The sequence below is a fragment of the Pseudomonas gorinensis genome, from assembly GCF_042015035.1.
In the GTDB taxonomy this organism is placed as follows: domain Bacteria; phylum Pseudomonadota; class Gammaproteobacteria; order Pseudomonadales; family Pseudomonadaceae; genus Aquipseudomonas; species Aquipseudomonas gorinensis.
Map to the genome: position 1 here is coordinate 3258890 of NZ_CP167125.1, position 57061 is coordinate 3315950.

At 61.9% G+C, this 57061-nt stretch carries 49 protein-coding genes and 2 pseudogenes (1 of these 51 only partly in view); 30 read left to right on the forward strand and 21 right to left on the reverse strand.

Features of this window, described 5'->3' with window-relative positions; translation table 11 throughout:
* From moaA to AB7933_RS14980, 5 genes are all read left to right on the forward strand, one after another.
* Positions 1-133 carry the 3' end of a GTP 3',8-cyclase MoaA gene (gene moaA / locus AB7933_RS14960; protein WP_024075035.1) on the forward strand. Its footprint begins 854 nt before the window's first position, so the window shows 133 of its 987 coding nt (coding positions 855-987); its start codon lies beyond the left edge, outside the window; it ends in the stop codon at positions 131-133.
* Positions 134-427: 294 nt separating this feature from the next.
* On the forward strand, positions 428-2428 hold the full coding sequence (locus AB7933_RS14965; RefSeq protein ID WP_024075036.1) for a ribonucleoside triphosphate reductase: 2001 nt from the start codon (positions 428-430) through the stop codon (positions 2426-2428).
* A gap of 31 nt (positions 2429-2459) precedes the next feature.
* Entirely contained in the window at positions 2460-2615 is a 156-nt protein-coding gene (gene nrdD / locus AB7933_RS14970; RefSeq protein ID WP_024075037.1) for an anaerobic ribonucleoside-triphosphate reductase, read from the forward strand.
* The gene (locus tag AB7933_RS14975) at positions 2612-3307 is read left to right on the forward strand and encodes an anaerobic ribonucleoside-triphosphate reductase activating protein (RefSeq protein WP_024075038.1); all 696 of its coding nucleotides are present in this window, start codon (positions 2612-2614) and stop codon (positions 3305-3307) included. The genes nrdD and AB7933_RS14975 overlap by 4 nt, the downstream gene beginning before the upstream one ends.
* Positions 3308-3377: 70 nt before the next feature.
* Positions 3378-4997 (forward strand): methyl-accepting chemotaxis protein, encoded by a 1620-nt coding sequence (locus AB7933_RS14980; RefSeq protein ID WP_024075039.1) that lies wholly within the window; start codon positions 3378-3380, stop codon positions 4995-4997.
* Between the two features lie 1056 nt (positions 4998-6053).
* Here the strand turns inward: AB7933_RS14980 and AB7933_RS14985 are convergent.
* Genes AB7933_RS14985 through AB7933_RS15000 form a run of 4 tightly spaced genes read right to left on the reverse strand, consistent with a single transcriptional unit; the run spans position 6054 to position 9105 of the window.
* Entirely contained in the window at positions 6054-7406 is a 1353-nt protein-coding gene (locus AB7933_RS14985) for a 4Fe-4S binding protein (RefSeq protein ID WP_024075041.1), read from the reverse strand.
* Complete coding sequence (locus AB7933_RS14990) at positions 7403-8242, reverse strand: FTR1 family iron permease (RefSeq protein WP_024075042.1); 840 nt, start codon at positions 8240-8242, stop codon at positions 7403-7405. The genes AB7933_RS14985 and AB7933_RS14990 overlap by 4 nt, the downstream gene beginning before the upstream one ends.
* Positions 8243-8251: 9 nt before the next feature.
* Complete coding sequence (locus AB7933_RS14995; RefSeq protein ID WP_024075043.1) at positions 8252-8575, reverse strand: cupredoxin domain-containing protein; 324 nt, start codon at positions 8573-8575, stop codon at positions 8252-8254.
* A complete protein-coding gene (locus AB7933_RS15000) occupies positions 8575-9105 on the reverse strand; it encodes an iron transporter (protein WP_024075044.1) in 531 nt (176 codons plus the stop codon). The genes AB7933_RS14995 and AB7933_RS15000 overlap by 1 nt, the downstream gene beginning before the upstream one ends.
* A 179-nt stretch (positions 9106-9284) precedes the next feature.
* Here AB7933_RS15000 and AB7933_RS15005 point away from each other — a divergent pair, with 179 nt between their 5' ends.
* The gene (locus AB7933_RS15005; protein ID WP_041161182.1) at positions 9285-9518 is read left to right on the forward strand and encodes a DUF3079 domain-containing protein; all 234 of its coding nucleotides are present in this window, start codon (positions 9285-9287) and stop codon (positions 9516-9518) included.
* Here the strand turns inward: AB7933_RS15005 and AB7933_RS15010 are convergent.
* Positions 9499-9975: a hemerythrin domain-containing protein gene (locus tag AB7933_RS15010; protein WP_024075046.1), complete on the reverse strand. Its 477-nt coding sequence runs from the start codon at positions 9973-9975 to the stop codon at positions 9499-9501. The genes AB7933_RS15005 and AB7933_RS15010 overlap by 20 nt on opposite strands.
* A 430-nt stretch (positions 9976-10405) precedes the next feature.
* On the opposite strand from AB7933_RS15010, the gene AB7933_RS15015 reads away from it, so the two are divergent.
* Positions 10406-10612 (forward strand): PLD nuclease N-terminal domain-containing protein, encoded by a 207-nt coding sequence (locus tag AB7933_RS15015; RefSeq protein WP_024075047.1) that lies wholly within the window; start codon positions 10406-10408, stop codon positions 10610-10612.
* A gap of 355 nt (positions 10613-10967) precedes the next feature.
* On the opposite strand, the gene AB7933_RS15020 is transcribed toward AB7933_RS15015, so the two are convergent.
* Positions 10968-11753 (reverse strand): DeoR/GlpR family DNA-binding transcription regulator, encoded by a 786-nt coding sequence (locus AB7933_RS15020; RefSeq protein WP_024075048.1) that lies wholly within the window; start codon positions 11751-11753, stop codon positions 10968-10970.
* A 121-nt stretch (positions 11754-11874) separates the two neighbouring features.
* Here AB7933_RS15020 and AB7933_RS15025 point away from each other — a divergent pair, with 121 nt between their 5' ends.
* Entirely contained in the window at positions 11875-13050 is a 1176-nt protein-coding gene (locus AB7933_RS15025; protein ID WP_024075049.1) for an alpha-hydroxy acid oxidase, read from the forward strand.
* Between the two features lie 177 nt (positions 13051-13227).
* Here the strand turns inward: AB7933_RS15025 and AB7933_RS15030 are convergent, their stop codons facing one another.
* Both AB7933_RS15030 and AB7933_RS15035 read right to left on the reverse strand, forming a co-directional pair.
* Positions 13228-14154 carry an alpha/beta hydrolase gene (locus AB7933_RS15030; protein WP_024075050.1) on the reverse strand — a complete coding sequence of 309 codons (927 nt, stop codon included), beginning with the start codon at positions 14152-14154 and terminating at the stop codon, positions 13228-13230.
* A gap of 114 nt (positions 14155-14268) precedes the next feature.
* A pseudogene (locus tag AB7933_RS15035) lies at positions 14269-14430 on the reverse strand (diguanylate cyclase); the annotation flags it as partial.
* 162 nt (positions 14431-14592) lie between these two features.
* Here AB7933_RS15035 and AB7933_RS15040 point away from each other — a divergent pair.
* From AB7933_RS15040 to uvrA, 7 genes are all read left to right on the forward strand, one after another.
* Positions 14593-15180 (forward strand): NUDIX domain-containing protein, encoded by a 588-nt coding sequence (locus AB7933_RS15040; protein WP_024075052.1) that lies wholly within the window; start codon positions 14593-14595, stop codon positions 15178-15180.
* A 501-nt stretch (positions 15181-15681) separates the two neighbouring features.
* Complete coding sequence (gene lexA, locus AB7933_RS15045; protein WP_024075053.1) at positions 15682-16299, forward strand: transcriptional repressor LexA; 618 nt, start codon at positions 15682-15684, stop codon at positions 16297-16299.
* The gene (gene imuA, locus AB7933_RS15050; protein ID WP_024075054.1) at positions 16299-16913 is read left to right on the forward strand and encodes a translesion DNA synthesis-associated protein ImuA; all 615 of its coding nucleotides are present in this window, start codon (positions 16299-16301) and stop codon (positions 16911-16913) included. Before lexA ends, imuA begins: the two co-directional genes overlap by 1 nt.
* 7 nt (positions 16914-16920) lie before the next feature.
* Positions 16921-18333, forward strand: a complete 1413-nt coding sequence (locus AB7933_RS15055; protein WP_024075055.1) for a Y-family DNA polymerase — start codon at positions 16921-16923, stop codon at positions 18331-18333.
* Positions 18334-18376: 43 nt separating this feature from the next.
* Positions 18377-21448 carry an error-prone DNA polymerase gene (locus AB7933_RS15060; RefSeq protein WP_024075056.1) on the forward strand — a complete coding sequence of 1024 codons (3072 nt, stop codon included), beginning with the start codon at positions 18377-18379 and terminating at the stop codon, positions 21446-21448.
* A 126-nt stretch (positions 21449-21574) separates the two neighbouring features.
* On the forward strand, positions 21575-23290 hold the full coding sequence (locus AB7933_RS15065) for an ATP-binding protein (protein ID WP_093235844.1): 1716 nt from the start codon (positions 21575-21577) through the stop codon (positions 23288-23290).
* 55 nt (positions 23291-23345) lie between these two features.
* The gene (uvrA, locus tag AB7933_RS15070; RefSeq protein WP_024075058.1) at positions 23346-25865 is read left to right on the forward strand and encodes an excinuclease ABC subunit UvrA; all 2520 of its coding nucleotides are present in this window, start codon (positions 23346-23348) and stop codon (positions 25863-25865) included.
* A gap of 351 nt (positions 25866-26216) precedes the next feature.
* On the opposite strand, the gene tkt is transcribed toward uvrA, so the two are convergent.
* On the reverse strand, positions 26217-28280 hold the full coding sequence (gene tkt, locus AB7933_RS15075; RefSeq protein WP_024075059.1) for a transketolase: 2064 nt from the start codon (positions 28278-28280) through the stop codon (positions 26217-26219).
* A 173-nt stretch (positions 28281-28453) separates the two neighbouring features.
* On the opposite strand from tkt, the gene AB7933_RS15080 reads away from it, so the two are divergent.
* The gene (locus tag AB7933_RS15080; protein ID WP_024075060.1) at positions 28454-28678 is read left to right on the forward strand and encodes a YdcH family protein; all 225 of its coding nucleotides are present in this window, start codon (positions 28454-28456) and stop codon (positions 28676-28678) included.
* Positions 28679-28845: 167 nt separating this feature from the next.
* On the opposite strand, the gene hglS is transcribed toward AB7933_RS15080, so the two are convergent.
* The gene (hglS, locus tag AB7933_RS15085) at positions 28846-30222 is read right to left on the reverse strand and encodes a 2-oxoadipate dioxygenase/decarboxylase HglS (RefSeq protein WP_024075061.1); all 1377 of its coding nucleotides are present in this window, start codon (positions 30220-30222) and stop codon (positions 28846-28848) included.
* A gap of 289 nt (positions 30223-30511) precedes the next feature.
* Here hglS and AB7933_RS15090 point away from each other — a divergent pair, with 289 nt between their 5' ends.
* Positions 30512-31921, forward strand: a complete 1410-nt coding sequence (locus AB7933_RS15090; protein ID WP_024075063.1) for an OprD family outer membrane porin — start codon at positions 30512-30514, stop codon at positions 31919-31921.
* A 68-nt stretch (positions 31922-31989) separates the two neighbouring features.
* Positions 31990-34626, forward strand: a complete 2637-nt coding sequence (locus tag AB7933_RS15095; RefSeq protein ID WP_024075064.1) for an MGH1-like glycoside hydrolase domain-containing protein — start codon at positions 31990-31992, stop codon at positions 34624-34626.
* Between the two features lie 128 nt (positions 34627-34754).
* Here the strand turns inward: AB7933_RS15095 and AB7933_RS15100 are convergent, their stop codons facing one another.
* Positions 34755-35069: an SCP2 sterol-binding domain-containing protein gene (locus AB7933_RS15100; protein WP_024075065.1), complete on the reverse strand. Its 315-nt coding sequence runs from the start codon at positions 35067-35069 to the stop codon at positions 34755-34757.
* Between the two features lie 56 nt (positions 35070-35125).
* Positions 35126-35836 (reverse strand): histidine phosphatase family protein, encoded by a 711-nt coding sequence (locus AB7933_RS15105; protein WP_024075066.1) that lies wholly within the window; start codon positions 35834-35836, stop codon positions 35126-35128.
* Between the two features lie 195 nt (positions 35837-36031).
* On the opposite strand from AB7933_RS15105, the gene sohB reads away from it, so the two are divergent.
* Entirely contained in the window at positions 36032-37057 is a 1026-nt protein-coding gene (gene sohB, locus AB7933_RS15110) for a protease SohB (RefSeq protein ID WP_024075067.1), read from the forward strand.
* A 113-nt stretch (positions 37058-37170) separates the two neighbouring features.
* Here sohB and AB7933_RS15115 read toward each other — a convergent pair whose 3' ends face one another.
* Positions 37171-38679, reverse strand: coding sequence for an MFS transporter (locus AB7933_RS15115; RefSeq protein ID WP_024075068.1), 1509 nt, complete (start codon positions 38677-38679; stop codon positions 37171-37173).
* A gap of 150 nt (positions 38680-38829) precedes the next feature.
* Between AB7933_RS15115 and AB7933_RS15120 the strand changes: the two genes are divergently transcribed.
* Positions 38830-39726: a LysR family transcriptional regulator gene (locus AB7933_RS15120; RefSeq protein WP_024075069.1), complete on the forward strand. Its 897-nt coding sequence runs from the start codon at positions 38830-38832 to the stop codon at positions 39724-39726.
* Here AB7933_RS15120 and dhaL read toward each other — a convergent pair.
* The 7 genes from dhaL to AB7933_RS15155 form a co-directional block, all read right to left on the reverse strand.
* Positions 39683-40330, reverse strand: a complete 648-nt coding sequence (dhaL, locus tag AB7933_RS15125; protein WP_024075070.1) for a dihydroxyacetone kinase subunit DhaL — start codon at positions 40328-40330, stop codon at positions 39683-39685. The genes AB7933_RS15120 and dhaL overlap by 44 nt on opposite strands.
* 3 nt (positions 40331-40333) lie before the next feature.
* Positions 40334-41335: a dihydroxyacetone kinase subunit DhaK gene (locus AB7933_RS15130; protein ID WP_024075071.1), complete on the reverse strand. Its 1002-nt coding sequence runs from the start codon at positions 41333-41335 to the stop codon at positions 40334-40336.
* A 65-nt stretch (positions 41336-41400) separates the two neighbouring features.
* Positions 41401-42516: an MDR/zinc-dependent alcohol dehydrogenase-like family protein gene (locus AB7933_RS15135; RefSeq protein WP_024075072.1), complete on the reverse strand. Its 1116-nt coding sequence runs from the start codon at positions 42514-42516 to the stop codon at positions 41401-41403.
* A 26-nt stretch (positions 42517-42542) separates the two neighbouring features.
* Positions 42543-43298, reverse strand: coding sequence for an SDR family oxidoreductase (locus AB7933_RS15140; RefSeq protein ID WP_024075073.1), 756 nt, complete (start codon positions 43296-43298; stop codon positions 42543-42545).
* A gap of 149 nt (positions 43299-43447) precedes the next feature.
* On the reverse strand, positions 43448-44455 hold the full coding sequence (locus tag AB7933_RS15145; protein ID WP_024075074.1) for a substrate-binding domain-containing protein: 1008 nt from the start codon (positions 44453-44455) through the stop codon (positions 43448-43450).
* Between the two features lie 36 nt (positions 44456-44491).
* Positions 44492-45469, reverse strand: coding sequence for an ABC transporter permease (locus AB7933_RS15150; RefSeq protein WP_024075075.1), 978 nt, complete (start codon positions 45467-45469; stop codon positions 44492-44494).
* Positions 45466-46953 (reverse strand): sugar ABC transporter ATP-binding protein, encoded by a 1488-nt coding sequence (locus AB7933_RS15155; RefSeq protein WP_024075076.1) that lies wholly within the window; start codon positions 46951-46953, stop codon positions 45466-45468. The genes AB7933_RS15150 and AB7933_RS15155 overlap by 4 nt, the downstream gene beginning before the upstream one ends.
* Before the next feature lie 283 nt (positions 46954-47236).
* On the opposite strand from AB7933_RS15155, the gene rpiB reads away from it, so the two are divergent.
* From rpiB to AB7933_RS15170, 3 genes are all read left to right on the forward strand, one after another.
* Positions 47237-47698, forward strand: a complete 462-nt coding sequence (gene rpiB / locus AB7933_RS15160) for a ribose 5-phosphate isomerase B (protein WP_024075077.1) — start codon at positions 47237-47239, stop codon at positions 47696-47698.
* 63 nt (positions 47699-47761) lie between these two features.
* The gene (locus AB7933_RS15165) at positions 47762-48742 is read left to right on the forward strand and encodes a sugar-binding transcriptional regulator (RefSeq protein WP_024075078.1); all 981 of its coding nucleotides are present in this window, start codon (positions 47762-47764) and stop codon (positions 48740-48742) included.
* 274 nt (positions 48743-49016) lie between these two features.
* Entirely contained in the window at positions 49017-50585 is a 1569-nt protein-coding gene (locus tag AB7933_RS15170; protein ID WP_024075079.1) for a TerC family protein, read from the forward strand.
* Positions 50586-50604: 19 nt separating this feature from the next.
* Here the strand turns inward: AB7933_RS15170 and AB7933_RS15175 are convergent.
* A pseudogene (locus AB7933_RS15175) lies at positions 50605-50895 on the reverse strand (thioredoxin family protein); the annotation flags it as partial.
* Between the two features lie 450 nt (positions 50896-51345).
* Between AB7933_RS15175 and AB7933_RS15180 the strand changes: the two are divergent.
* The 7 genes from AB7933_RS15180 (at position 51346) to AB7933_RS15210 (ending at position 57038) form a co-directional block, all read left to right on the forward strand.
* Positions 51346-52194, forward strand: coding sequence for a transporter substrate-binding domain-containing protein (locus tag AB7933_RS15180; RefSeq protein ID WP_024075081.1), 849 nt, complete (start codon positions 51346-51348; stop codon positions 52192-52194).
* Between the two features lie 52 nt (positions 52195-52246).
* Positions 52247-52909 carry an amino acid ABC transporter permease gene (locus tag AB7933_RS15185; RefSeq protein WP_010564617.1) on the forward strand — a complete coding sequence of 221 codons (663 nt, stop codon included), beginning with the start codon at positions 52247-52249 and terminating at the stop codon, positions 52907-52909.
* Between the two features lie 11 nt (positions 52910-52920).
* Complete coding sequence (locus AB7933_RS15190) at positions 52921-53583, forward strand: amino acid ABC transporter permease (protein ID WP_024075082.1); 663 nt, start codon at positions 52921-52923, stop codon at positions 53581-53583.
* Entirely contained in the window at positions 53580-54362 is a 783-nt protein-coding gene (locus AB7933_RS15195) for an amino acid ABC transporter ATP-binding protein (RefSeq protein WP_024075083.1), read from the forward strand. Before AB7933_RS15190 ends, AB7933_RS15195 begins: the two co-directional genes overlap by 4 nt.
* Before the next feature lie 26 nt (positions 54363-54388).
* Positions 54389-54778, forward strand: a complete 390-nt coding sequence (locus AB7933_RS15200; protein WP_010210958.1) for a RidA family protein — start codon at positions 54389-54391, stop codon at positions 54776-54778.
* 277 nt (positions 54779-55055) lie between these two features.
* Complete coding sequence (locus tag AB7933_RS15205; RefSeq protein ID WP_024075084.1) at positions 55056-55820, forward strand: IclR family transcriptional regulator; 765 nt, start codon at positions 55056-55058, stop codon at positions 55818-55820.
* Positions 55821-55829: 9 nt separating this feature from the next.
* Positions 55830-57038 carry an amino acid deaminase gene (locus AB7933_RS15210; protein ID WP_024075085.1) on the forward strand — a complete coding sequence of 403 codons (1209 nt, stop codon included), beginning with the start codon at positions 55830-55832 and terminating at the stop codon, positions 57036-57038.
* Positions 57039-57061 lie beyond the last annotated feature (23 nt).

The following is a 57061-nucleotide window of genomic DNA, read 5'->3' on the forward strand; positions in this document are numbered from 1 at the left end:
GCGCTATCCGCTGGATGACGGGCCCTTGATCGCGGCGTTGCACAAGGGTTTGAAAGGCAAGCCGCTGCGCCATGATTTCACGGGGGCGGGGGAGGTGCAGGTGGTGCGGTTTATGAATATGAGTGGAGGCTGATTTGAGATCAAAAGCCAAAGCGCGGCGGCCATAGAGCCGACCGGTGTCGGGTCTGGTGTACTCGGTAAAAAATGTGGTAGGGGGCTTGCCCCCCGATGAGGGAGTGTCAGTGGATGCATCTATGGCTGACCCACCGCCATCGGGGGCAAGCCCCCTCCCACAAAAACGGATATGCCTCCCCAATCAAAAAACCTTGACCCCGATCAAGGGAAACCCACCCCATTCTCCGTAACCTCACTGCATATTGTGTCTATCGATCTAAAAACATCTATATGTAGTGTCTGGAGCCCGGAAATGCAAAACACGCTCACCCCGCTGGTCAGCACCCGCCTACACAAACGCGACGGCAGCCTGGTCCCCTTCGACGCCGAAAAAATCCGTCAGGCGCTGATTGCCGCCGGCACCGCTACCGGCGAGTACCAAGCCGCCGACGTCGACCTGTTATTGGGCGCCGTCCTGGCCCGCCTGAGGGGTATCGAACAGCTGGATGTCGAACAGATCCAGGACAGCGTCGAACGCGTGCTGATGGACGCCGGCTACTTCCTGTCGATGCGCGCCTATATCGTCTATCGCGAACAACACGGCCGCCTGCGCCGCGACCGCAAGACCCTGGTGGAAGTCGCCACCTCGATGAACGAATACCTCGACCGTGAAGACTGGCGCGTGCAGGCCAATGCCAACCAAGGCTATTCCCTCGGTGGGCTGGTGTTGAACGTGTCGGGAAAGGTCACCGCCAACTATTGGCTGGACGAGGTCTACAGCCAGCAGATCGGCCGCGCCCACCGTGAGGCGGACCTGCATATCCATGACCTGGACATGCTCGCCGGCTATTGTGCCGGCTGGTCGTTGCGCTCGCTGCTGCACGAGGGCCTCAACGGCGTGCCGGGGCGTGTCGAAGCCGGGCCGCCCAAGCACTTGAGCAGCGCCCTGGGGCAGATGGTCAATTTCCTCGGCACCCTGCAAAACGAATGGGCCGGCGCCCAGGCGTTCAGTTCATTCGATACGTACCTGGCGCCCTATGTGCGCAAGGACCAACTGAGCTACCCCGAAGTGCGCCAGGCGGTGCAGGAGTTCATCTACAACCTTAACGTGCCGTCGCGCTGGGGCACCCAGACGCCGTTTACCAACCTGACCTTCGACTGGGTATGCCCGGAAGATTTGCGTGAGCAGGTGCCGGTGATCGGCGGTGAGGAAATGCCGTTCGCCTATGGCGATCTGCAAACGGAAATGGAGCTGATCAACCGTGCCTACATCGAAGTGATGCAGGCCGGCGATGCCAAGGGCCGGGTGTTCACCTTCCCGATCCCCACCTACAACATCACCCACGATTTCCCCTGGGACAGCGAGAACGCCGACCGCTTGTTCGAGATGACTGCGCGCTATGGCCTGCCGTATTTCCAGAATTTCCTCAATTCCGATATGCAGCCCAACCAGGTGCGCTCGATGTGCTGCCGCCTGCAACTGGACGTGCGCGAGCTGCTCAAACGCGGCGGTGGGTTGTTCGGTTCGGCGGAGCAGACCGGCAGCCTGGGCGTGGTGACGATCAACTGCGCGCGCCTGGGTTACCTGTTCAAGGGCGACACCTCTGGCTTGCTGCAACGCCTGGACAGCCTGATGGACATGGCGATGGAAAGCCTGGAGGTCAAGCGCAAGGTGATCCAGCACCATATGGATGCCGGGCTGTACCCCTATACCAAGCGCTACCTGGGCACCTTGCGCAACCACTTCTCCACCATCGGCCTTAATGGCATGCACGAGATGCTGCGCAACTTCACCGGGGACGAGCAGGGTATGCACACCGCTGAAGGCCGTGCGTTCGCGCTCAAGTTGCTCGACCACGTGCGCGCCACCTTGCTGCGCTTCCAGGAAGAGACCGGCCACCTCTACAACCTCGAAGCCACGCCGGCCGAAGGCACTACCTACCGTTTCGCCAAGGAAGACCGCAAGCGCTACCCGGACATTCTGCAAGCCGGCAGCGTGGACGCACCGTACTACACCAACTCGTCGCAGTTGCCGGTTGGCTTTACCGAAGACCCTTTCGAAGCCCTGGAGCTGCAAGACGAACTGCAATGCAAATACACCGGCGGCACCGTGTTGCACCTGTACATGGCCGAGCAGATTTCCTCGGCCCAGGCGTGCAAGCAACTGGTGCGCAAAGCCTTGGGGCGTTTCCGCCTGCCGTACTTGACGGTGACCCCGACCTTTTCGATCTGCCCGGTCCACGGCTACCTCGCCGGCGAACATGAGTTCTGCCCCAAGTGCGATGAAGTCCTCGCGCTCGCGGCCCGTTCTTGAACCGATTTATCAACTCGCAAGGAGCTCCACCATGCAAGCATCCCAGCCACAACGTCAGCGCTGCGAAGTCTGGACCCGAGTGATGGGTTACCACCGGCCGGTGTCGGCGTTCAACCCTGGCAAACAGTCCGAGCACAAAGAGCGTGTGCACTTCACTGAAACGGCCGCCCTGGCCGGGCGCCAATGAGTCGAGCGCTACGGGTCGGGGGCATGGTGCCCCTGACCACCCTCGACTACCCCGGCATGCTCGCCTGTGTGCTGTTTTGCCAGGGCTGTGCCTGGCGCTGTCGTTACTGCCACAACCCGGACCTGATCGCACCGCGCGGTAGCGCCGAGATCGATTGGCGCCGGGTGTTGTTGTTTTTGCAGCGGCGCCAGGACCTGTTGGACGCGGTGGTGTTCAGCGGCGGTGAACCGACCTTGCAGGAAGGCTTGCCGGCGGCCATGGATGAAGTGCGCGCGATGGGCTTTCGGGTCGGCCTGCACAGTGCCGGGATCAAGCCGGCGGGCTTCGCCAATGCGTTGCGCCATGCCGATTGGGTGGGCTTCGATGTGAAGGCCCTGGCCGAGGACTGCCAATTGATCACCCAGGTCAAGGGCAGCGGTGCCGCCAACTGGCGCAGCCTGGACACCTTGCTGGCCAGTGGCGTGGATTATGAATGCCGCACCACGGTGCATTGGCACCTGATTGACCCACCCCGGTTGCTGCTGCTGGCCCAGCGTTTGCAAGCCAATGGTGTCAAGCGCTTTGCCGTGCAGATGGTGCGCACGGCGACGATGCTCGATGCGCAACTGCCCAGTGTCTCCGTACAGATGGCGTTGCCAGAGTTGTGGGGCCGTTTGCGGGAGTTGTTCCCGGCATTTGTATTGCGAGGGTGACCGATCACCCCCGTCAGGATTTTTAAAGATGCTGTCCGTTTTGGGCAGGCTTTCATCAAGGAATAATGGAATGAAGCAGTTAACCACGGCGCAACGCATTGTCATCGGCTTCGCGATCGCGCCGTTGGCCCTGGTCGGTCTGGTGTTTTATGCCTTGCACGACCTGGCAACGCTCAAGCAGCAATCCGAACACATCGTACAACAGGACTGGCCTCGCATCGCGCCGATCATGGTGATTGCCACCGGCGTGCGTGACAACGGCCGCAACACCCGTGACCTGCTGATCGACCAGGATAACCAACAGGCGCAGGCCTCTATCGGCACGACGCGCGAGCGCATTACCCAGGCCTTCGCAACCCTGGAGCCGCTGCTCGATACCGCCGAAGGCAAGGCCGCCTATGCCACCTTGAAATCCCATCGCGAAGCCTACGTGGCGGCCTTCACCCAGGTGCAGGCGCTGATCAAGCAGGGTGCCCGCGAACAGGGCCTGGCCCAGCTCAAACAGCAGGTGATGCCAGCCGAGTTGGACGTGTTCAAGAGCCTCGATGCGTTGATGGCCATGCAAGGCCGGCTGTTCACCGAGCGTGAGCAGGCGGCGCAAACCCTGTATGACGACGCGCGTCGCACGATGATCGGGCTGTTCCTGCTGTGCCTGACCCTGGTGGTGGCCGCCGCCGTGATCGTCACCCGTAGCGTCACCCGGCCATTGGGCGGCGAGCCGGACGAGGTGGCACGGGTGCTCAAGCATATCGCCAACGGTGATCTGACCATCGAGGTACCGCTGGGCAACAGTGCCGACGGCAGCGTGATGCGCAACCTGCACCTGATGCAGCAGAGTCTGAACCAGATGGTCCGGCACATCGCCGTGTCGGTGGACGGCGTGGCCAGCTCGTCGGAAGAGTTGAGCGCGGTCAGTAGCCAGACCAGCAGCAGCTTGCAGCTGCAGGGCCAGGAAATCGAACAGGCTGCCACGGCGGTCAATGAAATGACCGCCGCCGTCGACGAAGTGGCGCGCAATGCCGTGAGCACCAGCGAAGCCTCGCACCTGTCGGAGCAGACCGCCCAGCGCGGGCAGGCCCAGGTGCAGGAAACCGTGGCGTCGATCAACACCCTGGCCACCGGCGTGGTGGAAACCTCGGAGCGTATCCAGCAACTGGCTGGCCGCGTGCAAGACATCAGCGGTGTGCTGGAAGTGATCCGAAGCATTGCCGACCAGACCAATTTGCTGGCGCTGAACGCCGCTATCGAAGCCGCCCGGGCCGGCGATGCCGGACGCGGGTTTGCAGTGGTGGCCGATGAAGTGCGCGCACTGGCCCATCGCACCCAGTCTTCGACCCAGGAGATCGAACAGATGATTGGCAATATCCGCCAGGACACCGAACACGCCGTGGCCGCCATGCACAGCAGCAGCGAGCGGGTACAGGCAACCTTGGGTGTGGCCCAGCGGTCGGGAGAGGCGTTGGCGGAGATTACCCGGTCGATTTCGCAGATCAACGAGCGCAACTTGATGATTGCCAGCGCCACTGAAGAACAGGCCCTGGTGGCGCGAGAAGTGGATCGGAACCTGGTGGGGATTCGGAATTTGTCGCAGCAGGTATTGCAGGGGGCCTTGCATACGGAAACCGCGGGGCACGACCTGGCAGGGATGGCCGGAGCGCTGCATCAGACCGTGGCGCGGTTCAAGGTTTAACGGGGTGGCTTAGATCAAAAGCCAAAGCGCGGCAGCCATAGAGCCGACCGGTGTCGGGTCTGGTGTACTCGGTAAAAAATGTGGGAGGGGGCTTGCCCCCGATGAGGGCGTGTCAGTCACTTATTTGTTAACTGACCCACCGCCATCGGGGGCAAGTCGAATCGTCGCACCGCCCCTCCCACAATTGGATCTCCACAGGTCAGAGATCTCCATAGGTCAGGTAGACCTTGGCCTGCTTTTGCTCTGTCTTTTGCTGCCTTGGAACCGACCGGAGTTGTGCTTGGTGTACTCGGTTAAGTGTGGGAGGGGGCTTGCCCCCGATGAGGGAGTGTCAGTCACTTATTTGTTAACTGACCCACCGCCATCGGGGGCAAGCCCCCTCCCACATTTGGATCTCCATAGGTCAGAGATCTCCATAGGTCAGGTCGACCTCGTTCCGCTTTTGCTCTGCTTTTGCTCTGTTTTTGATCTTGATCTTAGGCGCCCCGTAAAACCACGCTGGCCGAACGCAGGTTGAATCCGTGGGTAACCCGGCAGGACGCCGGGTTAGCCGTCCTGGGCCAGGGATGGCCCATGACGGCGGCCCACGGATTCAAGCCTGCGTTCGGGCACACCGAGCCTAAGCGAGTGCCGAGTGGTGGGCAAGAGCCCTTTTGGTTACTTTTGGGGCTCTTTTCCAAAAGTGACCCGCCGTAAGGGCGGAACCGCCAGTAGCCGTTACCGCAGCAACGGATATGTACACCAACCCGCTAGCCGCCGTTCCCGCAGCAACGGATATGTACACCAACCCGCTAGCCGCCGTTCCCGCAGCAACGGATATGTACACCAACCCGCTAGCCGCCGTTCCCGCAGCAACGGATATGTACACCAACCCGCTAGCCGCCGTTCCGCAGCAACGGATATGTACACCAACCCGCTAGCCGCCGTTCCCGCAGCAACGGATATGTACACCAACCCGCTAGCCGCCGTTCCCGCAGCAACGGATATGTACACCAACCCGCCAGCCGCCGTTACCGCAGCAACGGATATGTACACGGACCCAGACCCGCCCCCCAATCAACCCCACCCCCAAAACTGCAACCACCACCCAACCCCCACCAACCCATTACTCAACACCACAAAAAACCAAGCCCCCCCACGTAACACCCCCCCAACCCCCCGAAGCTGCCGCCACCCCAACCACAAGCACCACCCAACCGCCCCAACCAGCAACACCGCCCGCGCCGACTGCACCCAACCCAACCCCAACCCCTCATAACGCAGCAACTTCACCGTGGTCGCCGACAACCCCAGGAACAACCCCGCACCACCGAGGGGCGTCAGTGTCAGCGCCAGGGGCCGAAACAGTGCGCGATCCCCCGCCACCCAGGCGGCCAGGCGCAGCAGCAGCCAGCAGCCACCACCGAACAACAGTGCGCTGCCACACAGGTACAGCACGATGCACAGGCCATCGAGCCAGCTGAAGCTGTCATTGAGTTGCGGGTAGTGAGTGAGCAGCCACCAGGGCGCAGTGTCTTGCAGGGGCCACAGCCAGTCATGACTCACCAGCCACGTCGCCAGGGTTTGCTTGAGCGCGATAAACCATGGGCTGACCGTCCATTGAAACGCCCCCATTGCCAGGCCGATCACGCCAAACAACAACAGGCGCGCATCCCATTCCGAGCCGGGTTGGCGAGGTGCCTGAAGGATCTCCGTATTGCACGACCGGGCGATCAATTGCACGGCCCCGCGTTGTCCGCTGCAACGGCCACAGGCATGGCACTCGCTGGCGCCTTGCAAGCGGCGGATATCCAGCAGCGGCGCGCAGTTGGGCAGCGGCAGGCGCGGTGCGGTGTTGGCCTTCCAGCGTTGCTCATCCACCGCGAAATGCACCGGCGCCAGGCGGGCGAGCAGGGCGAAGACGCCGCTGACCGGGCACAGGTAACGGCACCACACGCGTTTACCGCGCACGAACAACAGGCCGACGACCATGGCCGCCAGGGTCGAGCCGCCGAGGATCAGCAAGGCAGCCTGGGCGTAGTCATACACACTGATCAACTGGCCATACAGGGTCGTCAGGCAAAAGCCCAGCGTCGGCCAGCCGCCCCAGCGCACCCAGCGCGGAATGCCCAGGCCGCGCCCGTGCTGGCTGGCCCATTCGCTCAACGAACCTTCTGGGCAAAGCACCCCGCACCACAGGCGCCCGAACAGCACCATCGACAGCAACACGAACGGCCACCAGAGGCCCCAGAAGATAAATTGCGCGAGCAGTGTCAGGTTGTTCACCAGGCGCGCCTGGCTGCCCGGCAAGGGCAGCAGCGCCGGCAACACCAACAGCACGGCGTAAACCAGCACCACCAGCCATTGCACGGTACGGATTAACCGCCCATGGCGCCGCATGCCATCGCCCAGGCGCTGCAGCCAGGTCATGCCGCTGGCCGCGAGCGACGCAGGCCGTTGCCGACCCACAGCCAATAGCCGAGCAGCACCAGCACGGTAACCAGGCTCGGCGCGGCACGGTAGCCGGCAAAATCGGCCAGCAGCGACCCCAGACCGTGGCTGTCGCTGAGCAGGGCGCTGCTGTCCCAGCGGCTTTCACCGAAGGCGCCATACACCCATTCGGGCAGGTCCATGCCCAGCAGTTGTCCGCTGATACGGTCCACGGCGGCCACCAGCAAGGCCCCACCCAATAGCAACAGCAGTGCTTCGCTGAGGGCAAAAAACAGCGACCAGGAGATAAAGCGTCGACTGCCCCGCAGCAGCACCACCGTCAGGCCCGCCAGTACCAGGCCCAACAGGCCGCCGATGGCGAACAGGCTCAGTGCCGGACCGTTAAGGCGCGCCCCGGCGCCATACAAAAACACCACGGTTTCACTGCCTTCACGGCTGACTGCCAACAGCGCCAACAACAGCACCCCCCAACCACCCTGGCGGGCCAGGCGCTGATCGGCTTCGCGCACCAGGCTGTGTTTGAGCGTGGCGCCGTGGCGATGCATCCAGAACACCATCTGCACCATCAAGCCGCTGGCCAGTAACGTCAGCGCCGCTTGTGCCCATTCACCCTGGGAGCCGCTCATGGCTTCGCCGGCCCACAGCATCAAGCCGGCCAACCCGGCGGAGCACAGCAGCCCGAGCAACACCCCGGCCCACAGGAAACGCGCCAGGCGTGAGTGTTCGGCCTGGCGGCTGATCCACACCTGAAGAATGCCGATCACCAACAACGCCTCGACGCTTTCACGCCAGACGATAAACATCGATTGATTCATCAACGGCTCCTATTGCGCGAGGATGCTGCCTTCGGGCAACTGTGGGTTGAATTCGTCGAAGAACGGGTACAACCCCGGCTTGAGCGGATGGATGACCACAAAAGTGGTCACGCCAGGGGACAGCACCTTCTCCACCCGCAACGGCGTGCTTTCGAATTCGGCCGGGCCTTGGCCGATATTGTTGAGCACGATCTTGAAGCGCTCATCGGCCTTGACCACCAATTGCGGCGGGTCGAAATGGCCGTCTTGCAGGCTCAGTTCATACGTGGGCAACGGCGCCGCCAGGGCCGTGCCGCTCAGCAGCACGCTGCCCAGCAGCAGGGCGCGGCGCATCAGTAGCCGCCTTTTTTGCCGATACCGGCGTAGACAAATTCGTAATGCACTTCGCAGCGTTCGAACCAGGGCGCGACGCCGGTTTCCTTGTCGGTGTGGCGGCCCAGGGAGTGGTGGCCGGTGGGCGGCAATACGCTGAAGGTGAGGGTGTATTTGCCAGGGCCTTGCAGCTTGACGTTGTCGCCATAGTGCGGCCCGTCATTGGCGACCATGGCGTGGAAGTCGCCGTTGATCGGCGTCTCGCTGCCTTGTTTTTTCAGGGAGAACGACAGGTTCAGGTAGGGCACGAAACTGCCTTCCTGGAAGCCTTGGGCGTTGTCCGCCGTGGCGCGTACATCGGCCTCCAGGTGCACGTCGGAATCGGTGGTGGCGCGCATCATGCCGGCGGGGGCCATCTCGATGGGTTGCAGGTACACCGCGCCGATTTCCAGCCCTGGGCAGTGTTGCGGTTCGCCGATGGGATATTCCTTGGCGAACGCCGCAGAAGTGGACAACAGCAGGATGAGGGGCAGTGCAGAAGGGATACGCATGGAGGCTTCCTGACGGGTGAGGGGAGAGAGCCCGAGTCTAGGAAGGTCAGGGGTAAATAATAATGATTCTTGTCAAGTTTCGATGATATTTCATGTTGGCCAGGCTTGATATCGGTCAAGGCCAGGCACCTGTGATCGGCGTAGGTTGGACCTATCGTTCGCCGGTAGGGAACCTCGTCATGGCCAAGCCTTTTCCACTGCACCCCAAGCACCCCGAGCGCATCTGCTGGGGGTGCGACCGCTATTGCGCCGCCACCGACCTGGCCTGCGGCAACGGTGCCGACCGTACCATGCACCCGGCCGAGATGATCGGTGATGACTGGTACGAACATGGCGATTGGGGCGTTACCCCGGAGCCCGCCGCCGCGGACGAGCCGTCAGGGGCCACAGTGCTCAGGCTGCGAGGGGTTTAGTCTGCATCGACTTTTTGTAGGCGGCTTTCATGGCTTCCATTTCGGCGCCTAGCTCCTCGAGGACAGCTTTGCCCAACAGCTTCTTCGCTTGAGGGAACATCTCGGTTTCCTCTTCTTCGATATGGTGCTCCAGCAGCTCCTTGACCACTTTGACGCGGCCGGAAAACTCAGTGGTGGAAGGCTCGGTCTGTTTCAGGTCGGGCAATACCAGGGCATCGACTGTGCGGTGCTCTTCCTTGGCTTCGTGGTACATGATGTCCTGTTCCTTGCCACCGGCTTTGCGGAAGGCCGGGTACAGAATCTCCTCCTCCAGCTTGGTGTGCAGGCTGATTTCCATCTCCAGTTTGGCCAGCAATTCGGTGCGCTTCTTGACGCCACGCTCGGTGGATTCGCTCAGTTGAGTCAGCAGTGCTTTGACGCGTTCATGGTCAGCCTTGAGAAGGTCAATGGCATTCATGTTGAAACCTCACGGATAGCGCTCGGGCGCGTCGACATGCGCGCCTCGTCCAGTGGGATATTGCATCAGCTGTACCAACATGGCTGATTAGTGAATTTTCTTATTAATCAGTTGGTTGATGGTGTTTTATGCGTCGGCTTATCGTGCAGCTTGCATGGTCGGGCCCTCAGCGGGTTGCATTACACCGTCCCTGACTTTCCGGTGTTTGAAGTTCTCGGTGGCCAGGCACTGGAAGATTGCCAACTGGGTTTACGCCTGCAGGGATACCCGGTCGTCCTGAGCGTTTGGCATTTCCAGTAAGAAGGGAGCGGAGGTTGGGTCAGGGGGGCTCCAGTGCGCCATAACCGTTGGGCGTGAGCGGCTGCACGAAATCCGATGGAACCCTCGGGGTAGATGCTTGACCTAATGCATGGACCTCAGGAGGTGAACCATGCAAATTGAATATATCTGGATCGCGTTGGCGGTGATTCTACTGCTGTTGGAATTGTGGGCGATCAATATCGTATTGCGCAGTACCAGTGGCTGGGAGACCAAGGGGCTGTGGCTGGTCATTCTGATTTTCGTGCCGCTGCTGGGGCTGATTGCCTGGGCGATGTTCGGGCCCAAGCGGGAGATGCCGGAGCAGCACAAACAGTAACCTGTGGCGAGCGGGCTTGCCCTAATGCCATTCAGTTAAGCGTACATCGCCTTCTGTAGGAGCGAGGGGGACGCCTAGTTCTTGCTCGCGAAAAACGTCAACGATAACGCGTGTTTCCTGAATGAACGCGGCGCCTGTAAGTTCTTCGCGAGCAAGCTCGCTCCTACAAAAAAGCCTTAACTGAACGGCATTAGGGCTTGCCCCGCGTTGGGCTGCGAAGCAGCCCCAATAAGAGCGCTGCAGTGTGCCAGGCAGCTCCGGGGCAGTTTTTTGGGGCTGCTGCGCAGCCCAACGCGGGGCAAGCCCGCTCGCCACAACGGCCCGTTCGCCACCGTGCTATTGGGTGCCCCTGTTCCTACTCGACCTCGACCCGTATCACTTCCAGCCCTAGCTGCTCATACGCCTCGATACCCGGCACGTGCCATTCGGTAATCAGCGTATGGATACGGTTGCACGGCGCCACCACAAAAGGTTCCACGGCACCGAGTTTGTCCGCCATGGTCACCGCCACCACATGGGACGCGCTGTCGAGCAACGCTTGCTTGACCGCCACTTCATCAAAATGCAGCGAGCTGATGCCGACCTGCGGATGCAGCGCGCACACCCCGGTAAACAGCAGGTCGGCCTTGATGCCCTGGATCAGGCGCACGGTTTCCTGGCCGCTGGTGGACAAGGTCGCGGGGTTGAGTTGGCCGCCGGCGAGGATGATTTTCACCTGGGGATGATCGGCCAGGGCGATGGCGATCATCGGTGACGGGGTGACCACGGTCAGGCGGATCGAGTGCGGCAAGGCCTGGGCGATGCGCAGTGTGGTGGAGCCGGAATCGAACAGCACGATCTGGCCGTCTTCCACACGATCGGCCGCCAGTTGCGCCAGGTGGTGCTTGGCCTCGTTGGTCTCGCCGACACGGGTGAAGAAGTCCTTGCCGCTGTCCTTGGGCCGGGGCAGGGCGCCGCCGTGCACGCGTTGCAACAGGCCGGCCGCGGCCAGTTCGCCGAGGTCACGGCGGATGGTGTCGTGGGAGACGGCAAAGTGTTCCACCAAGTCGGAGGCCGTGACTTTGCCGTCACGTTCCAGCAATAACAGGATCTTTTGTTTGCGCAACGAAGGCAGGTCAACGGCTTGATGGGTGCTGTGCATGTTTGTGCGTCTTTTTGCGGTTTTGTGCGAGATTAGTCGTCCGTCGATATAAACGCAATGGCTGGTTGCGCGGGCGATGGGCGGTTACTCTCGACGTTCAGTTCAGGGAGAGGTGACCCCGATGTCGTTGATCACAACCATCGAAGACTTACGCAAGCTGGCGCAGAAACGTGTCCCCAGGATGTTTTACGACTACGCCGATTCCGGCTCCTGGACTGAGAGCACCTACCGGGCCAATGAAAGCGATTTTGCCCGCATCAAATTCCGCCAGCGTGTGGCGCGCAACATCGATGAGCGCTCGATCCGCGCCACCATGATCGGCCAGGACATGGCCATGCCGGTCGCCCTGGCGCCCACTGGCCTGGCTGGCATGCAGCATGCCGATGGCGAGATTCTCACCGCCCGCGCTGCGGCCGCTTTTGGCTTGCGCTATACCCTGTCGACCATGAGCATCTGCTCCCTGGAAGACATCGCCGAACAGGTCGGCCAACCGTTCTGGTTCCAGTTGTATGTGATGCGCGACCGTGGGTTTATCGAGCAATTGATCGAGCGCGCCAAGGCGGCCGGCGTGGATGCGCTGGTGTTGACCCTGGACCTGCAGATACTCGGGCAACGCCACAAGGACCTGGTCAACGGTCTGTCGGCACCGCCCAAACTGACCCTGCCAAATATCCTCAACATGATGACCAAGCCGCGCTGGGTGATGGGCATGCTCGGTACCAAGCGCCATGGCTTCGGCAATATCGTGGGGCATGTGAAGGGTGTGGCGGACATGAGTTCGCTGTCGTCGTGGACCGCTCAGCAATTCGACCCGCGCCTGAGTTGGGACGACGTGGAATGGATCAAGAAGTGCTGGGGCGGCAAGTTGATTATCAAGGGCATCCTCGATGTGGAAGATGCGCGCCTGGCCGCCAATTCCGGCGCCGATGCGCTGGTGGTGAGCAACCACGGCGGGCGCCAGCTGGACGGGGCTCCATCGAGCATCAGCCAGTTGCCGGCGATTGTCGACGCGGTGGGCGAGCGCATTGAAGTGTGGCTCGACGGCGGCATTCGTTCCGGTCAGGACGTGCTCAAGGCGATGGCCTTGGGCGCCAAGGGCACCATGATCGGTCGTCCGCATTTGTATGGCTTGGGCGCCATGGGCGAAGCGGGGGTGACCAAGGCACTGGACATCATTGCCCGTGAGTTGGACGTGTCGATGGCGCTGTGCGGGTATAACGATATACGCGATGTGAATCGCGAGATTCTGCTGCCAGGGTCCTTTCCCGAAGGGGTAGGCTGCGCAAAAAAATCATAAAAAAGTGAAAAGAGTTGTCCACGAAAACCGTGGGTATCTCTGTGGATAACTTTGCCGGGGCCCGGCAGGGTTGGCGATTTAACCCAAGGTTAATATTTGATCAACTTGTGGCGAGGGCCAGCATGGGCTGGGTTTGCGCTTGACAGGCTCGCGCGAACCCAGTGCCGAAAACCTTTTTTATGACTCGTTATTGCGCCCTGTGGCGTGGGTGACAACCTGTGCCGGCATCTTCGCCCGCATCAGGTTGTCCAGCGCCTGGCGATAGCTGCGGCCGGCCAGGCTCATGCTGTTGTTGTGGCTGGCGCCGGGCACCAGCAGCAACCGTTTGGGCTCCTGGGCCGCGTCAAATAGTTGCTGGCTGAAACGCGGGGGCACGTAGCGATCGTCCAGGCCATGGACCACCAGCAGCGGCATATGGATGTCGGCAATCTTGTCGATGGAGTCGAATTTCTGCGAGAGCAACCAGCGCACGGGCAACGACGTGTTCGCCACGGCCGTGGCCACATCCGCCAGGGAGGTGAAGGTGGACTCGACCACCAGCCCGCGCACCGGCAGCGGCGTTTGCCTGCCCAGCTCGGCCGCCAGGTCGATCGCCACCGCGCCACCCAGGGAGTGCCCGTAGATCAGGCGTTTGTTCGGGTCGGGCTGCAACACCTGGAAGCGTTCCCACGCAATGCGCGCGTCCTCGTATACCGTGGTTTCCGAAGGCAGGTCACCGTGGCTCTGGCCAAAACCGCGATAGTCGATAGCCAGCACCGAGAAGCCCAACGCATGTAATTGCTCGATGCGAAACAACTGCCCGGTGAGGTTCCAGCGCACGCCGTGCAGGTACAGGATCGCCGGAGCATCCTTGTGCTCTGCCGGGTACCACCAGCCATGAATGTTCTGCCCTGATTTGAAACGGGTGGGCTTGAGTTCGAATTCCTGCACCGCCCTGGGCAAGCCGCTGTACCAACTGGCGGTACCGGGCTCGATGCGAAACACCAGCTCGCGCTCCTTGTGCTGGAGCACCGAGCAGCCCACGGGTAAACCTACGATCAACAGGAGCATGCACAGCAGGGGAAACCAGCGTAGGCCCAGGCGCGACATAAAACGAGATGACATCGAAGGTTCCAAGGCAAAGGTGAAGGACGGTTTTTTAACAGAAGGCTTGTCGGTACAGGAATTAATTCGACAACCGCGAAGGGCGATTGCTTGCAAAGTGTTACAGCATGGTGCTCAGGCCGTCTCGACCACTTGCACCCGATTACGCCCCCGCGCCTTGGCCAGGTACAGCGCCTGGTCGGCCTGGGACAGCAAGTGCGAAAGGTCATCGCCTGCGGTGCGGGTGGTCACGATCCCGATACTCACGCTGAGGAAACCCGGTGCGAGCAGGTCCAGGCGGTCCAGTTCATCGCCGCGCTGAGCAGCAATACCCCATTGCCCAGGAGCAGCGCGACAAAGTCCATCCCCGCCCGCGCGCGATTGTAGCGGTATGCGACGCGCTTGACGCTGGTGTTGCCATCACGACATGCTCACGCTCCTTTGAGCTAAGGCCTGACCATGGATAACAGTCCCGTTCGCATCACTGCCGAAGAGACCCTCTCTGACAATTGGTATGTTTTGAAGAAGTACAGCTTCGACCTGCGCCGCCGGGATGGCAGCTGGCAGGCCCAGACCCGCGAGGTGTACGACCGGGGCAATGGCGCGACCATCCTGCTGTACAACCGCACACAGCGCACGGTGCTGCTGATTCGTCAGTTCCGCATGCCCACCTTCGTCAACGATTACCACGGTTACCTGATCGAAGCGGCGGCCGGGTTGCTGGACAACGCCAGCCCAGAAGAGCGCATTCGCCTGGAAGCCGAGGAAGAGACGGGGTATCGGGTGGGGCACGTAGAGAAGATCTACGCAGCGTTCATGAGCCCGGGGTCGGTGACGGAGCGGATTCACTTTTTTATCGGTGAGTACCAGGCGGGGGATCGGGTAGGGACCGGCGGCGGGCTCGAAGAGGAGGGGGAGGATATCGAGGTGCTGGAGCTGGGGTTTGAGCGGGCGCTGGCGATGGTGGCGAGGGGGGAGATTGTGGATGGGAAGACCATTATGTTGCTGCAGCATTTGGAGTTGCGGATGTTGAAAGAGGGCTGGTGAGGAGATCTCGGTTGAAAATGTGGGAGGGGGCTTGCCCCCGATGAGGGAGTGTCAGTGGATGCATCTATGGCTGACCCACCGCCATCGGGGGCAAGCCCCCTCCCACATTTGGATCTGCATACATCAGGTAAACCTCAATCTGGTTTTGTTCTAGCTTTTTCTGCCTTGGAGCCAACCCGTGCTGTGCCTGGTGTACTCGGTAAAATGTGGGAGGGGGCTTGCCCCCGATGAGGGAGTGTCAGTGGATGCATCTATGGCTTCACCACCGCCATCGGGGGCAAGCCCCCTCCCACATTTGGATCTGCATGCATCAGGTAAATCTGAGTCTGCTTTTGCTCTGGCTTTGGCTGCCTTGGAGCCGACCGGAGTTATGACTGGTGTACTCGGTAAAAAATGTGGGAGGGGGCTTGCCCCCGATGGCGGTGGGTCAGCCACCAGATGCCTCCACTAACACTCCCCCCGACTACCGGCTATTGTCAGAAATTTCCCGCAGGAGTACAAATGTACTCCATGACAAACCTGACCCCCCGCCGTACCGCCATCCTGACCTTCATTCGCGACCGCATCGCGCAGCAAGGCCAACCCCCCAGCCTCGCCGAGATCGCCGAGGCGTTTGGCTTCGCCTCCCGCAGCGTCGCACGCAAACATGTGGTGGCCCTGACTGAAGCCGGCTTCATCGAGGTCAACCCCAACCAGGCCCGTGGTATTCGCTTGCTCAACCAACCCGCCCGCCCCGAATGGCTGGACGTCCCCGTTCTCGGTCGAGTCGCTGCAGGCTTGCCCATCGGCACCGATGCCGAAGTCCACAACCGCCTGCAACTCGACCCTGCCACCTTTGCGAAAACCCCGGATTACCTGCTGCGGGTCCAGGGCGATTCGATGATCGAAGACGGCATCCTCGACGGTGACCTGGTCGGCGTGCGTCGCAGCGCCGAAGCGTTGAACGGCCAGATTGTGGTCGCGCGCCTGGACGGTGAAGTCACCATCAAACGCTTCGAACGTCACGGCGACCATGTCCGCCTGCTGCCCCGCAACCCGGCGTATCAACCCATCGTGGTAGGCCCCGACCAGGACCTGGCTATCGAAGGGGTGTTCTGCGGCCTGGTGAGGCAAGGCTGATGGGCGCCGTCGTAGCACTGGACTCGCTGTTCAATGGCGGCCGCGTCTGGAAGGGCCGGCCCGCCGTGCCTCCGGCCAGTGTGCACCCCACGGGGCTGGCGGCGCTGGATGCGGTGCTGCCCACGGGCGGCTGGCCGGAGTCGGCCCTGAGCGAAATCCTCATGGCCAAGGACGGTGTGGGCGAGTTGCAACTGGTGCTGCCCACCCTGGCGCGCTTATCGGCCGCCGGGGAACGCATTGTGCTGGTGGCGCCGCCCTACACGCCGTACCCCCACGCCTGGCAGAACGCCGGGGTGGATTTGCGTCAGCTTTCGGTGGTCCAGGCCGAAGAGCGCGACGCCTTGTGGGCGGTGGAGCAGTGCCTGCGTTCCGGCAGTTGCGGCGCCGTGTTGTGCTGGCCGCGCAAGGCCGATGACCGGGCATTGCGCCGTTTGCAGGTGGCGGCCGAAACCGGGCAGACCCTGGCGTTTGCCTGGCGCGCCTTGAGCGAGGCGATCAATGCGTCGCCTGCGGCCCTGCGCCTGGCCGTGGAGGCCAAGCCCGCGCAAGTGCGGGTGCTCAAGTGTCGAGGCGGGCTTGCTCATCCGGCGCCGATTGCGCTGGCCGGGCACTGAGGTTGATATGCGCTGGGTGTGTATTGTCTTCCCGCAATTGGCGCTGGACGGGGTGCAGCGCCTGCATCCCGAGGCGGATCAGCCCTTGGCGTTACTGGCCGGTACGCCGCAGCGGCGCGTGTTGCAAACCGTCAACGCGGCCGCCCGTGCATTGGGCCTGCGCCCCGGCCAGTCGCTGACGGCGGCGCAGGCCCTGGCCAAGGGTTTTGCCTGCGCCGAGTACGACCCGGTGGAGATCGAGCGTTGGCAGCAGTTTCTCGCGGCCTGGGCCTACCAGTTCAGTTCCCAGGTCAGTGTGTTCTACCCCCGCGCGCTGCTGTTTGAAATCGAATCGAGCCTGGGGCTGTTCGGGCCATGGCCGCGTTTCGAAGCGCGCTTGCGCAAGGAACTGAACGAGCTGGGCTTTCGTCACCGCATCGTCGCCGCGCCCAACCCGTCGGCGGCGCGCGTGCTGGCCAATCTCTACGATGGGTTGGCCGTAGACGATGACGCCTTGATGCAGGCCCTGGCGCCGTTGCCTATCGACCGCACCGGCCTCGAGCCGCAGGCCGCCATGGCCTTGTCGCGCATGGGCCTGCGCACCTTGGCCCAAGTGCAGGCGTTGCCCCGGCATACCCTGGCGCGGCGCTTTGAGGCCAGCGTGCTCAAGCACCTGGATGCTCTTGGCGGATACCGGCCGCTGGCCCTGGCGTTCTATCAACCGCCGGACCGCTTCGATGTACGCATCGAGCTGAACTTCGACGTGCAATCCCACCAGGCGTTGCTATTCCCCTTACGCCGGCTGACCGGTGACCTGTCGGCTTTCCTCTGCGGCCGCGACAGCGGCGTACAGCGTTTTGACCTGCACCTGGAGCACGCCCAGGCGCCGGACAGCGTGATCAAGGTTGGCCTGCTCAGCGCCGAACGTGAGCCGGCGATGCTCTTCGAACTGGCCCGCGGTCGCCTCGAGCACGTGCAGGTCACGTCACCGGTGCGCGGCTTTCGCCTGGTGGCCCAGGACCTGCCGGTGTTCGTGCCGCAGCGCAAGGACCTGTTCGACGACCGCCCGCAGCAGACCCTGCCCTGGGAACAGTTGCGCGAACGCTTGCGTGCACGGCTGGGGGATGATGCGGTGCAAGGCCTGCGTTTTCACGCCGACCACCGCCCCGAATGCGCCTGGCAAGCGGCCGCCGACAGCCGCCCGTGCCCAAGCCTGGACAAGGTGCAGCGCCCCGGCTGGTTGCTCAACGAACCGATCTTGCTGGCCGAGCAGGGCGTGCAGGTCTTGATGGGGCCGGAGCGTATCGAATCCGGCTGGTGGGATGGCGCCGATATCCGTCGCGACTACTACCTGATCCAGACCCGCGCCGGCCAGCAAGGCTGGGCCTACCGCACCGTGGGGCAACACGATGGGTTGTGGCTGCAAGGCTGGTTCGCATGAACCACCGCAGGCTGTCGCCACCTTCCCACCGTGAGCTGCAAGCATGAGCTACGCCGAACTGCACTGCCTGTCCAACTTCAGTTTCCAACGCGGCGCCTCCAGCGCGCTGGAGTTGTTCGAGCGGGCCAAGCGCCAGGGCTACAGCGCGCTGGCGATCACCGACGAATGCACCCTGGCGGGTATCGTGCGGGCCTGGCAGGCGGCTAAGGCGGTGGAGTTGCCGTTGATTATCGGCAGCGAGATGCGCATCGAAAACGGCCCGAAGCTGGTGCTGCTGGTGGAAAACCTCAGCGGCTACCAGCACTTGTGCCGTTTGATCACCCTGGCCCGACGGCGGGCGGAAAAGGGGCGCTATCGCCTGCTGCAAGAGGACTTCGAGCAACCCCTGCCTGGGTTACTGGCGCTATGGGTCGCCGCAGACAGCGACACCCAGGCCTCGATCCAATGGTTGCGCCGCACCTTCGCCGAGCGCCTGTGGCTGGCGGTGCATCTGCATTGTGGCCAGGACGATGCGCGCCTCCTGGAGCAACGCCTGCACCTGGCCGCCAGCCTGCAACTTCCCGCAGTGGCTTGCGGCGATGTGCATATGCATGCGCGCGGCCGCCGCGCCCTGCAAGACACCATGACCGCCATCCGCTATCACGTGCCGGTGGCCGAAGCGGGTACGCGGTTGCACCCCAATGGCGAGCGGCATTTGCGCAGCCTGGAGGCCTTGGCCGCGTTGTACCCGCAAGCCTTGCTCGACGAAACCCAGGCGATTGCCCGCCGCTGCACCTTCGACCTCGGCCAGTTGCGCTACCAATACCCGCGCGAACTGGTGCCCGAAGGCCAAAGCGCGAAAACCTGGCTGCGCACCCTCACCGAAGAAGGCATTGCCCAGCGCTGGCCAGAGGGTGTCGATGCCAAGACCTTGCAGCAGATCAACCACGAGCTGCAGTTGATCAGTGAGCTGGGCTACGAAAGCTATTTCCTCACGGTGCATGACATCGTGCGCTTCGCCCGTAGCCGTTCGATCCTGTGCCAGGGGCGCGGCTCGGCGGCCAACTCGGCGGTGTGTTTTGCTTTAGGCATTACCGAGATCAACCCGAGCCTGATGAACATGCTGTTCGAGCGCTTCCTGTCCAAGGAGCGCAATGAGCCGCCGGACATCGACGTGGACTTCGAACACGAACGCCGCGAAGAAGTGCTGCAATACGTGTTCCAGCGCTATGGCCGTACGCGCGCGGCCCTCACGGCGGTGGTCAGCAGTTACCACGCAGCCGGCGCGGTGCGCGACGTGGCCAAGGCCCTGGGGTTGCCGCCCGACCAGGTCAACGCCCTGGCCGAATGCTGCGGGCGCTGGAGTGATGAGGCACCGCTGCTGGAGCGCCTGCGTGAAAGTGGTTTCGACCCTGAAAGCCCAGCGTTGCGCCGGGTACTTACGTTGACCCGGCAACTGATCGGCTTCCCCCGGCACCTGTCCCAGCACCCCGGTGGTTTCGTGATTTCCGAACACCCGCTGGATACGTTGGTGCCGGTGGAAAATGCCGCCATGGCCGATCGCACGATCATCCAGTGGGACAAGGATGACCTCGACGCCGTTGGCCTGCTCAAGGTGGATATCCTCGCCTTGGGCATGCTCAGCGCGATCCGCCGTTGTTTCGACCTGCTGCGCCGCCATCGCCACCGCGACCTGTCGTTGGCGACGATCCCCAAGGAAGACCCGGCCACCTACGCAATGATCAGCAAGGCCGACACCATCGGTGTGTTCCAGATCGAGTCGCGGGCGCAAATGTCGATGTTGCCCCGGCTCAAGCCGCAGAACTTTTATGACCTGGTGATCGAGGTTGCCATCGTGCGCCCTGGGCCGATCCAGGGCGGCATGGTGCATCCGTACCTGCGTCGGCGTAACAAAGAAGAGCCCACCACCTATCCGTCGCCGCAGCTCAAGACGGTGTTGGAACGAACATTGGGCGTGCCGCTGTTCCAGGAGCAGGTGATGCAAATCGCCATCGTCGCCGCCGACTATACCCCCGGCGAGGCCGACCAGTTGCGCCGTTCCATGGCCGCCTGGAAACGTCACGGCGGGCTGGAACCCCATCAAGTGCGCCTGCGCAACGGCATGCTGAAAAATGGCTACAGCGAAGCCTTTGCCGCGCAGATCTTCGAGCAGATCAAGGGCTTTGGCAGCTACGGGTTCCCCGAGTCCCACGCGGCCAGTTTCGCCTTGCTGACCTACGCCAGTTGCTGGCTCAAATGCCATGAGCCGGCGGCGTTCGCCTGTGCGCTGATCAACAGCTGGCCCATGGGGTTCTACAGCCCGGACCAGATCCTGCAGGACGCCCGCCGCCATCGCTTGCAGATTCGTCCGGTAGACGTGCAGGCCAGTGACTGGGAGTGCAGCCTGGAACCCATCGACGGCCAGCAACCGGCGATCCGCCTGGGCTTGCGTATGATTTCCGGGTTTCGCGAAGAGGATGGGCGGCGTATCGAAGCGGCCCGCCAGCACCGCGTCTTCAGCGATGTGGCCGATCTCGACGAACGCGCCGGGCTGGACGCCCGCGCCGAGGCCTTGCTGGCGGATGCCGGTGCCTTGCGCGCGTTGGCCGGCAACCGGCACCAGGCACGCTGGGATGTGGCGGGGGTGCACAAGCAACTTGGGTTATTTGCCGGCTTGCCCAGCCCCGATGAAGCGCGGGTGGCGTTGCCGGTGCCCACGGTGGGTGAGGACTTGCAGGCCGATTACGTCACGGTCGGCACCACCCTCGGCCCCCATCCGTTAGCGTTGCTGCGTGATGAGCTGCGCAAGCGGCGCTGTCGCAGCTCGAACGAACTGCTGGCGGTGGAGCATGGGCGCAATGTCAGTGTCGCCGGGCTGGTGACCGGTCGCCAGCGCCCCGGCACCGCCAGCGGCGTGACCTTCGTCACCCTGGAAGATGAGTTCGGCAATCTGAACGTGGTGGTGTGGCGCGATCTGGCAGAACGCCAGCGCGCAGCCTTGGTGAATTCGCGGCTACTCAAGGTGGACGGGCGCTGGGAAGCGGTGGGCGAGGTACGGCACCTGATCGCCGGGCGCCTGACCGACCTGACGCCGCTGTTGGACGGCATTCCTGTGCGCAGCCGGGATTTTCACTGAGGGGAGTTGCCCAGTTCACGACGGATGAGCTATATGCAATGAAACGATTTATTACAGTCAGGCTCCAAGTTTTTATCAGTGGAACTGCACCACCGATCAATGTTTCTCTGCACCAAGAGCCTATCGATGCCTTTTTTATCCAACACCCACGGCTGTGAAGGCTGGGGCGGTGAAATGGCCCAGCGAATCCGTGCCTTCGACTGGTCGCACACCGACCTGGGCCCGCTGGATCGCTGGTCCACCAGCCTGGCCTGCACCGTGCAGATGATGCTGGCGTCGCCCGTGCCCATGGTGATGCTGTGGGGGCCGGCCGGCTACATGATCTACAACGACAGCTATTCCGTGTTTGCCGGTGGCCGTCATCCGTATTTGCTGGGCACGCCGGTGGAGCTGGGCTGGCCGGAAGTCGCCGACTTCAATCGGCATGTCGTGGACACTTGCCTGGCGGGTGGCACTTTGTCCTATCACAACAAGGAGCTGGTGTTGCTGCGCAACGGCCAGCCGGAAAACGTATGGCTGGACCTGTATTACAGCCCGGTCGCCGGAGATGACCAGCAGCCGGCCGGGGTCTTGGCGATCGTGGTGGAGACCACCGCCCATGTGATTTCCGAGCGCTTGCGCCAGGAGCTGACCCACAACCTGGAGCAGCGCGTTGCCGCCGAAGTGCAGGCGCGCTCTGTCGCCGAAGAGCAACTGCGCCAGTCGCAAAAACTCGAAGCCATTGGCGGCCTGACCGGTGGCGTGGCTCACGACTTCAATAACCTGCTGCAAGTGATCGCCGGCAACTTGCACCTGTTGGCCCGCCATGAGCCGGAAAACCCTCAGGTGCAGCGACGTGTCAACGCTGCCATTGCGGCGGTGGAGCGCGGTGCCAAGCTGTCCTCGCAATTGCTCGCGTTTGCGCGTCGCCAACCGCTGTCACCGGCGGTCTACAACCCGCAGCGCATCTACGCCGGTCTGGGCGAATTGTTGCAACGTGCATTGGGTGAAACCATCCATGTCGATGTGCAACTGCCCCAGGATTCCTGGTGCATCCACGTCGACCGCAACCAACTGGAAAACGCACTGCTGAACCTGGCGATCAATGCCCGGGATGCCATGAAAGGCGAGGGCGTGATTCGCATCACCGGCGAAAATATCATCCTCAACCCCAAGGATTGCGTCGGTAAAAGCCTGCAGCCCGGCGAGTATGTGCGCCTGGCGGTCACGGATATCGGCGTGGGTATGCCGGCGTCGATTCTGTCGCGGGTGTTCGAGCCGTTCTTTACCACCAAGCGCGATGGTCACGGTACGGGCCTGGGCCTGAGCATGGTGTTCGGGTTTGTCCGGCAAAGTGGCGGCCATGTCGAGGTGTGGAGCGAGGAAGGCAAGGGCACCGTGGTGCAAATGTATTTCCCGCGCAGCTTGGGCGAGGAGTGCCAGGAGATCGAACCCGAGCCGGTATCCCATGCCGCAGGTCAAGAGACCATTCTGGTGGTGGAGGACAACGAGGGCGTGCGAGTGACCGTCGTGGAGCTGCTGGAACAGGCTGGCTATACCGTGCTGACCGCTGAAGACGGCGACCGGGCGATGCAGAGGCTGTTGGACGGAATGCGCCCCGATCTTATTTTTACCGACGTGGTGATGCCCGGCCGCGTCAAAAGTACCGACCTGGCGGACTGGGCCCGCGCCCAGCAACCGCCGGTGGCGGTGCTATTCACCTCGGGACATACCCGCGACATTCTCTCCACCAACCACCTGCTCAGTGCCGACATTCATCTGCTGAGCAAACCCTACAGCCCCGAAGCCCTGACGCAACGGTTGCGCAGCGTGCTTACCGCCCGTGTGGCTCAGACCGATTGAACGAGCCCCCGCCCGGCAGGCTCCGAACCAGGACCTGCCCATGACAAGGTTGACCATGACTTCACAGCGCACCCTCCCTCCGCTCACTGCTCAACGGCCCGGGTTTGTCCGGGTTCGCGGCGCCCGCGAACATAACCTGCGCAATGTCGATGTGGACATTCCACGGGATGCCCTGGTGGTGTTTACCGGGGTGTCGGGTTCGGGCAAGTCGTCGCTGGCCTTTTCCACGGTGTACGCCGAGGCCCAGCGCCGCTATTTCGAGTCGGTGGCGCCCTATGCACGGCGCCTGATCGACCAGGTCGGCGTACCCGATGTGGACTCCATCGAAGGCTTGCCTCCGGCTGTGGCCCTGCAACAGCAGCGCGGTACGCCGAGTGCGCGTTCGTCGGTGGGCAGCGTGACGACCTTGTCCAGCCTGATCCGCATGCTGTATTCCCGCGCCGGCCACTATCCGCCGGGCCAGGCGATGCTGTATGCCGAAGACTTTTCGCCGAACCTGCCCCAGGGCGCCTGTCCGCAATGCCATGGCCTGGGCCGTGTGTATGAAGTGACCGAGGCGCTGATGGTGCCCGATCCGTCGCTGACCATTCGCCAGCGCGCCGTGGCGTCCTGGCCGCTGGCATGGCAAGGCCAGAACCTGCGCGACATCCTGGTGACCCTGGGTTATGACGTCGACATTCCCTGGCGCGACCTGCCGAAAAAGCAGCGCGACTGGATTTTGTTCACCGAAGAAACCCCGACCGTGCCGGTGTATGCCGGCTTCACCCCGGAGCAGACGCGCGACGCGCTCAAACGCAAGCTGGAGCCGAGTTACCAAGGCACTTTCAGTGGTGCGCGGCGCTACATCCTGCACACCTTCACCCACACCCAAAGCGCGCTGATGAAAAAGCGCGTCGCGCAATTTATGCAAGGCAGTGCCTGCCCGTTGTGCGCTGGCAAGCGGCTGACCCAGGCAGCGTTGTCGGTAAAGTTTGCCGGGGTGGATATCGGTGAGTTGTCGCAACTGTCGCTGGTACAACTGGCCGAGCTGCTGCGGCCGGTGGCGGCGGGGCAGGACACAATGAAGCTGTCGGTGGAAAAGCGCCTGGCTGCCCAGCGCATTGCCCAGGACCTGTTGGAGCGGGTCAGCACCTTGATCGAACTGGGCCTGGGGTATCTGTCCCTGGAGCGCAGCACGCCGACCTTGTCGTCCGGGGAGTTGCAGCGCTTACGCCTGGCGACCCAATTGGGCTCACAGTTGTTTGGTGTGATCTATGTGTTGGATGAGCCGTCGGCCGGGCTGCATCCCGCGGACGGTGAGGCGTTGTTCACCGCGCTTGAACGTTTGAAAGCGGCGGGCAACTCATTGTTTGTGGTGGAACATGACCTGGAAACCATGCGCCGCGCTGACTGGCTGATCGACGTCGGCCCGGCGGCGGGTGAACATGGCGGGCAAGTGTTGTACAGCGGGCCACCCGCCGGCTTGGCGGCGGTCGAGGCGTCGCAGATCCGCGAGTACCTGTTTGCCGAGCGGCGCCCGTCGACGGCGTCGCAACGTCCACCCCAGGGTTGGTTGCAGCTCGAAGGCGTGACGCGCAATAACCTCAATGACTTGAGCGTGGCGTTCCCTCTGGGTTGTTTCACGGCGGTGACCGGTGTTTCTGGCTCGGGCAAGTCCAGCCTGGTCAGCCAGGCGTTGCTGGAACTGGTCGGCAGCGGCCTGGGCCGCGTGCCGGACAATGACGAGGAACGCAGCCTGGAAGATGACGCGCCGCAAACCAGTGGCGGGCATATCAGCGCCGGGCTGGAACACCTGCGCCGTCTGGTGCAGGTTGACCAGAAGCCCATCGGCCGTACCCCGCGTTCCAACCTGGCGACCTACACCGGGCTGTTCGACAACGTGCGCAAACTGTTCGCCGCCACGCCGGCGGCGAAGAAGCGCCATTACGATGCCGGGCAGTTCTCGTTCAACGTCGCCAAGGGCCGCTGCGCGCATTGCGAGGGCGAAGGGTTTGTCAGCGTTGAATTACTGTTCATGCCCAGCGTGTATGCCCCCTGCCCGACGTGCCATGGGGCGCGCTACAACCCCGAAACCCTGGCGATCCAATGGCAAGGCCTGAACATTGCGCAAGTGCTGGGGCTGACCGTGGAGCAGGCGGTGGACGTGTTTGCCGAACAACCGGGCGTCCTGCGTTCGCTGCACGTACTGCGTGATATCGGCCTGGGTTACTTGCGCCTGGGCCAACCGGCGACTGAACTGTCGGGGGGTGAAGCGCAACGCATCAAGCTCGCCACTGAACTGCAACGCAATGCCCGTGGCGCCACCCTGTATGTGCTGGATGAGCCGACCACCGGCTTGCATCCACGGGATGTCGACCGCTTGCTCAGCCAGCTCAATCAGTTGGTGGACGCCGGGCATACGGTGGTTGTGGTGGAGCATGAAATGCGCGTGGTGGCCCAGAGTGACTGGGTGATCGATATCGGGCCGGGGGCAGGGGACATGGGCGGCAAGGTAGTCGCCAGCGGCGCACCGCAGAAGGTGGCCAGGAGCAAGAAGAGCCGCACCGCGCCGTTCCTTGCCAAGGAACTGCCCTGAATGCGGGAGGGGCGGAGCGACGCTTCGAGCGCATTTTTGTGGTGAGCGGGCTTGCCCTGATGCCGTTCAGTTAAGGAGGAACACTGTAACTGTGGCCAGCGGGCTTGCTGTGGCGAGCGGGCTTGCCCTAATGCCGTTCAGTTAAGAGTACATCGCCTTCTGTAGGAGCGAGCTTGCTCGCGAAAAACGTCAACGATAACGCGTGTTTCCTGAATCAACGCGGCGCCTGTGAGTTTTTCGCGAGCAAGCTCGCTCCTACAAAAAAGCCTTAACTGAACGGCATTAGGGCAAGCCCGCTCGCCACAACAAGCCCGCTCGCCACAGGAGGCCGTGGGGCCGCCCACATTTTGCTCAGCGTTGCGTCAGTTGGATCTGCGCCCTGGCCTGTTTCACCACGTTCTCTGTAGTAAACCCGAACTTCTCCTGCAGCTTCGCCAGCGGTGCCGACGCGCCGAAGCTGTTCATCACCACCTTGGCGCCGGTCTGGCCGACATAGCGATCCCAGCCCAGGGGGCCGGCCTGTTCCACCACGACCCTGGCCTTCACGGCCGGCGGCAGCACGCTGTCGCGATAAGCCTGGTCCTGGTCTTCGAACAGCTCCCAACTGGGCATTGAAACCACTTGCGCGGCAATCCCTTCAGCCTTGAGCTGTTCATAAGCCTCCACGGCAAGGCTGACTTCACTGCCCGTCGCGATCAGGATGACATCCGGCGCTTCAGCCCCCGCCAACACATACGCGCCTTTGGCCGCGCCGGACGCCGCCGCATATTTACTGCGATCCAGCGTCGGCAGTGGCTGTCTCGACAACACCACGCAGCTCGGCCGATGGGTTTGCGCCAGGGCGACTTTCCACAGCTCCAGGGTTTCATTGGCGTCACCCGGGCGCAGGGTCAGCAACCCCGGCGTGGCGCGCAGTTGGGTCAGATGCTCGATGGGCTGGTGGGTCGGGCCGTCTTCACCGACGCCGATCGAGTCATGGGTAAACACGAATATCACCGGCAACTCCATGATTGCCGCCAGGCGGATCGGCGGTTTCATGTAGTCGCTGAACACCAGGAATGTCGAGGTATACGGCCGCAAATACGACAGCGCCATGCCATTGGCAATCGCGCCCATGGCGTGTTCGCGGATGCCGAAATGCAGGTTGCGCCCGCTGTAGTCGTCGGCACTGAAACGCCCGGCACCGTCGAAGGTGAGGTTGGTCTTGGTCGACGGCGACAAGTCCGCCGAGCCGCCGAGCAGCCAGGGGATTTGCTGGGCAAACGCATTCAATACTTCGCCGCCGGCGGCACGGCTGGCGATGCCCTTGGCATCGCTGTCGAAGTGGGGCAAGTGCTTCTGCCAGTGTTCCGGCATTTGCCCGGCACGCATGCGGTGCAATTCGTCGGCCAGCTCGGGCTCATACTGTTCGAGCAGCGAAAGGTGTTCGAGCCATTTTTCATACAGTGGCTCGCTGCGCTCAAGCAACGCATCACGCAACGCCGTGCAGGCTTCATCGGGTACCAGGAAGCTTGCATCCTGTGGCCAGCCATAGGCGGCCTTGGTCAGGCGGATTTCCTCCTCACCCAAGGGTTCACCATGGGCGGCGGCGGTGTTGTGCTTATGGGGCGAGCCATAGCCGATCACACTGTCGACCACGATCAGGGTCGGCGCGCCCCGGTTGCAATGGAAGGTCTCCAGGGCATTGGTCAGGGCTTGCAAGTCATTGGCATCGGTCACGTGCAGGGTATGCCAGCCATAGGCCTGGAAGCGCTTGATCACGTCTTCGCTGAATGCCAGCTCAGTGTGGCCCTCGATGCTGATGGTGTTGTTGTCATAGATCCAGCACAGCTTGTCCAGCTTCAAATGCCCGGCCATCGATGCCGCTTCGCCACTGATGCCCTCCATCATGTCGCCGTCGCCGCACAAGGTGTACACGTTGTAATCGAACAGTGTTTTTTCTTCGCGATTGAAGCGCGTGGCCAGCCAGCGCTCGGCCATTGCCATCCCGACGCTGTTGGCGCAGCCCTGGCCCAGGGGGCCGGTGGTGGTCTCGACCCCGGTGGTCATACGGTATTCCGGGTGCCCAGGGGTCTTGGAGCCCGCCTGCCGAAACTGCTTGATATCGTCCAGACTGATCGCGGCGTGCCCGGTACGCTTGCCCTCGGCGTCCATCTCCACCACGCCCGCCAAGTGCAGCAATGAGTACAGCAACATCGATGCATGGCCGACGGATAACACAAAGCGGTCACGGCCAGGCCAGTCGGGGTGCTGGGGGTGATAGCGCAGGAAGCGGCTCCACAAGGTATACCCGACCGGCGCCAGGCCCATGGGCGTGCCCGGATGGCCGGAGTTGGCCTTTTGAACGGCGTCCATGGCCAGGGTACGAAGGGTGTTGATGCATTGGGTGTCGACAGCGCTGGCAGCTTGATTCATGAACCGGTCTCCCTCAAGTGGCGATCTACAGTGGAGGGCAGGGCGCGGCAAAGGTTTGATCCCATTGCCCAGGTTGCGACGAACGGGACTGGTTTGCCGGCAAACATGACAAGACCCCTTGGAATGGGCTAGCTTCAAGGGCGTAGCCATTGATCAACTTGCGGAGGTAGGCCATGCCAGTGAAACACGACCTGTATCAGGACTTGGGGTTGAGCAAGGACGAAGTCGACGGGCGCCGGGCACAAAATGCCCGTTTGAACGCGCTGTTTGATAAATACAACAATGTTGACGAATTGGTGGTGAACGCTGAAAAGGCAGCCGGCAGCGATGACGAGATAAAGAAGCTGAAGGAAAGACGCTTGTTGGTTAAAGATGAGATCAAGGATTTGCTGAAGTAACGGGCGATCCGTTCAATGAGGGAGCGAGCCAATCGCTCCCTTGCACATTTTTTCAGAATTGACTGGAAGACATCCCGATCCCCGCTACCTATGATGCCCTCGCCCTCCCGGCTCCGGGGACCGTTGCGGCGCAGGATTGCGCTGATGGGCCGGGTGGGCGCTTAATTTCATGCCAGCAGTGCCTGGGTGCAGGCATCCATCGAACGCTGCTGCGTCTCCTCATACAACTTCAACTCATCAATCGTCTGGCGCCCCAGTGCCTTCTCGAATTCAGCCTGGTTCGAATGAGCCGCGTAGTGACTCTGCGCCGCATCCCCCAGGTTTGATTGAAAGATCCCCGCCGCACTCACCGGCAGAAAATCTTCATATACCAACGGCTCTACCGCCACGTGACCGGCGCTGGCCAATGCTTCCAGCGTGCGCGGCTGGTCGGCCTGGCCGCGTGCCGCCAGGCCCTTGTCGGTGACGAAGTAGCGGAAGTACGCGAGGCCTTGCTCGCGCATCTGCGTGTGGTCATCGGGGAAGGCCTGGAAGTGCTGTTCCATCAATTGCACATAACGCTCGGCGTTGGATTCGTTCGGGAATGCGCCGAGTTCATCGCGGGCAGCGTTCAGCAGTTGGTCGTACAGGGCGCGACCTTTGGGCGTCAGCGCGACGCCGCGTTGTTCAATTTCACCGAAACGCGCGCTGTGGCTGCCTTGGGCGTCGGTGAACGCGATGGCTTCATCGAGGGCCTTGAAGCTGGTCTGGCGCAGCAGGATCGGGCAGCGGCGGCGCGGCGGGCCTTCGATCACTGCCTTGGGGGTAATGCCCTTGCCAGGCATGGCGGCCTGGACCTGGTCGATGTCCAGGGTGCGCGGGGTCAGGTGGTTGATGTGCGGGCCCTTGAACGCCACCACGTCGGCGATCAGGCGGTGCTGGTCGCTGAGTTGCTGGTACTGCGCGGCGGTCACGGTGGCGGTGTGGTGCCAGCGGAAGGTCTCCAGGGCCTCGCGGATGAATGCGTCGGCATCCGCTGCGCCGAGGCCACCGTCCTGTTCCGCTTGCTCGATCAGGGCGAGGGCCGCGGGGGTGAAGATCGAACGCTTGGCCAGGGCGCTTTCAGCGAAGGCGCGCAGGTCGGGATTTTCGATCAGCTCCAGGCGCAGCAGCGAGGTGAACACGCGGAACGGGCTGGTTTGCAGCGCACTTTCATGCACCGCGCGAAACGCGGTGGAGTGCACCGGCACGCCGGCCGGGGTCAGGTCGTAGTAACCCACCGGCTGCATGCCCATCACCGCGAACATGCGGCTGATGGTGGCCAGTTCCGCGGCGGTGCCCAGGCGGATGGCACCGTGGCGCTCCATGTCCAGGCGCTGGATTTCCCCGGTGCGCTGCAATTGCTGCGCCAGGCCCGGGTCGCTGTCGAGCACGCGGGCGTTGATCTCGGCCACCAGCGTCATCAGCGCGCCGTACAGCGGAACTTCATCTCGGTACATATCGGACATGGCCTTGGAAAAGCCCTTGCGGATCTCGTCGGGGCTGACATGTGCGGTGGTGTGCATAGAAAAATTCCTGATGGCTATGGCGATGAGGGTGGCCTTTGCCTGGATTTTGTTGAGCGGCAGGCAGGCTTGCAAACGAAGATTCCTCTGGACTTCATTCTGCAAATGAATGAGATGACGTGAATATGACAAAAATCAGCAACGGATAAATTTCATTTTCCAGGGTTTTTCCTAACTAATTCTTCACGGAGTCCGCCCCGGCCGGCGTGAAAGAATCGTCACGTTTGTAAGGATGAAAACGTCATTTCGCACATCGCACATATAAAAAAACATTTAGGGGCCGCAGTTAATGAAAATTTCTACACTGGCGCTGTCGATCACCGCCGCCGTTCTTGCACAACAGGCATACGCCGATGATTTTGGACTCGGTTCCCTGGGAACCGGCAATGGTCATAGCGGCTTTCTCGAAGACAGCCATGCGTCCGTCAGTTCGCGGACCATGTACTACAGCGCGGATAACCGCTCGGGGACCAACAACGATCTGCGCGAAGCCGCGACAGCGCTGCGCTTTGACTACAAATCCGGTTTCACCCAGGGCACCGTTGGTGTGGGTTTTGACGTCATGGCCTTCGGCGCCCTGCGCCTGGACGGTGGCGACGGCCACACTGCGGGCGCCGGCCTGTCGGGTAACGGCAACAGCTTCTTCCCGACCAAGAACAACGGCACCGAGCCTGCCGACTCATTCGGTCGTGCCGCGGGTAACGTGAAATTCCGTATCTCCCAGACCGAGTTGCACGTCGGTGGTGGCTTGGCGCCGATCCTGCCTATCCTGGTGTCGAACGACAGCCGCGTTGCCCCGCAAACCTTTGACGGTGGCATCCTGACCTCGAACGACATTCCCAACGTGACCTTCACCGGTGGTGAGCTGAATCGCGTCGAAGGCCGCGCTTCCAGCAACTCCACGGGCCTGAGCGTGGCCGGTGGGACACGCGACAGTGACAGTTTCAAATTCGGTGGTGTGGACTACAAACCGTTTGGTTCGTCCGATAACGTCATCGCAAAAAACCTGACGCTTCAGTACTACTACGCCCAACTGCAAGACTTCTACAAACAGAACTACGTCGGCCTGGTCCACGTGCTGCCCTTGGGCAATGACCAGTCGTTCAAGACCGACCTGCGCTACTTCGACAGCTCCAGCGACGGCAAGAATGGCGAGACCGGCTATCAGTTCAACAACAACGGCGGCTACGCCAGGCACGCCGGCGAAGTGGACAACAAGACCTACAGTGCGGCGTTCACCTATCAATTGGGCGGCAGCAGCCTGATGCTTGGGCACATTGGTGTGGGGGATGACGGCGGCTTTGTGTGGGTCAACCAGGGCAGCCTTGCCGACCCACAGGCGCAAGGTGCCGGTGGCAGCGACTTCTATCTGTTTACCGATGCGGTGGTTGGCCAGTTCTCCCGTGCGGGCGAGCAGGTCAACTTTGGCCAGTACTCGTATGACTTCAAGGCCTACGTGCCTGGCTTGCGAGCGTCCGTGGCTTACCTGGACGGTTCGGATATCAAGTCGAAGGTTGTCGGTGGCCCTGACCAGAAAGAAAACGAAGCCGACTTCCGTCTGGACTACGTCGTACAGGAAGGTCCTCTGAAAGGCTTCGGTACCACCTTGCGTACCGGTACCTATCACGGCAAGAACACCGGCACCGCCGACCAGGACCAAACCCGCCTGATCTTCAACTACACGTACGCCATCTTCTAAGTCTTCATGTGCCCCGCACGTCGTTGGGTTCTACACTGCTGTGCACCTGGCAGGCGATGGAGGACCCAATGACGGCGACACCCGACACCCGGATACTTGAAACGATCGAAGGCCAGCGCCTGGCGACGCAGGATGCCGAGCGTTGGCGCGAGTGGGGCCCTTACCTGAGCGAACGCCAATGGGGCACGGTGCGCGAAGACTACAGCGCAGACGGCGACGCCTGGGCCTACTTCCCCCATGAACATGCCCGCAGCCGCGCCTACCGGTGGGGCGAGGATGGCCTGGCCGGTTTCAGTGACAGGGCGCAACGCTGGTGCCTGGGCCTCGCGCTGTGGAACGAGCACGACGCCATCCTCAAGGAGCGGCTGTTCGGCCTGAACAACGCCGAGGGCAACCACGGTGAAGACGTCAAGGAACTGTACTTTTTCGTCGACGGCGTACCGAGCCATGCCTATATGCGCATGCTCTACAAATACCCCCATGCTGCCTTTCCCTATGCCGACCTGATCGCCGAAAACGCGCGGCGCGGGTTGGGCGATGCCGAGTATGAAATCCTCGATACCGGCGTGTTTGAAGACAACCACTATTGCGACATCAGCGTCGAATACGCCAAGCACCAGCCCGACGATATTTTCATGCGCGTCACCGTGCACAACCGCTGCGACCAACCGACACGCCTGCACGTGCTGCCGCAGGTATGGGCGCGCAATGACTGGAGCTGGACCTTGGGTGCGCCCAAGCCAAGGTTGACGCTGGACGGTGACCGTGTGCTGGCCCGTCATCATGAGCTGGATGACCGGCATCTCAGTGCCTGGGGCCGGGATGGCGTCGAATGGGTGTTTTGTGAGAACGAGACCAACGTTTCCAAGCTGGACGGACAATCGGCGGCGGGGCCATTCAAGGACGGCATCAATGATTACGTCGTGAATGCTGTGCAATCAGCGATCCGCCGCGATTCGGGTACCAAGGTGGCCGCGCGTTTCATCCTCGAACTGGCAGGGCTGGAAAGCCAGACCCTCTATCTGCGTTTTGCGCCCACGGATGCGCCCGAGGTCAACGCCCGCAAGCTGTTCGAGCTGCGGCGTCAGGAGGCCGACGACTTCTATGCCGCCTTGCAACATGGCATTACCGATGAAGACGCGCGCAACGTGCAGCGCCAGGCCCTGGCCGGGTTGCTGTGGTCCAAGCAGCTGTACTATTTCGACGTGAACCAATGGCTCGACGGCGACCCGGCCCAACCCGCGCCGCCGCCCGAGCGCCTGCATATCCGCAATACCCATTGGCGGCACCTGTCCAACTTCGACATCCTCTCCATGCCCGACACCTGGGAATACCCGTGGTACGCCTCCTGGGACCAGGGCTTTCAGGCCGTGGCCATCGCGTTGATCGATCCGGGGTATGCCAAGCAGCAGTTGTTGTTGCTGGTGAAGGACCGCTTCATGCACCCCAACGGCCAGTTGCCGGCCTACGAATGGCGCTTTGATGATGCCAACCCACCGGTGCATGCCTGGGCCAGCTGGCGCGTGTATCAGCAGGACAAGGCGCTGAGCGGCGTCGGTGACATGGACTTCCTGGAACGGATCTTCCACAAGCTGCTGTTGAATTTTTCCTGGTGGGTCAACCGCAAGGATGCCGAGGGGCGCAACCTGTTCCAGGGTGGGTTCCTGGGGTTGGACAATATCGCCTTGTTCGATCGCTCGGCCACGCTGCCGCCGGGTTACCAGCTGGACCAGGCCGATGGTACGGCATGGGTGGCCGCTTATGCGCTGGACCTGATGCGGATCGCGCTGGAGCTGGCCAAGCGCAATGGGGTGTACGTAGACATCGCGGTGAAATTTTTCGAGCACTTCCTGTATATCGCCGGTGCCATCAACCGTGTCGATGACAGCGCCGAGGGCCTGTGGGATGAGCAGGACCTGTTCTTCTACGACGTGCTGCACCGCCCCGACGGCCAGAACGAACCGGTGCGCCTGCGCTCCATCGTTGGCCTGATGCCGTTGTTCGCCGTGCTGGTGCTGGAGCAGCGTGAGCATGAAGGCCTCGAAGGCTTGCGCGAGCGCTTGCTGGGTTTCATGCGCCATCGGCCGGACCTGGCCAAGCTGGTGTCGCGCTGGAATGAACCGGGGCAGGGCAATCGGCTGTTGCTGGCGTTGCTGCGCGGTGAGCGTACCAAGGACCTGCTGCGGCGCATGCTGGATGACGATGAATTTCTCTCGCCGTTTGGCGTGCGCTCCTTGTCCAAGGCGTTCGCCGAACAACCCCTGGCATTGAAGATGAATGGCAACACGCTGTGCGCCCGTTACCAGGCGGGGGAATCCGATTCACGCTTGTATGGCGGCAACTCCAACTGGCGCGGGCCGTTGTGGATGCCGGTGAACTACATGCTGATCGAATCGCTGCGCGAATTTCATCGGTACTACGCGGATAACTTCTCGGTGGAGTACCCGACGGGCAGTGGTTACCTGTCATCCCTGGAGGACGTCGCCGACAGCCTCAGCCAGCGGCTGACGCGCTTGTTTCTGCGTGACGAAAACGGTTCGCGGCCCTCGATGGTCGGGTACGCGCAGTTGGAGGCGGACCCGGCCAGCCGTGACCTGGTGTTGTTCCATGAGTATTTTCATGGCGAAACCGGGCGTGGGTTGGGCGCGTCCCATCAGACGGGGTGGAGTGCGTTGGTGGCGCTACTGCTGCAACCCAGGAACTAAATACCACCGCAGACCCAATGTGGGAGAGGGCTTGCCCCCGATAGCGGTGTGACAGTCAACTGAGAGGCGACTGACAAACCGCTATCGGGAGCAAGCCCCCTCCCACAGGGATCAAGATTGCCCGTGAATCAGGAAGGGAACAGCTCGCTCAGCTTCATGGCCAGCATCATGTCGCCTTCGGTACGCAGCTTGCCGCTCATGAAGGCCTGCATGCCGTCGGTGGAGCCGTCGACGATGCCTTTCATGGTTTCTCCGTCCATGACCAGGGTCACTTGGGCCTCAGGGTTTTCGCCTTCCAGCAGTTCGCAGGTGTTGTTCTTCACCACCAGCGAGAAGTTCTGGGTGTCGTCGATACGGAAACCGAATACCAGGTCCAGGCCGTTGGCGGCGTCTGGGTTGAATTTGGCTTTCATTGCTTCTACGGCTTTAGCTACTTCAGTCATGGTTTCGATCCTTTAGGGTAGAGTCCAGTGACCTTGGGGTCACGGTGGGCCACAACTCATCGGAAGGTGATGAGCTGCGGCGCCTTCAACAGTTGCAAGTGGGTATGACTGTTGAAGGAAGCCAGTGCCACCTCGCGCCCGCGGAATTTCAGCTGGTTGAGCGAGGTGTTAACAATTTGCCAGTTCAGTTCGAACGCCTGGGCGGCAGGCATCCGGGTAATCAGGTGGAGCAGGGCGGTGATGGTGCCGCCGGAGGTGAACACGGCGATCTTCTGCGTGTTGTCCGCGGCTTCAAGAATGCGTTGCAGGCCTCCCTGGACGCGCTCCACGAAGCCCAACCAGCTTTCCAGCCCCGGCGTGTCATAGGTGCCGGCCAGCCAGCGCTCGATGATCAGGGCGAAGATGCGTTGGAACTCGCTGCGGTTCTGTGCCGCGTTGCGCAGGATCTCCAGGGCGTCGGGTTCGCTGCCGAGCAGGTCGGGCAGCAGGGCACGGATGATCGCGTCGGCGTCGAATTCGTTGAAGGCGCTGTCGGTTTCCACAGCAGGGACAGGCAGGCCGAGGGTGCTGTATTGATCGAAGGCAGCAGTGGCCGTGTGCTGTTGGCGGCGCAGGTCGCCGGCTATGCAGCGGTCGAACACCAGGCCCATGTCTGCCAGGTGGCGACCGAGTACTTGCGCCTGCTCCACGCCGACGGGCGACAGCACGTCATAGTCGTCTGCACCGAAGGAGGCTTGGCCATGTCGAATCAGATAGATGCTGCCCACGTCCGTTTTCCCGGTACGTTGAAAGTCTGGCGAGGTTATGAGGATGGCTTCGAGCTGTCAATGAAAAAACATACGCTTGTTTTAAAAGTGCGTTAGAGCACCGCGCTGCTGGCGGTTTGAGCACTGGCTCCCCGGCGGTCCCGTCGGTATGCTTGGGCAATCAGCGCCTGGCGCAGTGCATTTTTAAGGAGACACATGGATTTTCTGGCTGAATACGCAAGCTTTCTGGCGAAGACCGTCACCCTGGTGGTCGCGATCCTGGTGGTACTGATCAGCTTCGCGGCACTGCGCAGCAAAGGCCGTCGCAAGTCCGCCGGCCAGTTGCACGTCAGCAAACTGAATGATTTCTACAAGGGGTTGCGTGAGCGCCTGGAGTCGACCCTGCTCGACAAGGACCAGCTCAAAGCCCTGCGCAAGTCCGAAAGCAAAGCCGAAAAGAAGAAGGGCAAGAAGGCCCCTGAGGCCAAGCCACGGGTATTCGTGCTGGATTTCGACGGCGACATCAAGGCCTCGGCCACCGAGAGCCTGCGCCATGAAATCACCGCATTGCTGAGCCTGGCCACGCCCAAGGACGAAGTGGTACTGCGCCTGGAAAGCGGCGGCGGCATGGTACACAGCTACGGCCTGGCGTCGTCGCAACTGGCGCGGATTCGCCAGGCGGGCGTGCCGTTGACCGTGTGCATCGACAAGGTTGCGGCCAGCGGCGGCTACATGATGGCGTGCATCGGCGAGAAGATCATCAGCGCACCGTTTGCCATCCTTGGCTCCATCGGTGTGGTGGCGCAGTTGCCCAACGTCAACCGCCTGCTGAAAAAGCACGACATAGACTTTGAAGTACTGACCGCCGGCGAATACAAGCGCACCCTCACCGTGTTTGGCGAAAACACCGAGAAGGGCCGCGAGAAGTTCCAGGAAGACCTGGACATCACCCATCAGTTGTTCAAGAACTTCGTGTCGCGCTATCGCCCGCAACTGGCGATTGATGAAGTGGCGACCGGAGAGGTGTGGCTGGGTGTTGCCGCGCTCGACAAGCAGTTGGTCGACGAGCTGCAAACCAGCGACGAATACCTGGCGACCAAGGCCAAGACGGCCGAGGTGTTCCACTTGCACTACGCCGAGCGCAAGAGCCTGCAAGAACGCGTCGGCCTGGCCGCCAGCGGCTCGGTGGACCGTGTGCTGCTGACCTGGTGGAACCGCCTGACCCAACAACGGTTCTGGTAAGCCTCTTAGGGGATAGGTAATACCTGTGGGAGGGGGCTTGCCCCCGATGGCGGTGGTTCAGTCACAGTTGCATTTACTGACACACCCTCATCGGCGGCAAGCCCCTCCCACATTCAGTTCGGTGTGGGTATCGGCTTGCGCATCAACCTTCCTACCACCAGCGCCCCGAGCAGCCCCAATAACCCTGCCACCCACAACACCTTGCTGAACCCACCCACAAACGCCTGCCGCGCCAGCGGTTGCACCGCCGCCCGTGCCGCCTCCGGCAACCGGCCCAACGCCGCTGACATATCCCCGGCCACCACCCGTGAAGCAATGTCGGCTGCCTGGCCTTGCCACTGTGCGTCGAGGCTGGCGCGCAACAACTGTTCGCTATGGCTGTTCAACAGCGCCCCGTACACGCCGATCGCCAGCATGATCGCGCTGAACCGCATGGTGGTGCTCATGCCCGAGGCCATCCCCGCGCGATCCCTCGGTACGCAGGCCATGATGTTTTTCTGTGTGTCGCCATTGAGGAACCCTGCTCCCGCGCCGGTGACCGCAATGGCCAGGGCGAAGGGCAGGTAGCCGCCCACATTCACCGCCCACGCGCTCAACAGGTTGCCGCTGCCGACCAGCGTCAAGCCGGCCGCCATCATCGTCGCCGGCGCAAGGCGGCCTGCCAGGCGCGCACCGATGCGTGGGCAAATCAGCATGGTCAGGGCAAATGGCAACATGCCCAGGCCCGAGGCAATGGCGGAGAACCCCAGGCCGTTTTGCAGGTAAAACGGTAGCAGCGTCATCATCACCTGGGCGCAGCCGGCATAGGCGAACATGCCCAGCAAGGCGCCAATAAAGCGCGGGTGACGCAGCAGTTGCAGGTCGACCATCGGCCGCCGCTGCACGCGCTCGACCCACACAAACACGCCCAGCAACAGTGCGCCAGCGCTCAGGCGCGCAAAGGTCAGCGGATTGTCCCAGCCGATGCGGTTGGCCTCGATCAAACCCCAGATCAAGCACAGCAGGCTGGCACTGAAGGCCAGGCTGCCCCATGGGTCGAGCCGTGCCGACTGGGTGTCGCGAGATTCCGGGATGGCACGCAGCACCAAGGCCATCAGCCCCAGGCCCACGGGCAGGTTCAGGTAGAAGATCCAGCGCCAGCCCAAGTACTCGGTGATCAGCCCGCCGAGGGTCGGCGCGGCGGTCATCGCCACGCCCATGCACGCCCCCCAGAACGCCCAGGCCTTGGCGCGTTCTCCTTCATCGTGGAACGTGTGGCCGATGGACGCCAGGGCCGAGGTCAGCAACAGCGCCGCGCCGACGCCTTTCAGTGCGCGGGCGATATCGAGGAACAGCGCGTTGGGTGCGGCGCCGCAGCCGAGGGAGGCCAGGATGAAAATGCCCAGGCCCCAGACCAGGGTTTTCTTGCGCCCGAAACGGTCGGCAACGCTGCCTGCCGGCAACAAGAGGGCGGCGAAAGCCAGCATATAGGCGCTGACCACCCACTCGATATCGGCAAAGTTCGCCCCCAGGTCACGGGCGATGCTCGGCAGGGTCACGGCGACGATATTGGTGTCGAGCACGATCAGCGAACAGACGCCAGAGGCGGTCAGTAACGTGAGGCGCTGGCTGGCCGGTTTCATAATGAAATTACCTTACGGGTAATATGCAAATAGCAGTTGACGGGCATCGCAAGGTCTCTCTAGTGTTGATCTGCTGCAAGCTTATCTGCGCCACGCAATGGTCTTGTTAGCCGTTGTGGAGAACTTTGTTACCTTTGAGCTAATCCTGTGATGGAAATACGCCACTTTCGCTACTTCCTGGCGGTTGCCCGGCAGCGCAATTTCACCCGCGCCGCCGAGCAACTGGGCATCGCGCCACCGACGTTGAGCCGGCAGATCCAGGACATGGAAACCAGCCTGGGCACGCGCCTGTTCATTCGCCGGCAGCGCGAAGTGAGCCTGACCGAGGCCGGTTCCGCCTTACTGGGCGAGGCCGAAGCCACCGTGCGCCAGTTCGAATTTGCCCAGCGCAACGCCCAGCGTGCCGGGCGTGGGGAGATCGGCCACCTCGAGTTGGGTTACGTCGCTTCGGCGGTGTATTCGGGGTTATTGCAGCGGCAAATGCAGGCGTTCAGCCAAACGTTTCCCGATGTGAGCGTGAATGTGCGCGAATGCCCCATGGCCACCTTGCCAAGTGCGGTGGCCGATGGACGCTATGACATTGGCTATATCCGCTCGCCGATGACCCTGCCCGAAGGGGTCGAGGCGGTGCGCCTGGACAGTGAGGGCTTTGTGTTGGCGCTGCCCCAGGCTTCCTGGCTGCTGGGGCTCAAGGCCATCGGCTGTGAACACCTGCAAAACGAGACGTTTATCCTGCCGGAGCAGATCAGCGGCACCTTGCAAGTGGCGGCGCAAGGCGGCTACGCGCCGCGCCTGGGGCCACAGCCCGGTGGGTTGGTTGCGGTGTTGGCGTTAGTGTCGTTGGGCCAGGGTGTCGCGGTGGTGCCGACATCGGTGATGGGGCATGTGAGTTTGCCGGGCGTGGTGTACCGCAGCATCCAGGGCAGTGATGCGTCGTCGTGGCTGTCATTGATTCACCGGCGCTTTGAGCAGGCGCCGGCGGTGGCGCGGTATGTCCAGCAGGTCAAGCACTCAGTCGCGGCTGCACCGAGTCCGCCAGGCGCGTAAGGATCAGGCAGCACGACACCGCCCCGGCATCCAGCACGCCCAGTGAGCGCTCGCCCAAGCGACTGGCGCGGCCGATCTTCGCCACCAGGTCCTTGGTCGAATCGCGCCCTTGGGACGCGGCGGCTTTCATTGCCTCGAGCGCATCGTTGAAGGACGACCCCGCGGCATGCGCCTGCTCGAACGCTTCGACCGCCGGGATCAAGGTGTCCATCAGGCATTTGTCGCCCACGCCGGCTTCAGTGATGTCCTGCAACGAGGTCAGGCCGCCGCGCAGCAAGTGGGCGAAGGTGGCCGCGTCAATCTCTTCACAGCCGCGCACTTCGTCGGCCATGCCGATAAACAGGCTGCCGTACAGCGGCCCCATGGAGCCGCCAATCCCTTCCATCAGGCTCAGGGTCAATTCATCCAGTGCTTCGGCCAGGCTCAGTTGGCGACCTTCGATCGTGCGCCCGCAATGGGCAAAGCCCTTGGCCATATTGATGCCGTGGTCGCCATCGCCAATGGCGCCGTCGACTGCGCTGAGGTATTCACGGTTGGCCACGATCACACTGACCAGGTCGGTGACGATGGCGCTGCCATCGCGGGTGGAAAAATGCTGGCTCATGGTTCACTCCGCCTGGGTCATGCCGATGGAGCGGCAGGGTTGGTCGATCAGGGTTTTCAGCTCGGCGTCGAGGCCGAGCAGGGTCAGGGTCACGCCCATCATTTCCAGGGAGGTGAAGTAGTTGCCCACGTAGCAACGGTGGATCTTCAAGCCCTTGGCCGTGAGTTGGCGTTCCACCTCGGCGTAGAAAATGTACAACTCCATCACCGGCGTGGCGCCAAGACCGGAGACCAGCACCACCACACTGTCGTCCTGGCTGAAATCGCGGTCGGCGAGGATCGGCGCGAGCATGCGTTCGGCCATGGCGGCGGCGGATGCGATGGGGATCACTTCGATGCCCGGCTCACCGTGATGGCCGATGCCCAGTTCCATCTGGCCGTCGGGGATCTGGAAGTTCGGCTTGCCCACGGCGGCAATGGTGCACGGCGTGAGGCCGATGCCAATGGAGCGGCAATGGTCGACGGCTTTTTGTGCGACGCGGATCACCCCGTCCAGGTCGTAATGCTGGGCGGCTGCGGCCCCGCCGATCTTCCACATGAAGATTTCCCCGGCCACGCCGCGCCGCTTGGCAATCTCAGCCTTGGGCGCAGAGGCGACGTCGTCGTTGGCGACCACGGTACGGATGCGCATGTCTTTGCTGGCGGCCATTTTCATCGCCAGCTTCACGTTCATGTTGTCGCCGGCATAGTTGCCGTACAGGCAGGCCACGCCCGCGCCGTGGTCGGCGGCGCGGAAGGCATCGAAGAAACTTTTGGCGGTCGGTGAGGAAAAAATCTCACCGACAGCCACGGCGTCGACCAGGCCGGGCCCGACGTAGCCGAGGAAGGCCGGCTCATGGCCCGAGCCGCCGCCCGTGACAATGCCGACGCGGCCTTGCGCCGAAGGCCTGGCTTTGACGATGACCCGTGGATTGGTTTCGTATTGACGCAACTGCGGGTGCGCGACGAGGATGCCGCGCAGCATGTCCTCTACCACTTGGTCTGGATCGTTGATGACTCGATTCATAACGCGGGTTCCTGTGTTCTTGTTCTATGGATTCACAGCCATTCAGTGTGGGAGGTGTGATGTGCCTAAGGTTGCAGTACAACTTTGAGCGACTTGTCGCCACGCTCCATCACCGCAAACGCCTCCTTGAAATCCGCCAGGGCGAACGTGTGGGTCACCACGTCACGCATGTCGATCTTGCGGCTGCCGATAAAGTCGATGGCCCTCGGGTACATATACGGCCCCAGGTGCGAGCCGAGTACATCGAGTTCCTTGCGGTCGCCAATAATCGACCAATCCACCGTGGCCTCGTCGTTGAACACGCTGAACTCAACGAAGCGCCCGAGTTTGCGCAGCATCGCCAGGCCCTGGTTGACGGCCTTGTGATGACCGGTGGCCTCGATATAGATGTCGCAGCCGTAGCCCTCGGTGATCTCGCGGATCTTCGCCAGCACGTCCACCTCGGCGGGGTTCCATACTTCGTCGGCGCCCATGCGTAGGGCGAGGGCGGCGCGTTCGGGTTTCATGTCCAGCACGATCAGCTTTTTCGGGTTGCGCATGCGCACCGCGCCGATGATGCCCAGGCCCAGGGTGCCGGCGCCGGCAACCACCACCACGTCATCGAAATCCACGTTGGCGCGCTCGGCCGCATGCAGCGAGCAGGCCAGCGGTTCGATCAGGATGGCTTCGTCCGGTGCTATCGAATCCGGCACTTTATGGATGATGCCTTCCTTGGTGAAGATCATGTATTGGGCCATGGCCCCCTGCACGTTGTTCTGGAAGCCATACAGGTCATGCTTCTGGCACATCCAGTACTGGCCGTGATTACAGAAACGGCAACCCCAGCACGGCACGATCTGCTCGGAGATCACCCGGTCGCCGACCTTCACTCCGCGTTTCTCTGCGCCGGGGCCGAGGGCGACCACGCGACAGACGAACTCATGCCCGGGAATCATCGGTGGTTTCACATAGCGCGGTTGCTCGGCATCGCCCCAGAATGACGGTGCGCCGCGGTAGGTCTTGATGTCGCCCATGCAAATACCGCACAGCTCGACCTTAGTGAGGATTTCCTCGGGGCCGGGGGTGGGCACCTCGACCGTTTCCAGGCGATAGTCTTCCGGGCCATGGCAGACCACGGCCTGCATGGTTTTCGGGATGCTCGGGGAGAGTTGTTCAGGTGTGCGTTCGATGACGGTGGACATGACAAAACCTCACGACAAAAAATGAATTACTGAATGCTGTAGCCGCCGTCGATCACCATGTTCGCGCCGGTGATCATCTGGGCGGCGTCGCTGAGCAGGTACAACGCCAGCCCGGCGATTTCTTCCGGCTGGGCAAAGCGGCCCGCCGGGATCTGCAATTTGGCCTGCTCACCCACTTCTCCGGCCCACGCCTTCTTGCCCAGGGCGGTCTCGACGATGGTGGGGGAGATGGCGTTGACGGAGATGTGCGGTGCCCATTCCATGGCCAGCACCTTGGTCATGCCGACGATGGCTGCCTTGCTCGCGCAGTAGGCGACATGACGATCCAGGCCGATTACGGCGGCCTGGGAGGCGAGGTTGACGATACGCCCGCGGCCTTGGGCGAGCATGTGCCTGGCGCAGGCCTGGGCCACGAAGAAGCTGGCCTTGAGGTTGATGTCCAGGGTGGTGTCCCAGGCGCTTTCGCTGACATCGACAGCCTTGTCCAGCAGGACGACACCCGCGCTGTTGATCAGGTAGTCCAGGCGCTGGAAGCGTTCGACGACCTGGTCGATGGTGTGTTGCACCTCGCCGATCCGGCTGAGGTCGACGGCAATGCCCAGGTGCCCGGCACCGAGGCTGGCGGCGACGTCGACCACCGCCGGGTCGCGATCCAGCAATGCTACGCGGGCACCACGCTCCACCAGCAGGTTGGCACAGGCCAGGCCGATCCCGGCGGCACCACCGGTGATCACCGCGCAACGGCCGCTGAGGTCGAAGGCTTGGTTCCAGAATCCAGACATGCATGACTCCATTTTTGAATAGGGTGGAGATCAACGTGTGGGAGGGGGCTTGCTCCCGATGGCGGTGTGTCAGTCACCTGATCTACCACTGTTACACCGCCATCGGGAGCAAGCTCCCTCCCACATTTGACAGTATTTCAAGTCAATAACTACTTGCCGCCGCTGACTTGCTTGTACAGCGCATCGGCGTTGGCGTTAGTCACTGGCACCCACGGCAGGATGTAGGTCTTGGCGGTGCCATCACCCCATTTCACGTCCTTGGCATAGCGCTCCCAGATCACCGACTGCGGCTTGTAGTCCTTGCCGGCAAGCGCACGCAGGGCCACGTCCAAGGCGCCTTGGGACTGGGCCTGGGCGTCCTGCAGGAAGGTGGTGACTTCGTCTTTCTTCGCGGCCTGGATCGCATCCGGCATGCCGTCGATGGAGGTGACGGGTACGTCCTTGGAGGTCAAGCCATGGGACTTCAGGGCCTGTACGGCGCCGAGGGCCATGTCGTCGTTCTGCGCGATCACGCCGTTGATGCCTTTGGGGTGAGCGTTGAGCCAGTCTTCAGTCAGTGCCAGGGCCTGGGCGCGGTCCCAGTTGGCGGTCTTTTTCTCGATGATCTTGATGTCGGGGTGTTTGCCCAGCACTTCCAGCTCGCCTTTTTCCCGGTCGATCTGCGCCGACTGGCCAATCGGCCCCTGGATGATCACCACGTTGCCCTTGCCGTTGAGCTTGTCGACCATGGCCTGGGCCTGCAGGCGGCCGCCTTCCACATCATCGTTACCCACGTAAGGGACGGCGGCATCGGCTACTTTCGTATTGGAGGCGATGACCACTACGTCGTTGCTCATGGCCTGTTTCACCGTACCGACGCCGGCCTTGGTGTCGATCGGCACGAACAGGATGGCGTCGTAGTGCTGGGTCACCATGTTTTCGATCTGGTTGTTCTGGGTCAGGGCATCGTAGTTGCCGTCGAATACGGTCAACTGCACGGTGCCATCCTTGACGGCCGGGTGCTCCTTGAGCTCGCGGACCCAGTTTTGCATGAACTGGCCCTTGAGCCCGTAGACAGCAGCGCCGACCTTGTAGGTCTTGCCATCGGCGGCCAGGGCGATACTGCTGGCGAGCAGGGAGAGCGCCGCGACCGCGGCGAAAGGCATACCAATTTTCATGAGTTGAACTCCGTTATTGTTGTAGTGGTTCGTTCTCTAGCGTTTTTTCTTGCGCCACACGTCGATCAGTACTGCAAACACGATGATCAGGCCCTTGGCGACCTGCTGGTAATACGAGGACACGCCGAGCAGGTTGAGCCCGTTGTTGATCACGCCGATCAACAGCGCGCCGAACAGCGTGCCGACAATGCTGCCAGTGCCGCCGGACAGGCTGGTGCCACCGATCACCACTGCGGCAATCGCGTCCAGCTCATAGGAAACCCCGGCCTGGGGCAGGGCAGAGGTCGTGCGTGCCGACAGCACCACGCCGGCCAGGCCGGCGAGCAGGCCCGAGACCACGTACACCGAAAACATCACTTTGCGCACGCCAATGCCGGAGGTGCGCGCGCTCTTTTCATTGCCGCCCACGGCGTACACATAGCGGCCGTAGGTGGTGTAGCGCAGCACCATCCAGAAGATCAGCGCGACCACCGCGAAGATGATGATCGGCACGCCAATCGGGCCGATCTTGCCGATGCCCAGGGCGAGGTAGGCGTCGGGCAGGTCGGTGATCGGGCTGCCGTCATTGAGGATGAACGTCATGCCTCGCGCCACGCTGAGCATGCCGAGGGTGGCCACGAACGGCGGGATCGACAGGTTGGCGACCATGAAGCCATTCACCACGCCGAGCATCGCCCCGGCGAACATCCCGGCGCTCACCGCCGCCAGCAGGCCGTAGCCTTGGGTTGCGACCATCGCGCTGCACAGCCCGGCAAACGCCAGGATCGAGCCCACGGACAGGTCAATGCCTTTGGTCAGGATCACGTAGGTCATGCCCACGGCAAGGATGCCGTTGATGGAGGTCTGGCGCAGGATGTCCATCCAGTTGCGCCAGGTCATGAAGTATTCGCTGGAAAACGCCATCACCACGCACAGCAGGATAAACACCAGCGGCAAGCCGAAGCGGTCGAGGGTCAGGCGCAGGTGGCTGCGTGGCGCGGCAGTGATGGGGGCGGCTATGGTTTTGGCATTCATGAGGCAAGACTCAACAAGGCTTCCTGGGAAAGGGCGGTGTCGGTGCTGATGGTCACCAGCCGGCCGCCTTTGAATACAGCGATGCGATCACTCAGGTGCAGCAGTTCCGGGGCCTCCGACGACACCACGATGGCGGCGCCGCCGGCGCGCACGAACTGGTCGAGCAGGTGGTAGATCTCCTGCTTGGCGCCTTCGTCGATGCCGCGAGTGGGTTCGTCGCACAGCAGGCACACCGGTTCGGTCGACAGGCACTTGGCGAGCACCACCTTCTGCTGGTTACCGCCGCTCATGGAGGCCACCGGCAGTTCCAGGGAGGTGGTCTTGATCTGCAGGCGCTTGACCATGTCCTGGGCCAGTTGGGTTTCCTTGCGTGCGTTGATCAGTGACCAGCTCGACAGGCGCTTGTAGGCCGACAGTGCAATGTTGGAAAGAATGCTGGAACTGAGCACCAGGCCGCTGTCCTTGCGGTCTTCGGTGACTAGTGACATGCCCGCGTTGATCGTCGCCTTGGGCAGCCCGATCGGCAGGGGCTTGCCTTGCAGGGTGACGCTGCCGGAATCGGCGACCGTCAGCCCATAGATGCAATTGAGGAACTCGCTGCGCCCTGACCCCATCAGGCCATAGATGCCGAGGATTTCACCCTGGCGCAGTTGCAGGCTGATGTCATGGAATTCGCCGGCGCGGCTCAGGTTGTCGACTTGCAGGCAGGTGTCGGCGGCACATTCGCGGCCGACCTTGTGGTCGATGCGTACCAGCTCCTGGCCGACGATGCCGCGTACCAGGTGCTGTCGGTCAATATCGGCCATGCGCCCACTTTCGACAAAGGCGCCGTCGCGGAAGATGCTGTAGTCATCGGCGATCTGCGCCAGCTCGCTCAACCGGTGCGACACATACACGATGCCGGCGCCACGCGCGGTAAGGCGGCGGATCGCCTTGAACAGGGTTTCGGCTTCGCGTTCGCCGATGGCCGAGGTGGGCTCGTCCATGATCATCACCTGGCAGTCATGGCTGAACGCCTTGGCGATTTCCACCAATTGGACTTGCGCGACGCTGAGGCGATGCATGGGGCTGGTGGCCTCGACGTCGAATTCCAGGCTGTCCAGCAGTTCGCGGGTGCGCCGGTTCAGGGCCTTGCTGTCGACGATGCAGCCGGCACGGCGCGGTTCGCGGCCCAGCCAGATGTTTTCGGCAACGGTCATGTAGGGGATGGGTTCCAGCTCCTGGGTGATCATCGCGATCCCTGCCGCGAGGGCTTCACTCGGGCGATTGAACTGCACCGGGGTGCCATTGAGCAGGATGGTGCCGGCGTCGCGCGGGGTGATGCCCATCAGGATGCTCAGGAAAGTCGACTTGCCTGCGCCATTACCGCCGCACAGGGCGTGGACGCTACCGGACCGCAGAGAGAGGCGCCCGTCACGCAGGGCGGGAACCCCGGCGTAAGCCTTGGCGACGTGTTCAGCCTGGAGCAGTAATGGCGTAGCCATCGGCGTGTCCTCGTGCTGTGAATTCTTATTAGGTCGCACAGTCATGTTTCGCTGTGATCATATGTGTATCAAATGAAATTCTGATCAGTCAATATCTTTCATGTAAAAGCGCTGATTCTCATCTTTAGCCTAAATAATGGCTTTTTAGGCAGCTTTGACTGGCGAGTCAGTTAAAACATGCTTGACAGAAAGGGTGTGATGTCAGAGAAATGACTGAGCAAAATTTCACTGGCTGATCATATGATCGGTCATCAGTACGATCACGGCAGCGGAGCCAGACGCCATGAACACACCTTTTCCGGTGGCTATCGGATGCGATGAAGCGGGTTTTGAACTCAAGGAGTTGTTAAAGCGCCATATCGAAGCGCTGGGTTACCCGGTGACCGACTTCGGCACCCATTCCATCGCGCCGGTGCTGTACCCGGACATCGCCCTGGCGGTGGCCACCGCGATCAATGCCGGGCAACAGCGCCTGGGCGTACTGGTGTGCGGTACCGGGATCGGCATGGCGATTTCCGCCAACAAGGTGTTGGGCATTCGTGCGGCCCAGGCCCATGACACCTATTCGGCCGAGCGTGCACGCAAGAGCAACGATGCGCAGATCCTGTCCATCGGCGCACGGGTGATCGGCGCCGAGCTGGCGAAAAGCATCGTCAAGTCGTTCCTGGAGTCGGAGTTCGAAGCGGCACGTTCCGGGGCCAAGGTCGAGCGCATCAATGCGATCGAGCGCGATGGGCATCAGTAGTGGACGTGACGGGGCAAGAGTCGGGAGAATGCGCCTTTGACGCCGAAACGGAAGCCCGTCCCCATGAGTGACAGCACCCAGCGTATTGCCAGCGATATCGATCAGATGACCGAAGTGGCGATGCTCTATTACCTCGAGAACGTCACTCAGGAAGCGATTGCCAAGCGCCTCGACCTGTCCCGCGCAAAAGTCAGTCGCTTGCTCAAGCGCGCGCGGGATGAGGGGATTGTCGAGGTGCGCGTGTTGCAGCACCCGGCGATGAACAGCGAGCTGGAGCGAGCGCTGGTGGAACGCTTCAAGCTCGACCGGGCCTTGATCGCCGTCGACCACAGCGACCCCGACACCCAGCGCTCGGCGGTTGCCAGCCTGGTGGCCAATTACCTGAACAAAACCCTGAGCGACGGCATGATCGTCGCCGTGGGCATGGGGCGCAACGTGGGAGCGGTGGCCGATAATGTATTTTTACCGGTGACGCGCAATTGCACATTTGTCTGCGCCATCGGCGGTTCGCTCAAGGCTGGCGAATATATGAACCCGGACCATATCTGCCGGCGCCTGGCCCTGCGCTTTGGCGGCGAGAGTGAAAGTCTGTATGCCCCGGCCCTGGTGGCCAACCCGGAACTGCGCGGCGTGCTGATCAATAACGACACGGTGCGCTCGACCCTGGATCGAGCGCGGCGGGCCGATATTGCATTGATTGGCATCGGCGATATGAGCGAAAACAGCAATATGGTGCGCATGGGCTGGTTCTCGCCCCAGGAGATCGCGCAGGCGCGGTTGTCCGGTACGGTGGGCGACATGATGGGCTATGACTTTATCGATATTCATGGCCAGCCGGCGGTCAACGCCATTCAAGGGCGAGTGATCGGGTTGACGGTGCAGGAGTTGTTCCGGATTCCGGATGTGGTCGCGATCGCGAGTGAGAACACCAAGGCGGCGGCGACGCTGGGCGCGTTGCGGTCGGGGGTGATCAATACGTTGGCGACTACGGTGACGAATGCCCACACCATCCTGGCGTTGGATGATGCGACCAGAAAGTCCTGATTCAACACAGGTCAAAATGTGGGAGGGGGGACAGGTTTTGTAATAGTTTTGTGTTGTGGGAAATTTGTATTTCAATTGTAGGATTCAAGTCCTTTTGTGACTTCAGGACTTGCATGAACACCCTCTCGGAGCCCCCCAGTCGTCTTTCCCCAAGACAACCGCTGCCGCTGTTCCCTTTCAAGCACCCCGTATTTCGATTGCTAACCGTGTTCCGGTCCACCGACCGCGCTTTGCCGTGCCCGGCATCCTGACATCTAGATAGAGACTTTAATAAATGGAATGGTTAGCGGATCCAACGGCCTGGCTCGGCCTGTTGACCTTGATTGTGCTGGAACTGGTGCTGGGCATCGACAACCTGGTGTTTATCGCGATCCTGGCGGACAAGCTGCCGCCGGAGCAGCGCGACCGTGCGCGGTTGATCGGTTTGTCCTTGGCGCTACTGATGCGCCTGGGCTTGCTGGCGAGTATTTCCTGGCTGGTGACGCTCACCCAGCCGCTGTTTGAGGTGTTCGACAAGAGCTTCTCCGGGCGTGACCTGATCATGCTGTTTGGTGGTGTGTTCCTGTTGTTCAAGGCCACCATGGAATTGCATGAGCGCCTGGAAGGGCATATGGCGCAGCGCACGGGGAATGTGGCCTATGCGATGTTCTGGCCGATCGTGGCGCAGATCGTCGTCCTCGACGCGGTGTTCTCCCTCGACGCGGTGATCACTGCAGTCGGCATGGTGGATGAGCTGGCGGTGATGATGATCGCGGTGATCATTTCCATCGGCTTGATGATCGTCGCGAGCAAACCGTTGACCCGTTTCGTCAACGCGCACCCGACGGTGATCATGCTGTGCCTGGGCTTTTTGATGATGATCGGTTTCGCCCTGACCGCCGAAGGCCTGGGCTTCCACATTCCCAAAGGCTACCTGTACGCGGCCATTGGTTTTTCGATCCTGATCGAGGTGTTCAACCAGATTGCCCGGGCCCGGCGCAAGAAGTCGGCGCAGGGTGCGTTGCCGGTGCGTGAGCGTACGGCCCATGCGGTGATGCGCTTGCTGGGCGGGCGCAGCCTGGCGGTGGAGGAGGTGGGCGAAGACGTGGCTGACCTGCTGGGTGAGCCGGATGCCAGCCAGGGCCCGTTGTTTGATCGGCGCGAGCGCGTGATGATCAGTGGTGTGCTGCAGTTGGCCGAACGGCCGATCCGCACCTTGATGACGCCGCGGGCCAAGGTCGACTTTATCGACTTGGCGGATGATCCAGACACGATTCGCCTGAAATTGATGCATTCGTCCTATTCGCGGCTGCCGTTGATCCGCGACGGTGCCGTTGATGAGCCCTTAGGCTTTGTGCACAAGAAGGAATTGCTCAAGGAATACCTGGCCGGCAACGAGCCGAACCTGGAGCACCTGGCTCGCCGGGCGATCAACCTGCTGGAGAGCTTTTCGATCCTCAACGCCCTGGAGCAGATGCGTCAGGAGTCGACCCACATCGCCTTCGTGATCAACGAATTTGGTGACTTCATGGGGGTGCTGAGCATGACCGACATCCTCGAATCCATCGCCGGTGAATTGCCGGACGCGAGTGAAATCGAGGGGCCGGACATCGTCGCGCAGGGGGATGGCTTCTGCGTCAACGGTGCCTTGAACCTCAACCAGATTCGTCAGCGCACCGGCTTCAATGCTGCGGCGACCGAGGATTACCAGACCCTGGCCGGTCTGGTAATGAGTCTGCTCGACCGCCTGCCGATGGTGGGCGATAGCCTGGAGCATGCGGGCTGGCGCCTGACGGTGGCGACGGTGGAGGAGCGGCGGGTGACGCAGGTGCTCTTGCGCCCTTGCGACGGGCATAGCGCTTGAAGGTGTCCTCGAGAAACTGCGCTTGCTGGTCTTCGGGGCCAAAGCCTTTGAACTTTTCCATCAGCGTGCCGTTGAGGAAGATCAGCAGCGTCGGGGTGCCCGTAACGTCGGGGTGCCTCGGCGTCTTGGCGCAATCGAGCACCAGGCTGACAACGGAGGGGTACTTGCCAGCGATCAGCTCAAATAATGGCCCTGAGCACGCACAGGCTGGGCAGTGATCGGAAACAAACAGCATGAATACCGGGCGCGAGGTGCTCAACGCGCGCCGGTAATCCTTGGCATTGGCGATGGTTGCGGTGGCAATCCCCATGAGGGCCTCCCTTTGGATGATGCGGGTTTTTGCCAACGCTACGACCAGGAATCAGTGTCGTCTACTGTCAACCTTCACAGGTAGCCAGGGGGGCAAGCGTCGTCCGCACGCTCCCCCCCATTTGCGCGCCTGGTCGGCGGTGATGTGCCAACGCTGGTCACAGCGCGGTGGTTTTCCCATGATTGAAACGTGCCCGGTGTTGGTGCGCGGTAACACCGTTGTGGCGCATGTGCAGGGGACCGTCGCGGTCGGATGGGGCCCTGGGTAGCAAGCTGATCAGCTGCTGGCGTAACGCCGTTAGCCAGAAGGCTGTTTATCCGTCTGATTTATAAACCATTTATTCCCCGCATATTTTTCCGTTACTGCCTGTGGCACACTTTCTGCTGTCTATTCCGTTGTTACATACTAAGTTCCGGTATAGCGGAATACACAACTCCTGGAGTGCTTGTCATGCATCACCGACCTTCCGTGTTTAAAGCGTGTGTTTTTCTTTTCGCCGCATCGGCATCCCTCGCAGGCCTCGTGCAGGCGGCGGACAGCAAGCTCGATAACGTGCTCAAGCGTGGGCACCTGATCGTGGGTACAGGCAGTACCAATGCGCCGTGGCACTTCCAGGGAGCGGATGGCAAGTTGCAGGGGTTTGATATTGATATTGGCCGCATCGTGGCCAAGGGGCTGTTCAACGACCCGAGCAAGGTCGAGTTTGTGGTGCAGTCGTCCGACGCCCGGATTCCCAACCTGCTGACCGACAAGGTCGACATGAGTTGCCAGTTCATTACCGTCACCGCCAGCCGCGCGCAGCAAGTGGCCTTTACCTTGCCGTACTACCGCGAAGGCGTGGGCCTGCTGCTGCCCAACAACAGCAAGTACAAGGAAATCGAAGACCTGCAAGCCGCCGGCGATGGCGTCACCGTGGCGGTGTTGCAAAACGTCTACGCCGAAGAACTGGTGCACCAGGCACTGCCCAAGGCCAAGGTCGACCAGTACGACAGCGTCGACCTGATGTACCAGGCCGTGAACTCCGGTCGCGCCGATGCCGCCGCCACCGACCAGTCTTCGGTCAAATACCTGATGGTGCAGAACCCTGGCCGCTATCGCAGCCCGGCCTATGCCTGGAGCCCGCAGACCTATGCGTGCGCGGTCAAGCGTGGCGACCAGGACTGGCTGAACTTCGTCAACACCGCGCTGCATGAAGCCATGACCGGTGTGGAGTTCCCCACCTACAAGGCTTCGTTCAAGCAGTGGTTCGGTGTGGACCTGCCAGAACCTGCCATTGGTTTCCCCGTCGAGTTCAAGTGATTCGTGAAAACCGGGGCGCCGCGCCTGGCGCCCCCATCAGGTACCGTTGACCATGAACTATCAGTTGAACTTTGCCGCCGTGTGGCGTGATTTCGACACCTTGCTCGCGGGGTTGTGGCTGGGCCTTGAGCTGGCACTGCTGTCGATCGCCATCGGCTGCGTGATCGGCCTGTTGATGGCGTTTGCCATGCTGTCCAGGCACCGGGCGTTGCGTATCCTCGCCTCGGTGTACGTGACGGTAGTACGCAACACGCCGATCCTGGTGCTGATCCTGTTGATCTACTTCGCCTTGCCCAGCCTGGGCATCCGCTTGGACAAGATCCCCTCGTTCATCATTACCTTGTCGCTGTACGCCGGTGCTTACCTGACCGAAGTGTTCCGTGCCGGGTTGTTGAATATTCCCAAGGGGTTGCGTGAAGCCGGGCTGGCGATTGGCCTGGGCGAGTGGCGAATCCGTGCCTACATCACCGTGCCAGTGATGCTGCGCAACGTGCTGCCCGCGCTGTCCAACAACTTTATCTCGCTGTTCAAGGACACCTCACTGGCGGCCGCGATCGCGGTGCCGGAGCTGACCTATTACGCCCGCAAGATCAACGTCGAAAGCTACCGGGTGATTGAAACCTGGCTGGTCACGACCGCGCTCTATGTGGCTGCCTGTTACCTCATTGCCATGCTGCTCCGTTACCTGGAACAGCGTCTGGCGATCCGTCGTTAAGGAAGGTTTCCATGTACGAATCCCCCAGCTGGTTGCATGAGTTGTGGATCGCCCGGGACACCCTCTGGGCGGGTTTCCAGACCAGTGTGTACGTGTCGGCGCTGGCAATTATCTTCGGCACCCTGATCGGCATCGTCGCCGGGTTGATCCTGACCTACGGCAAATTCTGGATGCGGGTGCCGTTTCGCGTGTATGTCGACTTGATCCGTGGCACGCCGGTGTTTGTGCTGGTGCTGGCGTGTTTCTACATGCTGCCGGCGCTCGGCTGGCAAATCACCGCGTTCCAGGCCGGTGCCGTCGGGTTGACGCTGTTCTGCGGTTCCCACGTCTCGGAAATCGTGCGCGGCGCGCTGCAAGCCATTCCCCGTGGGCAACTGGAAGCGGGCAAGGCGATTGGCCTGACGTTCTACCAGTCCCTGGGCTACGTGCTGTTGCCCCAGGCGCTGCGGCAGATCCTGCCGACCTGGGTCAATTCCTCCACGGAAATCGTCAAGGCCTCGACCCTGTTGTCGGTGATCGGCGTGGCCGAACTGCTGTTGAGTACCCAGCAGGTGATCGCGCGCACCTTCATGACCCTGGAGTTCTACCTGTTCGCAGGCTTTATGTTCTTTGTCATCAACTACGCCATCGAGTTATTCGGGCGCTACATTGAAAAGCGGGTGGCCTTGCCATGAACCAACCTCAAACAACCGAACCGCTGCTGAACATTCGCGGCCTGCGTAAACAATACGGGCAGGTCGAAGTGCTCAAGGGCGTCGACCTGTCCATGCAGCGCGGCAACGTGGTGACGTTGATCGGCTCCAGCGGCTCGGGCAAGACCACGTTGTTGCGTTGCGTCAACCTGCTGGAAGAATTCCAGGGCGGGCAGATTACCCTCGACGGTGAGTCCATCGGCTACAGCGAAATCGCCGGCAAGCGTGTGCGTCACCCGGAACGGGTGATTGCCCAGCACCGCGCGATGACCGGCATGGCGTTCCAGCAGTTCAACCTGTTCCCGCACCTGACCGCGTTGCAGAACGTCACCCTTGGCCTGCTCAAGGTCAAGAAGATGGGTAAGGACGAAGCGGTGGCCCTGGCCGAAAAATGGCTGGATCGCGTTGGCTTGCTGGAACGCCGCAATCACTTTCCCGGTCAGCTCTCAGGCGGCCAGCAGCAGCGTGTGGCGATCGCCCGCGCGATTGCGATGAACCCGAGCCTGATGCTGTTCGACGAAGTCACTTCGGCCCTCGACCCGGAATTGGTGGGCGAGGTGCTGAGTGTGATCAAGGGCCTGGCGGAGGAGGGCATGACCATGTTGCTGGTCACCCACGAAATGCGCTTTGCCTATGAGGTGTCGGACAAGATCGTCTTCATGAACCAGGGGCGTATTGAAGAGCAGGGCTCGGCGAAGGACATCTTCGAACGGCCGCAATCGCCGCGCCTGGCGGAATTTCTGAAAAACATTCGTTTTTAAATGGTCAGTCAGCAGGAGAAACAGTTATGAGCATTACTCGTTACGGCGCCGGCAGCACCGCCGGCGGTGGTCAGCCGCGTCCTTTCGCCCGCGCGGTGGAAGCGGACGGCTGGCTCTACGTCTCGGGCCAGGTGCCAGCGGTGGACGGTGAAATCATCACGGGCGGGATCATCGAGCAAACCCGGCAGACCATGCGCAACGTGGTGGCGATCCTTGAAGAAGCCGGCTACGAATTGAAAGACGTGGTACGGGTGGGCGTGTGGCTGGAAGACCCCCGGGACTTCTGGAGTTTCAACAAAGTGTTCGGCGAATACTTCACCCCCGAACACGCCCCGGCGCGGGCCTGTGTGCAGGCCAACATGATGGTTGATTGCAAGGTCGAGATTGATTGCGTGGCCTACAAGAAAAAAGGCTAAATTGCCCCACTCTTGAGACCACAGGAAATCCAATGTGGGAGGGGGGGCAAGCCCTAATGCCGTTCAGTTAAGCGTACATCGCCTTCTGTAGGAGCGAGCTTGCTCGCGAAAAACGTCAACGATAACGCGTGTTTCCTGAATGAACGCGGCGCCTGTGAGTTTTTCGCGAGCAAGCTCGCTCCTACAAAAAAGCCTTAACTGAACGGCATTAGGGCTTGCCCCCCTCCCACAATGGACCTGCGCCAGCCCCACCCTTTCGACCGGATCGAAAATTGCCATGACCGAAGACACCATCAAACGTCGCGCCAAAGGCCTGGACCGTGCGTTCGATATCCTCGACTTTCTCAAGGAAATCGGGCAGCCCCTGCGCCCGAATGATATTGCCAACGGTATCGGCAGCCCCAAGTCCACTGTCTACGAACTGGTCGCGTCCTTGCTGGAACGGCGCATTCTCGAAACCGTGGGCAAGGACGGTCACGTCTACCTCGGCCGCCAGTTGTACTTTCTCGGCCAGGCGCATTTGCGTCATTTCGACCTGACCCGCGAGGCTGACCACGCCTTGCAGGAGATCGTCAGCCAGACCCACGAAACCGCGCAGATGTGCCTGCTCAACGGGCGTAAATACACGGTGGCGCTGATGCGCGAAGGCGAGCGGCATTTCCGTATTTCTTCGGATATCGGTGAGAACGCGCCGATCCCGTGGACCGCGTCCGGGCGCCTGCTGCTGGGGCACTTGAGCGATCAGCAGATCGTCGACCTGATCGACCCTGAGGATTTCATCCTGCCGGACGGCCAGCGCCTGCCGCTGGAGACCTTCCTCGCACAAATCCGCCAGGCCACGGTCGATGGCTTCTTTTCCTTCGACAGTGTGGCCGACACCTTCACCCATTGTTTTGCCGCCCCGGTTCGGGACGCGCAAGGCATCAGCATTGCGACCTTGTGCATCGTCGCCCCGAGGGCCGATGCCAGCAATCATTACAACGACTATCGCCGGGTGTTGATCGAAAGCGCCAACAACCTGGCCCGTCGCATCAACGAATAGGAGCTTTCCATGTCTGCCATCAATGCCGTTGAAAAGGGCGCCGCTGCAGTCGGCGCCCACCTGGTCCGTGACGTCAGCCTGCCGGCGCTGGTCCTGCACCGCGATGCCCTGGAGCACAACATCCGCTGGATGCAGGATTTCGTCAGCCGCAGCGGCGCGCAGCTTGCGCCGCACGGCAAGACCAGCATGATGCCGGCGCTGTTCCAGCGCCAGCTGGCGGCCGGTGCCTGGGGCATTACCCTGGCCACCGCGGTGCAGACTCGCGCGGCTTATGCAGGTGGCGTGCGGCGTGTACTGATGGCCAACCAACTGGTGGGCGCGCCGAACATGGCGTTGATCGCCGACCTGCTGGCCGATGGGGATTTCGACTTCCACTGCCTGGTCGATCACCCGGATAACGTCGCTGACCTGGGGCTGTTCTTCGCCGCCCGTGGCCTGCGCCTGAACGTGATGATCGAGTACGGCGTGGTCGGCGGCCGTTGTGGCTGCCGCAGCGAGCAGGCCGTGCGAGACCTGGCCAAGGCGATCAAGGCCCAGCCGGCCCTGGCCCTCACCGGTATCGAAGGCTATGAAGGCGTGATCCATGGCGAGCACGCCATCAGCGGCATCCGTGACTTCGCCGCCAGCCTGGTACGCCTGGCCGTGGACTTGCAAAACAACGGCGCGTTCGACTTGGCCAAACCTATCATCACCGCCTCGGGCTCGGCCTGGTACGACCTGATCGCCGAGTCGTTCGAGGTGCAGAACGCTGCCGGTCGTTTCCTCAGCGTATTGCGCCCTGGCAGCTATGTGGCCCATGACCACGGTATCTACAAAGCGGCGCAGTGCTGTGTACTTGAGCGCCGCAGCGACCTCAGCGAGGGCCTGCGCCCGGCGCTGGAAGTCTGGGCCCATGTGCAATCGCTGCCCGACCCAGGCTTCGCGGTGATCGCCCTGGGCAAGCGCGATGTGGCCTACGACGCCGGCCTGCCGGTGCCGCTCAAGCGCTACCGAGCGGGGATCCTGCCAGCGGAAGGGGAGGATGTGAGCGCCTGCAACGTCACGGCAGTGATGGATCAGCACGCGTTCATGACCGTGGCCCCGGACGTTGAACTGCGCATTGGCGACATCATTTCCTTTGGCACCTCCCACCCTTGCTTGACCTTTGACAAGTGGCAGGTCGGTTGCCTGGTGGATGAGCAGTTGCAGGTGATCGAGTCCCTGCATACCTGCTTCTAGACCGTGTCGCGCCTATCGGGGGC

Bases quoted from the DNA above. Each gene is read 5' to 3' on its own strand.
- AB7933_RS15010 (WP_024075046.1), bottom strand. From the start codon at position 9,975: ATGAATGCCATTGACCTTCTCAAGGCTGACCATGAACGCGTCAAAGCA.
- AB7933_RS15100 (WP_024075065.1), bottom strand. From the start codon at position 35,069: ATGACTGAAGTAGCTAAAGCCGTAGAAGCAATGAAAGCCAAATTCAAC.
- AB7933_RS15000 (WP_024075044.1), bottom strand. From the start codon at position 9,105: ATGCGTATCCCTTCTGCACTGCCCCTCATCCTGCTGTTGTCCACTTCT.
- AB7933_RS15170 (WP_024075079.1), top strand. From the start codon at position 49,017: ATGGAATGGTTAGCGGATCCAACGGCCTGGCTCGGCCTGTTGACCTTG.
- AB7933_RS15185 (WP_010564617.1), top strand. From the start codon at position 52,247: ATGAACTATCAGTTGAACTTTGCCGCCGTGTGGCGTGATTTCGACACC.
- AB7933_RS15060 (WP_024075056.1), top strand. From the start codon at position 18,377: ATGAGCTACGCCGAACTGCACTGCCTGTCCAACTTCAGTTTCCAACGC.
- AB7933_RS15200 (WP_010210958.1), top strand. From the start codon at position 54,389: ATGAGCATTACTCGTTACGGCGCCGGCAGCACCGCCGGCGGTGGTCAG.
- hglS (WP_024075061.1), bottom strand. From the start codon at position 30,222: ATGCACACCACCGCACATGTCAGCCCCGACGAGATCCGCAAGGGCTTT.
- lexA (WP_024075053.1), top strand. From the start codon at position 15,682: ATGTACTCCATGACAAACCTGACCCCCCGCCGTACCGCCATCCTGACC.
- AB7933_RS15065 (WP_093235844.1), top strand. From the start codon at position 21,575: ATGCCTTTTTTATCCAACACCCACGGCTGTGAAGGCTGGGGCGGTGAA.
- AB7933_RS15205 (WP_024075084.1), top strand. From the start codon at position 55,056: ATGACCGAAGACACCATCAAACGTCGCGCCAAAGGCCTGGACCGTGCG.
- AB7933_RS15165 (WP_024075078.1), top strand. From the start codon at position 47,762: ATGAGTGACAGCACCCAGCGTATTGCCAGCGATATCGATCAGATGACC.
- AB7933_RS15180 (WP_024075081.1), top strand. From the start codon at position 51,346: ATGCATCACCGACCTTCCGTGTTTAAAGCGTGTGTTTTTCTTTTCGCC.
- AB7933_RS14975 (WP_024075038.1), top strand. From the start codon at position 2,612: ATGAGTCGAGCGCTACGGGTCGGGGGCATGGTGCCCCTGACCACCCTC.
- AB7933_RS15120 (WP_024075069.1), top strand. From the start codon at position 38,830: ATGGAAATACGCCACTTTCGCTACTTCCTGGCGGTTGCCCGGCAGCGC.
- AB7933_RS15015 (WP_024075047.1), top strand. From the start codon at position 10,406: ATGCAAATTGAATATATCTGGATCGCGTTGGCGGTGATTCTACTGCTG.
- AB7933_RS15135 (WP_024075072.1), bottom strand. From the start codon at position 42,516: ATGTCCACCGTCATCGAACGCACACCTGAACAACTCTCCCCGAGCATC.
- AB7933_RS15115 (WP_024075068.1), bottom strand. From the start codon at position 38,679: ATGAAACCGGCCAGCCAGCGCCTCACGTTACTGACCGCCTCTGGCGTC.
- AB7933_RS14980 (WP_024075039.1), top strand. From the start codon at position 3,378: ATGAAGCAGTTAACCACGGCGCAACGCATTGTCATCGGCTTCGCGATC.
- tkt (WP_024075059.1), bottom strand. From the start codon at position 28,280: ATGAATCAAGCTGCCAGCGCTGTCGACACCCAATGCATCAACACCCTT.
- AB7933_RS15025 (WP_024075049.1), top strand. From the start codon at position 11,875: ATGTCGTTGATCACAACCATCGAAGACTTACGCAAGCTGGCGCAGAAA.
- sohB (WP_024075067.1), top strand. From the start codon at position 36,032: ATGGATTTTCTGGCTGAATACGCAAGCTTTCTGGCGAAGACCGTCACC.
- AB7933_RS14995 (WP_024075043.1), bottom strand. From the start codon at position 8,575: ATGCGCCGCGCCCTGCTGCTGGGCAGCGTGCTGCTGAGCGGCACGGCC.
- AB7933_RS15195 (WP_024075083.1), top strand. From the start codon at position 53,580: ATGAACCAACCTCAAACAACCGAACCGCTGCTGAACATTCGCGGCCTG.
- AB7933_RS14965 (WP_024075036.1), top strand. From the start codon at position 428: ATGCAAAACACGCTCACCCCGCTGGTCAGCACCCGCCTACACAAACGC.
- AB7933_RS15190 (WP_024075082.1), top strand. From the start codon at position 52,921: ATGTACGAATCCCCCAGCTGGTTGCATGAGTTGTGGATCGCCCGGGAC.
- uvrA (WP_024075058.1), top strand. From the start codon at position 23,346: ATGACTTCACAGCGCACCCTCCCTCCGCTCACTGCTCAACGGCCCGGG.
- AB7933_RS15145 (WP_024075074.1), bottom strand. From the start codon at position 44,455: ATGAAAATTGGTATGCCTTTCGCCGCGGTCGCGGCGCTCTCCCTGCTC.
- AB7933_RS14985 (WP_024075041.1), bottom strand. From the start codon at position 7,406: ATGACCTGGCTGCAGCGCCTGGGCGATGGCATGCGGCGCCATGGGCGG.
- AB7933_RS15130 (WP_024075071.1), bottom strand. From the start codon at position 41,335: ATGAATCGAGTCATCAACGATCCAGACCAAGTGGTAGAGGACATGCTG.
- AB7933_RS15055 (WP_024075055.1), top strand. From the start codon at position 16,921: ATGCGCTGGGTGTGTATTGTCTTCCCGCAATTGGCGCTGGACGGGGTG.
- nrdD (WP_024075037.1), top strand. From the start codon at position 2,460: ATGCAAGCATCCCAGCCACAACGTCAGCGCTGCGAAGTCTGGACCCGA.
- AB7933_RS15080 (WP_024075060.1), top strand. From the start codon at position 28,454: ATGCCAGTGAAACACGACCTGTATCAGGACTTGGGGTTGAGCAAGGAC.
- rpiB (WP_024075077.1), top strand. From the start codon at position 47,237: ATGAACACACCTTTTCCGGTGGCTATCGGATGCGATGAAGCGGGTTTT.
- dhaL (WP_024075070.1), bottom strand. From the start codon at position 40,330: ATGAGCCAGCATTTTTCCACCCGCGATGGCAGCGCCATCGTCACCGAC.
- AB7933_RS15150 (WP_024075075.1), bottom strand. From the start codon at position 45,469: ATGAATGCCAAAACCATAGCCGCCCCCATCACTGCCGCGCCACGCAGC.
- imuA (WP_024075054.1), top strand. From the start codon at position 16,299: ATGGGCGCCGTCGTAGCACTGGACTCGCTGTTCAATGGCGGCCGCGTC.
- AB7933_RS15155 (WP_024075076.1), bottom strand. From the start codon at position 46,953: ATGGCTACGCCATTACTGCTCCAGGCTGAACACGTCGCCAAGGCTTAC.
- AB7933_RS15090 (WP_024075063.1), top strand. From the start codon at position 30,512: ATGAAAATTTCTACACTGGCGCTGTCGATCACCGCCGCCGTTCTTGCA.
- AB7933_RS15040 (WP_024075052.1), top strand. From the start codon at position 14,593: ATGGATAACAGTCCCGTTCGCATCACTGCCGAAGAGACCCTCTCTGAC.
- AB7933_RS15140 (WP_024075073.1), bottom strand. From the start codon at position 43,298: ATGTCTGGATTCTGGAACCAAGCCTTCGACCTCAGCGGCCGTTGCGCG.
- AB7933_RS14990 (WP_024075042.1), bottom strand. From the start codon at position 8,242: ATGAATCAATCGATGTTTATCGTCTGGCGTGAAAGCGTCGAGGCGTTG.
- AB7933_RS15020 (WP_024075048.1), bottom strand. From the start codon at position 11,753: ATGCACAGCACCCATCAAGCCGTTGACCTGCCTTCGTTGCGCAAACAA.
- AB7933_RS15095 (WP_024075064.1), top strand. From the start codon at position 31,990: ATGACGGCGACACCCGACACCCGGATACTTGAAACGATCGAAGGCCAG.
- AB7933_RS15005 (WP_041161182.1), top strand. From the start codon at position 9,285: ATGGCCAAGCCTTTTCCACTGCACCCCAAGCACCCCGAGCGCATCTGC.
- AB7933_RS15030 (WP_024075050.1), bottom strand. From the start codon at position 14,154: ATGTCATCTCGTTTTATGTCGCGCCTGGGCCTACGCTGGTTTCCCCTG.
- AB7933_RS15210 (WP_024075085.1), top strand. From the start codon at position 55,830: ATGTCTGCCATCAATGCCGTTGAAAAGGGCGCCGCTGCAGTCGGCGCC.